This window comes from Myxococcota bacterium (assembly GCA_041389495.1).
GTDB lineage: Bacteria > Myxococcota_A > UBA9160 > UBA9160 > UBA4427 > JAWKRT01.
In genome coordinates, this window is the sequence record JAWKRT010000004.1 from 1 (window position 1) to 56,490 (window position 56,490).

The window sequence follows — 56,490 nt, forward strand, 5'->3', positions numbered from 1 at the left end:
TCGCGGTTGCGCCAGCCGAGCACGGGATGCGGCTCGGACCAGGGGTCGTCGGTCGTCGGCGGGGCCTGCGGCGCGAGCCCGGCCGCGCGCGCGACGAGCTCGCCCGCGAGCGCCGCGAGCGCGAGTGCGAGCGCGAGCGCGGCGCACGCGAAGACGGCGCGGCGCACGCGATCAGGCGCGCCGCAGCGCGCGGAACGGAGTCGTCCGATCCTCGCGCGGCTCGCGCGGCAGGCCGAGCACGCGCTCGCCGATCCCGTTGCGGTGCACCTCGCACGTGCCGCCGCCGATCGTGCCCATCGGGAAGTCGAGGTACTGGCCCTGCCAGTAGCCCTCGGCCGGCGCGTCGGCGCCGTCGAGCAGCCCGTCGGCGCCGAGCAGGTCGAGAGCGACGGCGTCCTTGAACGCGCGCGACTCCGCCCAGAACACCTTGAGGACGGATCCATCGACGTCGGGTGTGCGTCCCGCGCGCACGGCCGCCTGCATGCGCGTGCGGAAGAGCTCGAGGATGCGCTCGTTCAGGTACACGCGCGCGAGGCGCTCGCGCGTGTCGGCGTCGTCGAGCCGCCCGGCCGTGCGCGCGAGCGCGGCGAGCGCGTCGACGTCGCGCGTGCCGATCGCCGACGTCCCGATCATCACCGACTCGTTGGCGAGCGTCGTGCGCGCGACGGCCCAGCCGCCGTCGACCTCGCCGAGCACGTCGGCCTTCGGGACGCGCACGTCGCGGAAGAACACCTCGTTGAAGTGCACGCCGCCCGTGCTCGTGACGAGCGGGCGCACGTCGACCCCCGGCGCGCGCACGTCGGCGACGAGGCACGTGATGCCGGCGTGCTTCGGCGCGTCGGGGTTCGTGCGCACGAGGAGCAGGCCGAGGTCGGAGTACTGCGCGCCCGTCGTCCACAGCTTCTGTCCGTTGACGATCCACGCGTCGCCCGCGTCCTCGGCGCGCGCGCGCAGGTTCGCGAGGTCGGAGCCCGCGTCGGGCTCGCTGAAGAGCTGGCACCAGACGTCGTCGCCCGAGAGCAGGCGCGGCACGTAGTGCCGCCGCTGCTCCTCGGTCCCGTACGCGAGCAGCGCCGGTCCGACGAGGGCGATGATCGAGGCGAGGAAGCCGGTCGTGCAGTCGAAGGCGCGCATCTCCTCGTGGAACACGATCTGGTGGGCGGCCGTGAGCCCCCGCCCCCCGACCGACTCGGGCCACGTGAGCGCGGCGAAGCCGCCTTCGTACAGGCGGCGCTGCCAGGCGCGGCAGCGCTCGAAGTGCGCGGCTTCGGCCTCCGGCGTGTGGTGGCGCAGCACGGACTCGTCCGCGTCGGTTCCCGTGCGCGGCCGCGCGTTCGCGGCGAGCCAGGCGCGCGCCTCGCGCCGGAACGCGGCCTCCTCGGGCGTGTCCTCGATGCGCATGTCGGCGTGCCTCCCGGGTGCGCGGCGCGCCGTCAGCGCGCGAGCGCGAGCGCGGCGACGCGCGCGCGGTGCCAGCGCGCGTCGCCGAGCAGCGTCGCCGTCGACGTCGCGCGGCGAAGGTAGAGGTGGGCGTCGTGCTCCCACGTGAAGCCGATGCCGCCGTGGATCTGCACGTTCTCGCGCGCGGCGTGCGGATAGGCCTCGGACAGGAAGGCCTTCGCCGCACTCGCGTCGAGCGCGAGGCCGGGCTCGTCGAGCGCCGCGCACTCGACGGCGCGATCGACGAGCGAACGCGACGCCTCGAGCGCGATCCACACGTCGGCGGCCTTGTGCTTGACGGCCTGGAACGACCCGATCGCGCGCCCGAACTGGCGGCGTTCGCGCGCCCACGCGACGGACGCCTCGAGCACGTGCTCGGAGCCGCCGAGCATCTCGGCGGCGAGGATCGACGTCGCGACGTCGAGCGCGCGCTCGAGGGCGGGGCCGTCCGCGCCGGGCGTCGCGAGCGGCGTCGCCGCGACGCCGTCGAACGCGAGCGACGCGATGCGCCGCGTGCGGTCGAACGTGCGGCGCAGGCGGCGCTCGAGGCCGCGCGCCGCGGCGTCGACGACGAAGGCGCCGAGCGCGTCTTCCGCCCCGGCCGCCTCGACGCGCGCGATCGCGACGACGCGCGCCGCCACGTGGCCGTCGACCACGTGCGGCGCGAGCCCGTCGATGCGCCAGCCGTCGCTCGCGCGGCGCGCGCGCAGCGGCGTCTCCGCGCGGTCGGCGGGCGTCGCGAGCGCGAGCACCTCGCCGCTCGCGATCGCGCCCTCGAGCTCCGCGCGAAGCGGCGCGTCGGCCGCGCCCGCCACGACGCTCCCGGCGAGTGCGACCGTCGAGAGGTACGGCGCGCAGACGAGCGCGCGCCCCATCTCGCGCGCGACGAGCGCGACCTCCGCGAGGCCGAGGCCCTGGCCGCCGCGCTCCTCGGGGATCGCGACGCTCTGCAGCCCGAGCTCCTCGGCCATGCGCTTCCACAGCGACGCGTCGTAGCCGGCCTCGGTCTCCATCGCGCGGCGCACTTCGCCCGGCGGCGACGTCTCGGCGAGGAAGCGCCGCACGCCGAGCGCGAGCTCGCGCTGCTCCTCCGAGAGGGAGAGGATCACGCTCGGATGCCTCCGGTGTCGCGCGTCGCGCCGGCCGCGCGGCGCGGGACGCGTACTCTACGATCGATCCCCGCCGCTGTCAGAGCGCGCCGCGCGCCCGGGGCCGCGCGCCTGCCGCAGGGGACGGGACGACGAACGAGGCCCGGCGCGCCGCGCGGGCCGGGGGGCGGTGCCGTGCCGGAGGCGTTCGCGGTCGACGCGCAGATGATCGGCGTCGTGGGCGCACTGATCGTGCTGGCGCCGATCGCGGCGTCGGCATGCCAGCGCGTGCGCGTTCCGCCGCTCGTCGGCTACCTGCTGCTCGGCGCGGCGCTGCGCGCCGCCGACGACGCGCTCGGCTTCGCGAGCGCGCCCGTCGTCGACGCGCTGCGGCTGCTCGCGAACCTCGGCATCGTCGCGCTGCTGTTCTCGGTCGGGATCTCGAGCCGTCCCGCGGCGCTCGCCGCGAAGCTCCCCGACGCCGCGCCCATCTGGCTGTGCGACGTCGCGGTGTCCGGCGGGCTCGCATTCGCCGCGGCGCTCGCGCTCGGGCTCGGAACGGTCGGCGCGCTCGTCTGCGCGGCCGCCTTCTCGGCGACGAGCGTGGGCGTCTCGGTCGGCATGTGGCGGGACGCCGGGAGGCTCGACACCTCCGAGGGCGAGCTGCTCGTCGACGTCGCGGAGCTCGACGACGTGTCGGCGATGGCGCTGATGGCGCTCGTCTTCGCGCTGATTCCGGAGCTCGCGAGCGGCGGCGGCGTGCCGCTCGGCGTGCTCGCGCGCGAGCTCGGCGGGTTCGCGCTGCGCTTCGCGGGCTTCCTCGCGCTGTGCGTCGCGTTCGCGCGCTTCGGCGAGCCGCGCGTCGGCGCGTTCGCGGCGCGGCTGCGGCGGCCGCCCGAGCGCATGCTCGTCGTCGCCGGCGTGGGCTTCGTGATCGCGTCGCTCGCCGGCGCGCTCGGGTTCGGGCTCGCGGTCGGCGCGTTCTTCGCGGGCCTCGTGTTCTGCCGCGACCCCGCGGCGGTGCGCACGGAGGCGTCGTTCCAGGACATCACGGCGTTCGCGACGCCGTTCTTCTTCGTGTGGATCGGCTTCGGCGTGCACGCCGGGAGCCTCGGCGGCGCGGCGCCGCTCGCGCTCGCGCTGCTCGCGGTGGCCGCGGTGGGCAAGTTCGCCGGTAACTTCGCGGCCGCGTCGTTCGCGACGTCGCCGCGCGCGGCCGCGCTGCTGGCCGCGAGCATGATCCCGCGCGCGGAGATCGCGATGGTCGTGTTCGACCAGGCGCACGTGCTCGCGCCGCGCGACGTGACGCACGAGCTCTACACCGCCGCGGTCCTCGCGTGCGCGGCGACGTGCCTGCTCGCGCCCGCGCTGGTCGGGCCGTTGCTCGCGCGCGCAGCTCGTTAGGCGGCGCGGCTACTCCTCGATGCCGGCGTGTCCGCCCTCGCCGGTGAGGATCGTCTTCACGACCTTGCCGGCCGCGTTGCGCGGGAGCGGCGCGGCGCGCACCTCCCACAGCGAGGGGACCTTGAACGGAGCGAGGCTCTCCGCGCACCACGCGGCGAGCGCGTCGACGTCGACGCGCTGGCCGGGCTCGGGCACGACGATCGCCTTCACCTCCTGGCCGAGCTCGGGATGGTCGACGCCGACGACCGCCGCCTCGCGCACCGTCGGGTGCAGCTCGATGCGGCCCTCTATCTCGACGGGGTACACGTTCTCGGCCGCGCGCAGGATCATGTCGCGCGCGCGCGAGTTGATGTAGAGGCGCCCGTCGACGAGCCTGCCGATGTCGCCCGTCGCGAGCCAGCGGCCCGCCTTCAGCGTCGACTTGGTCGCCTCCTCGTTGCGGAAGTAGCCGAGCATCAGGTACGCGCTGCGCACGTGGATCTCGCCCTCCTCGCCCTCGGGCAGCGGGCGGCCCGCGTCGTCGCGGATCTCCACGTCGACGGTCGGGTGGATGCGGCCGGTCGAGTCCGGGTGGTCCCAGAGCTCGTTGCCCATCTGGCTCGCGACCGTCGCGACCGTCTCCGACGAGCCGTAGCCGATGCCGAGCGCATCCTTCCCGTTGGCCGCGACCTCGACGATGCGGCGCACATAGGCCGGGCTCACCGGCGCGCCGCCGCACGCGAGGTTGCGCAGCGACGAGAGGTCGTACTCGCCGACGCGCGGATGGTTGAGCACGCGCGGGCCCATCGAGCCGAGTCCCGACCACGAGGTGACGCGCTCGCGCTCGATCAGCGCGAGCACGTCCTCGGCGTCGAACTTGCCCGAGCGCCACACCGTGCGCGCGCCCGACGCGAGCATCAGGATGCAGCCCGAGAAGAGCCCCGAGACGTGGAAGAGCGGCACCGTGAGCAGCGCGCAGTTGCGCGGCGCGGCGGGGTCGGGGCGCGCGCCGCTGCGCAGGAGGTTGTAGAAGCCGACCGCTTGCGTGACCTGCACGAAGCCGACGAGGCCGCGGTGCGAGATCAGCGCGCCCTTCGGCCGGCCCGTCGTGCCGCTCGTGAACAGGATGAGCGCCGGGTCGTCCTCGGCGATCGCGTGCGACGGGAGCTCGGCCGGCGGCCCGGCGAGCAGCGCGCCGAAGTCGTCCTCGATGCGCACGACGGGAACGCCCGGGTCGTCGCCCTCGAGGCGCGCGAGCCGCTTCGCGTCGCCGATCAGCAGGCGCGGCTCGGCGAGGCCGATCCCGTACTCGATCTCGTCGCGCGTCCACCAGCCGTTCAGGGCGACGGCGATGCCGCCGAGCGACACGACGGCCCAGAACGACAGGATCCACTCGGGGCAGTTCGCCGCGAGGATCGCGACGCGGTCGCCGGGGCCGACGCCGTGCTGCTCGCGCAGCGCGCGCGCGAGGCGGGCCACGAGCTCGACGTTCTCCGCGTACGAGATGCGCCGGTCGCCGTGCACGACGTACTCGGCGTCGCCGTGGGCGGCCGAGCCTGCGAGCAGGTCGCGCAGGCTGCGCGGGCGGCGCGCGAAGACGGGAAGGCGCTCGCCGAGCACCGTCTCCTCGGAGATCTCGAACGGGGCACCGGGCCCGAACACCGTCGCGTGCGCTTCATCGTGGGTCATGGGGCGCGCATTCTACCCAGCCCGTCGCGCGCCCGGCGTCCGGCGCGCGGGGCACCGCGGGGCGCCGCGTCGCGCGGACTTCCGGTCACCTGGGAAAGGTCCGTGATGTGGGACTTTGCACTCAAGCCCGTGACGGCCGCCACCGAATGGTTGCGCGCCCAGAACGGAGACCCCCATGCGACCCCTGCTCCTCGTCTGCCTCCTCGCGGCGCTCGCCGGCCCGTCCGCCGCGGACACCGACCCCCTCTATCAGCCCCGCGGCCCGGGCGCCGTGTTCCCGACCGTCGAGGCCGCCGCCGTCGACGGTCTGGCGCACGCCCACCGGGTCGAGCGCCGCAGCCAGAACTCCCGCCTCTCGCGCGGCGGCGTGATCCGCGCCGTCCCGGGCGGCTTCACGTACGACGCGCTCGTCGCCGCGAGCGAGGAGCACCCCGACGAGCTCACGCTCGTGCTCGCGCAGGACGTCGTCGCCCACTTCCATACCTATCCCCGCCAGAACCCGGCGATCGATCGCACGAACGAGGCCCACTCGGCCGAGGACCGCGCGATCGTGGACGAGCTCGACCGCCTCGGGCGCCCGTCCTACGTGCTCACGCCGTCGCTGCGCATCGTCGGCTACTACGGCCGCGACGCGCGCGCCGCCGTGCCGCGGGCCGTCCGCGCGGGGCGCGTGCCGTCCGAGGTGATGGTGGCGACCCTGCGCTCGGGTGCGGGCGCGGCGCTGCTCGCCGCCTCGAACTGAGGGCGGACGCCCGGGCTCAGTCCGCGCCTTCCACAGCGCGCCGCGATCGCATCGCGGCGCGCTCTGCTCTCGCTCGCCGCTCGTCGCGGCGAGCGCGGCCTCCGCGAGCGCGGCGCGGCAGTCGCCCGCCGCCTCGAGCGCGCGCGCGAGTGTGTCGCGGTGGTCGGGCGTCGGCGCGAGCGCGACGGCGCGGCGCGCGAGCGCCACCGCGCGCGCGCGCAGCGCCGCGTCGTCCGACGTCGTCGCGAGCCAGGCGAGCGCGTTCAGCGCGGGCGCGTCGTCGGGCGCGAGGGCGAGCGCGTCCTCGAGCGCAGCGCGCGCGCGCGCCGCGTCGCCGAGCCCGAGGCGGGCGAGGCCGAGCCAGCGGTGCCAGCTCGGTCGCGGCTCGGTCGCGGCGGCGAGCGCGGCCTCCCAGCGCTCGGCGGCCCGCGCGAGGGCGCCGCGACGCTGCGCGCCGAGCGCGCTGCGCGCGAGCCAGTCCGCGCCCGCTGCCGCGTCGCGCGCCGCCTCGTCGGCGAGCGCGTCGGCGCCGTCGAGGTCGCCGCGCGCTTCGAGCAGCTCGATCAAGCGGCGGCGCGCGGGGTCGTTGCGCGCGTCGCGCGCGAGGGCCGTGCGGAGCGCGCCCTCGGCCTCGTCGGCGCGGCCGGCGCCGACGAGCGCGTTCGCGAGCACGACGGGCGCCCACGTCGGGTCGCCGTCCGCCGCGACCGCGCGCTGCGCGGCATCGACGGCTTCCACATGGCGCCCGCGGCGCTCGAGCTCGCGCGCGCGGTTGTAGAGCATCTTCGGGCTCGCGGGATGGACGGCGAGCGTCGCGTCGGCGAGCGCGAGGTCGTCGCGGTAGTCGCGCGTGCGCAGCGCGGTGCGCGCCGCGAGCGCGGCGAGGGCGACCGCGAGCGCCGCGGCGAGCGCGCGCTTGCGGGCGGGAGTGGCGCGCGGGAGCGCGCGCGACGCGGCCCACGCGACGAGCCCGAGCACGCCGAACGACGGCGCGTAGAAGAGGCGCTCCGCGAAGTTCGTTCCGATCACGACGAACGCGTTCGACGCGACCGCATAGCTCGCGCCGACGAACAGCGCGAGCGCGGAGGCGGGCCCCGCGCGCCGACGCAGCGCGAGCACCGCCAGCGCGCAGGCCGCCGCCGCGCCGAGCCAGGCGCGCGCGCTCATCGAGGGCAGGAGGCCGAGCGTCGGCGGCCCGTAGTCGATCGCGAGCACGCGCGGCCACGCGAGGAGCGCCAGGTGTCGGCCGAACGCGTCGAGCACGGTGGGCAGCCGCTCGACGAAGCCCGCTCCGACCATGGGGTTCTCGTCCACACCGACGACCGGCGGTGCGAGGCCGCCGAGCACGAACGCGCGCGCCGCGAGCATCGCGGCCAGCGCGGCGACGCTCGCGCCGACTGCGGCGGCGGTCGGCCGCGCAGCGCGCGATCGCAGTGCGAGCAGCGCGACGAGCAGCGGCGCCACGAAGGCGGCGCTCTCCTTGGCGCCGACGGCGAAGGCCGTCGCCGCGCCGCACGCGAGCGCGGGGCCGACGCCGGGGGCGAGCGACGCGCGCAGCGCGGCGAACACGCCGATCGCGGCGAGCACCTCGGCGCGCCCCGCGATCCACGCGACCGCCTCGCTGTGCGCGGGGTGCACGGCGAAGAGCGCGGCGGTCGCGAAGGCCGCGGCCTCCGCGCGTTCGCGCCGCCGACCGTCGGGATCGGCCGCACCCGCGTGCTCCGCAGTGCGTGCCGCGGCCGTGCGCGCGCCGAGGAGCGCGCGCGCGAGCAGCCACGCGAGGATCGTGGCCAGCGCGTGCGCGGCGACGTTCGCGGCGTGCATCCAGTGCGGGTCGTCGTCGGCGATGGCGTCGTCGAGCGCGAAGGAGAGCGTCGCGACCGGGCGCCAGAGGCGCGTGTCGCGGCGCTCGCCCCAGTAGCGCGCGCCGAGGATCGCGCCGAGGTCGAAGGGCGCCTGGACGGCGGGGTGGTGCTCGACCAGGCCGCGGTCGTCGTAGACGAAGCCGCCGCGCAGCGCTCCGAGGTACGGCGCGACGGCGAGCCCGACGAGCGCCGCGGCGGTCGCGGCGCGTCTCCGGGACCGCGCGGCACGTCTCCGGGACCGCTCGTCGCGTCGCGCGGAGGGCCGGGCGCTCGGGTCGCTCTCGTGGCTCACGCGGCGAACCTACTGAGCCCGGCGCGCGCGGCGCAAGCGCGCCGCACACGCCGCGCGGAGTGCGCGCCCGCTCGACTAACGAGAGGCTCCACGCGTCGCCGGTGCGTCGCCGCGCGCGTCGGGCGCGTCGGGCGCGTCTTCGGGGTCGGAGGTCGAAGGCAGCCCGTGCGCCTCTGCCGCTCGGCGTGCGCGCTCGGCGCGCGCGAGCGGCTGGAAGCGGGCGACGATCGCCCGGACGTCGAGCGGTTCGACGACGAGCGGCGAGGCCTCGCCCGTCCGCTCGTCGACGACGTTCCAGCCGCCGCGCGCGAGCCAGCCCGTGCGCCGATCCGGGCGGTCGAGGGCGAGGTCGGGCGCGGCGTGCGCGCGGAGCAGGAAGCCGAACAGGTGGTCGGCCCGCTCGACGCCGCGTTCGTTCGTCCGCAGCGCCCACGCCTGCGCGACGACGACGTGGAGCGCGCCCCAGTCGAAGTGCGTGAAGACGGCGGGGTGGGCGGGGTCGCGGAGATGGTCCGCGCCCGCGTCGCGGAAGTACGGCGCGAGCATCCGGAAGGTCTGGCGGTCGAGCGCGAGCAGCGCGCCGGGCGCTTCGGGAGCCGCGGCGGCGGCGCGCGCGAGGGGCGCGATCGCGCGCGCGATCGCGTCGCGCGTGGCGAGCCGCTCGGCGAGTGGGGGCGGCGCCGGGCGCGCGACGGCCGAGAGCGCGGACACGGCGACGAGCGCGAGCGCCGCGGCCGCGGTGCGCGCGCGGAGCGGGTGCAGTGCGGCGACGCCCGCGCCCTGGAGCGGCGCGAGCACGAGCGCGAGGAGATAGCTGTGGCGCGTTGCGCCGAGCGGGAGCTGCGCGAGCGCAGCCGCCGCGGCCGCGGCCGCGAGCGCGCCGAGCGCGAGCACGGCCGCGCCGCGCGCTGCGTGTCCGCCGCGCGCATCCGCTTCGCCGCGCGCTGTCGCTCCGCTGCGCGCCGCCTTTCCGCCGCGCGCTGTCGCTTCGCCGCGCGCGCGGGCCGCGCGCACGGCGCCGGCGACGAGCGCGCCGCACGCCGCGAGCGCGAGCGCGTCTCCGACGGCGAGCCGCTCGACGCCGACGAGCGCGCGCGCGAGCCCGACGAGGTCGCGCGGGAACTGGTCGGCGAGCCAGCCGTCCTGGGCGGCGCGCTGCACGGGCTCCCCGAGCAGGTGCGGCACGACGTGGAACGCGCCGAGCGCGGCGGCGAGCGCGGCCCACGCGCCGATCGCGAGCGCCGCCTCGCGCCGCGCGGCGCGCTCGCGGCATGCGCGCGCGCGGCGCGCGAGCAGGAACGCCGCCGCGGGCAGCACGACGAGCGTCGCGTAGTGCGCGGCGAGTGCGAGTGCGAAGGCGCCGCCCGCCGCGAGGCGGGTCGCGCGGTCGCCGCGGCGCTCGTGCGCGAGCACGGCCGCGGCGCCGGCCGCGACGAGCGCGCCCGCGATCGCGTAGGGCCGGAGGCTCTGCGAGAGCGCGATCGATGCGGGCGAGAACGCGACGAGCGCCGCGCACGCGAGCCCCGCCACGCGCCCGCCGGCCTCGCGCCCGGCGGCGTAGAGGAGGGCGATCGTCGCGGTGCCCGCGAGCGCCGAGGGCGCGCGCATCCAGCCGATGTCGGTCGTGATGCGCGCGAGCGCGTGCTCGATCACGTAGACGAGGGGCGGGTGCGTGTGGTGCGCGATCTCGGCGAGCACGGCGCCGAGGCCCGGCAGCAGGGCGATCGCGTAGTAGTCGCCCTCGTCGGGGTTGGGCCAGAACGCGCCGATGCCGCGGAGCCGCAGCGCGAGGCCCGCGGCGACGAGAGCGACGAGCGCGATCCCGGTCGCGCGCTCGGAGGGCCGTCGCGGCTGCGGCACGGCGCCTCCCGACGCTCGCTAGTCGAGCTCGTCGCGCGCGATCAGCTCGCGCAGGTGGCGCGCGTCCCACCACGAGAGCTGCATCTGCTTCGCGCGCCGGAAGTAGAGCTGGATGTCGTACTCGACCGTGAAGCCGACGCCGCCCCACACCTGCTGGCAGGTGGCGGTCACGTCGCGGTACGTCTGGCACGCGAACAGCTTCGCCATCGGGGCGAGGCGCGCGGCGTCGCCGCCGTGGTCGGCGGCCCAGGCCGCCTGGTGCACGAGGGTGCGGCCGCCGTCGATGCGCGTCTTCGCGTCGGCGAGATAGTGCGAGATCGCCTGGAAGGCGCCGAGCGGCTTGCCGAACTGGCGCCGGTCCTTCGCGTACTGCGTCGTGATCGCGAGCGCCTGCTCCGCGCCGCCGATCGCCCACGCGGCCGCGCACACCGCGACCTCGAGCATCGCGTCGTGGTGCGTCGCGTAGCCGCTCGCGGGCGGGCCGATGCGATCGGCGGCGCCGACGCGCACGCCGTCGAGCTCGACGCGGTACTGCGTGTCCGACGCGAGCGCGTGCTGCTGGGTGAGGGAGACGCCCTTCGCGCCCGGCTCGACGAGCCACAGGTCGATGGCCTCGTCCGCCGCGCCGCTTCGCGCGAGCACGACGAGGCGCTCCGCCGCGGACGCGAACGGGACGTGACGCTTCACACCCGAGAGGCGCGCGCCGTCGCCGTCGGGCTCCGCGCGCAGCGCGATGCCGCGCGGGCCGAAGCCGCCGTCGGGCTCGAGCCAGGCGGGCGCGAGCACCGCGTCTCCGTTCGCGATGCGCGGGAGCCAGGCGCGCTTCTGCGCCTCGCTCCCGGCGCGCGCGAGCACCCCGGCCGCCCACACGCAGCTCGGCAGGTGGGGCGTCGGCGCGAGCGCGCGACCGAGCTCCTCGTAGGCGATGGCCGTCTCGAGCAGGCCCTGGCCCGCGCCGCCGTACGCCTCCGGCACGCGGATGCCGAGCACGCCCACCTCGGCGAGCTGCTTCCACAGCGCGTCGGGGTAGCCGCGCGGGTCGTCCTCCATCGCGCGCACGACGTCGATCGGCGACGCGTTCGCGCACACGTCGCGGACGAGGTCGCGCAGCGCGAGCTGCTCGTCGGAGAAGTCGAGGTCCACGGGCCTACGGCCGCCAGGCGTCGCCCTTGCGGGTCCACGGGTTGTCGTTCGCGTCGGACGGGATCGCGACGCGCACCTCGCACGAGGTGCAGACGCGGTCGCCGACGGTGACGGCCACGTCGAGCGCCGCCCAGTGGCAGCCGGCGTCGTCCGTCTCGACCTTCGTGACCTTGCCGTTGAAGGTCATCGTGTCGCCGGGGAAGATCGAGTCGCGCATGCGGAACTTCATGCGGCCGAGGCGGCCCTTCGGACCCGTCCAGTCGGTGACGTAGCGCTCGAACCAGGCGGCCAGGTTCGGCGTGTTCATGAAGATGTCGCGCGTGCCGTTGCGCTCGGTCGCGAACTTGTAGTCGTGGTGCATCGGGCGGAAGTCGCGCGACGCGAGTGCGCCGAGCACGACCGTGGTCGCGCTGACGTCGTAGGGGAGGGCGGGGAGCGCCTGGCCTTCCTTCACCCGGTCGATCGTGAGGTTCGTCATCGTCTTCGTCCTCGTGTTCGCGGAGTTCGTCGTCGTCGGGACGGCCGGGCGCTAGCCGCGCTTGTAGCCGAAGCCCGTGTAGCTCTCGGAGGCGACCTTCGCGCCGTCCTGGTTGAAGTACTCGACCTCGATCACCCAGAAGCGGCCGGTGCCGAGCTTCGTCGTCTTCGGATCCGAGACCGAGCGCAGCACCTGGTGCGTGCGCAGGCGGTCGCCGATGCGCACCGGCTCGTAGAAGACGATCGTGTTGTCGGTCATCACGGCCTCGGGCAGCCCGAACTCCTCCTTGCAGTCGAAGTGCACCTGCAGCGGGAGCGCCTGCTTCGTGCGTCCGGGCGCCCAGAGGTGCGGGCGGAACCAGACCGAGATCATCGTCGGCGGCGCGATCGGCCCGCCGGTGAGCTCCTCCGCGACCTTGGCGTCCCAGTAGAGCGGGTTGCCGTTCTCGACGGACGAGCAGGTCGTCCAGACGTAGCCGTGCTCGACCGGGAACTCGCCCTCCTCGGGGTAGACGTCCTTGTTGAGCATGGCTGCGATCTTCGGGGGCAGGTCCGACATCGTCTCGTCCTCTCGTGGATGCGTGGTTCTCGTCGGTGCGGCGACCGCCGGCGCGCCGTGCGCGCGGCGGGTCAGGCGATCAGGCCTTCGTCGATCATCGCGTCGAGCTCCGCCGGCGGGATGCCTGCGCCGGCGAGCACCTCGCGCGTGTGCGTGCGCTTCGCGTTCGGGACGCGCGCCGGGGCGGCGACGGGCGTCTGGGCGGCGAAGGTCGGGCCGAGCTGGCGGAAGCGGCCGTGCTCCTCGTGCTCGGCCTCGACGAACACGCCGCGGTGGCGGAACTGCGGATCGTCGGTGGCTTCGGCCACGCTGTACACGGGCGCGATGCAGGTGTCGCGATCGGCGAGCTCGGCCACCCAGGCGTCGCGCGACTTCGCGCGGAACGCGGCGGCGAGGTCGGCGCGGATCGCGGGCTGCGCGGCGTCGTCGTACTGGTGGGCGATCCACTTCTCGAGCCCGAGCGCCTCGCACAGGTTCTTCCAGAACGCGGCCTCGATGATGCCGAGCGAGAGCCACCCGCCGTCGCCGGCCTCGTAGATCCCGTAGCACGCATAGCGTCCCGTCAGCACGTAGTGCCGGGGGCCGGGCTCGGCGCCGGTCGCGAGGAACTCGTCGACGTAGATCGACATCAGGTAGAGCATCCCGTCGGCGACCGAGACGTCGAGGTACTCGCCGCGGCCCGTGCGCTCGCGCCGGAGCAGCGCGGCGAGGATCGACATCGCGGCGTGCATGCCGCCGCCCGCGCCGTCGGCGATCGACGCGCCGGGCAGCGGCGGGCCGCCGTCGGGACGGCGCTCCGTGCAGTCGAGGTAGCCGGACACGGCCGCGTAGTTGAGGTCGTGGCCGGCGCGCTGCGAGGCGGGGCCGCTCTGGCCGTAGCCGCTCGTCGAGCACACCACGATGCGCGGGTTGCGCTTCGAGAGCGCGGCGTACCCGATCCCGAGGCGGTCGGCGACGCCGGGGCGGTAGCTCTCGATCACGACGTCCGCGCCGTCGGCGAGGCGCAGGAACGCCTCCTTGCTCGCGGGCGCCTTCAGGTCGATCTGCACGAGCTGCATGCCGCGGTTGCCGCTGTAGGCGTAGAAGGGCGGCGTGTTCTGGACACCGGCCTTGCGCGGCGGCGCGCCCACCTTCACGACGCGCGCGCCGAAGTCGGCGAGGATGCGCGCGGCGCGCGCGGCCGGCCCCGCGGTGGAGAGGTCGAGCACGAGCGTGCCGTCGAGCACGGGCGGAAGGGCGGGGGCGGGGGGCATGCCGGTCGTCGCGTGTCCGTCGCGCGCGTCGCGCGCTCGTTCGAGGGAGCCGGCGGGCGCCGGCCGATAACGAGACGCAGCGTATAGAATCTAGAAGTTCTTCGGAAGCCCGAGCCCGCGGCGCGCGATGATGTTCTTCTGGATCTCGGAGGCGCCGCCCCCGATCGTGTCCACGACCGTGTAGCGGTAGGAGCGCTCGAAGCGGCCGCCGACCGGCGCCTCGGGCTCCCCGACGCGCAGCTGGCCGGCCGGCCCGAGGAGGTCGAGCGCCCAGCTCGCGACGCGCTGCCCGAGCTCGTTCATGTAGAGCTTGTACTCGGACGACTCGACCGTCGGCACGCGGTCGCGCAGCGCCTCGCTGATCACGCGCCGCTGCAGCATGCGCGCGACCTCGAGCTGGGCGCGCATGTCGGCGATCGTCGCGCGCACGAGCGGGTCGTCGCGCAGGGGCTCGCCGTCGCGCACCGCCGTCTTCACGTACTCGACGATCGCCGCGACCTTCATCTCGAGCGGCCCGACCGGCATCATCGCGAAGCGCTCGAGGTCGAGCGCCTCGCAGATGTACGTCCAGCCGGCGTTCACCTTCCCGACGACCGCTGCGTCGGGCACGAAGACGTCGTCGAAGAAGACCTCGTTCGTGCGCTCGTCGCCGATCGTCATCGTGGGATGGATCGTGAGCTTCGGGTGGTTCATCGGGATCAGGAAGAGCGTGATGCCGTCGTGCTTGTCGGGCGCCGTGCGCGCGCCGAGCCAGTAGTAGTCGGCGAAGTGCGCCGACGTGGTCCAGATCTTGCGGCCGTTGAGCAGGAAGCCGCCGTCGACCTTCTCGGCCTTGAGCGCCATCGCCGCCGCGTCCGAGCCGGCCTGCGGCTCGCTGTAGCCGATCGCGAACTCGATCTCGCCGCGGATGATGCGCGGCAGGAACTCGCGCTTCATCGCGTCGGAGCCGTGGCGGATGATCGTCTTGCCGACGATGCCGACGCCCTTGCCCGGCTGCGGCGCGCCGCGGCGCGAGAGCGCCTCCGTCAGCAGGAAGTCGTAGATGCCGCTCTTCTCCGCGCCGCCGTACTCGGCCGGCCAGCTCATGCCGAGCCAGCCCTGCTCGGCGAGCTTCGCCATGAACGCGCGCTTCGGCGGCGTGTCGACCGTCTGCGAGAGCTGCTCGGGGTTCGCGTCCATGACCTCGGGGTCGTGGTGCGCGGCGAGGAAGCGCTCGAGCTCGGCCTCGAAGGCGAGCTCGTCGGGCAGCAGCCGGAAGTCCATCGCGGGGCGGTCTCCATCTCGTGCGCGCGCAGGTCGCGCGCGGCGCGGGCCCCGAGACTACGCAACGCGCGCGCGCCGCGGCAAACGCCGCCGCCGGGCGCGCCCGCGCGCGAGACCTCTCGCGGGCCGTCGGGTTCCACGCCGACGACGCACGAGGTCGGCGCGCGGGACCGCCCCGCGCACCGGCGCTCGCGCACCCAGGGAGGCCCGACGCCATGCAGCGCACCCTTCTCCTCTCCGTTCCCGGGACCGGACGCGGCCGCCTCGCGGCGATGGTCCTCGCGATCGCCGGCACGGTGCTCCTCGCGAGCGCGGCGAGCGCCGGCGACGACGCGCGCGCCGAGCGCATCGAGCGCCGCGGCGACCGCATCGAGCAGCGGCTCGACCGCAAGGGAGATCGCATCGAGGAACGTCTCGACCGCCGCGGCGACCGCATCGACCGCCGCCTCGACCGCGCGTCCGAGCGCGCGGCGTCGCACGGGCACACCGCGCGCGCACACCGGCTCGACCGCCGCGGCGACCGCATCGACCGCCGTCTCGACCGCCGCGGCGAGCGCATCGACCGCCGCCTCGACCGGCGCGGTGCGCGCATCGAGCACCGGCACGACCGGCGCGCCGAACGCGTCGCTACCGACTGAGACCGGGTGCGCGGGGGCGGCGCCCCCGCGCACCGCGCACGCCTAGCGTTCGCGCGCGATCACGTCCTCGCCGAAGCGCCGGACCCACGCGCAGTAGTCGGCGCGCGTCCCGAGCGGGGGCGTGATCGTGAGCCACGTGACGCCGAGCTCCGCGAGCTCGGCGCTCGTCTCGGCGAAGCGCACGGGGTCGACCGGGTGGGGCGAGTTCATGCGCATCCCGAACGGCACGAACATGACGTCGAGCGGCTGCGCGCGGCCGAACTCCTTCTCGCACGCGCGCAGGTACGCGATGCGCTCGCGCAGGTCGTCGAGGCTCGCGACGACCGCCGTGCGCACGCGCTCGGCCATCGGCTTCGGCGTCGGGAACGGGAGCCACGCGTCGCCGAGCTCGGCGGCCCGCCGGATCGCGCGGCGGCTGTTGCCGCCGATCCAGATCGGCGGGTGCGGCCGCTGCGCGGGGAGCGGCAGCGTCGTGATCGCGCGCGCGCGGAAGTCGTGGCCGTCGAGCTCGATCGAGCCGCCGGCCCAGATGCGCTGCATCTCGCGGATGCGCTCGTCGGTGCGCTCGTTGCGCGTCGCGAACGCGACGCCGAGCGCGTCGAACTCGCCCTCGAGATAGCCGGCCGCGACGCCCGCGATCACGCGGCCGCCCGACAGCACGTCGAGCGTCGCGATCGCCTTCGCCGACAGGAACGGGTTGCGATAGGCCGCGATCAGCACGTGGAGCTGCAGGAGGATGCGGTGCGTCGCGGCCGCGACGAACGACAGCGCGACGAACGGGTCGAGCGTCTGGTGGCCGCCGCCCGCGAGCCAGTCGTCGGTGGGCGCGGGATGGTCGGTGACGTAGCAGGAGTCGAAGCCCGCCTGCTCGACGCACGCGCCGATCTCGGCGAGCGCGCGCGCGCTCAGGAACTCGTCGGGGGCGTCGACGCGGTCGGTCGGGAGCTGGATGGCGTACTTCATGGACGCGCAGCCTACGCGCGCACGCGCGCGCCGTCAGCCGCGTCGGCGGCGCGATCGTGCGGCGCAGGCGGCGCGTACGTGCCCGCTGCGCGACGCGCGGATTCGAGACGCGCGCGGGTCGGAACCGCGGGCCATCGCGCGCGGCCCGCGCGTCGCCCGATCCCGAGCGCGATCGAGTGGTTGGCAGCGCGGGACGCCGTCTCTATCCTAGGCGCCGCTCGATGTTCGACGCCCTCCCGGCGCGCGGCGCGCGCTCGCGAGCGTTCGACCCCGACACCGAACCGACTCGCCCCGTCGCCGCGTTCCCGCGCCGCGCGGGGACGCGGGAGCCCCATCCGTGGACCTTCGTTATTCCGAGAGCGACGAGAAGTTCCGCGCCGAGCTGCGCGCCTGGCTCGAGCGCGAGGTCGCCGCCTACGGGCCGCCGCCGGCCGACTACTTCCACGACTGGGCCGTGCGCCGCCGCTACGACACGGGCTGGCAGAAGAAGCTCAAGGAAGGCGGCTACGCCGGCATCAACTGGCCGAAGGAGTTCGGTGGCGCGGAGCTCTCGCTCTCCGAGCAGCTCGTCTACTACGAGGAGATCGCGCGCGCGAAGGCGCCCTACGTCGGCGTCAACTTCGTCGGGCTCCTGCACGGCGGGCCGACGCTGATCGCCGAGGGCAGCGACGCGCAGAAGCGCAAGCACATCGAGCCGATCATCGAGGGCGATCACGTCTGGTGCCAGGGGTTCTCGGAGCCGATCGCGGGCAGCGACCTCGCCAACCTGCAGACGCGCGCCGTCCGCAAGGGCGACCACTACATCGTGAACGGGCACAAGATCTGGACGTCGTTCGCGCAGGTCGCGGACTACGGCGAGCTGCTCGTGCGCACCGACCCGGACGCGAAGAAGCACGCGGGGATCAGCTGGCTGATCCTGCCCATGGACGCGCCCGGCATCGAGATCCGCCCGCTGAAGACCATCACGGGCGAGAGCGAGTTCAGCGAGGTCTTCTTCAACGACACGCCGATCCCGGTCGAGAACCTCGTCGGCAAGGAGAACGACGGCTGGCGCGTGACGAACGTGACGCTGCGCTTCGAGCGCGGCACGGCGTTCGCGAGCGAGATGTACAACCTCCAGCAGTTCGTGCGCGACATGGTGCAGCTCGCGAAGCGCGTGACGAGCCACGGCGCCCCCGCCTGGGAGGATCGCGCGCTGCGGCGCGAGGTCGGCCACCTGCAGGCCGAGCTCGACGCGCTGTGGGCGATGCTCAAGCTGTCGATCGCGGAGGCGGCGGACTCGGGCGTCCCGGGCGTCGGCGCGTCGGCCGTGAAGCTCTTCTACACGGAGCTCTACCAGCGCGTGAGCGAGCTCGGCATGCGCCTGTGCGGCCGCGCCGCGCTGGCGCGCGACGACGTCGGCGGCCTCGGGAACGCCCGCTGGGTCGACAAGCACATGAACTCGCTGTCGCTCACCATCGCGGCGGGAAGCTCGCAGATCCAGCGCAACATCGTTTCCGAGCGCATCCTCGGGCAGCCGAAGGATCGCTAGGCGGAGGAACGGCCGTGGAGTTCCGGCTCAGCGACGACCAGCTCGCACTGCGCGAGGGCGTGCGCGCGTTCTGCACCGATCGCGTGCCGAACGAGGCGTTCGTCGGGATCGAGGAGAAGGGCGGCTTCGACCGCGCGCTGTGGGACGAGGTCGCCGAGATGGGCGTCTTCTCGCTGCGCCTGTCCGAGGACGAGGGCGGCGTCGGCCTCGGCATGGCCGACGCGGTGATCGTCTTCGCCGAGCTCGGCCGGCGCGTGGTGCCCGGGCCGCTCGTGTGGACGCACCTCGCCGCGGGCCTCGTCGACGGCGCCGACACGGGCGCGGCGGTCGTGGGCGGCATCGACCTCACCGGGGGCGCCGAGAGCCCGGTCGTCGTGGAGTACCTGCCCTTCCTCGACGCTCTGCTCGTGCTGCGCGACGACGGCGTCCATCGCATCGACCCGAAGGCGGTGGTGGGGACGCCGATCGCGACGCCGCTCGACCCGCTCACGCCCGTGCACGCGGTGTCCGCGCTCCCGGCCGGCGAGCGCATCGGCGACGCGGCGCTCGCCGAGCGGATGCGGCGCGACGGCGCGGTGCTCGCGAGCGGCTTCCTGCTCGGCATCGCCGAGGCGACGCTCGAGCTGGCCAACGACTACGCGAAGACGCGCGAGCAGTTCAACCGGCCGATCGGGAGCTTCCAGGCGATCAAGCACATGCTCGCCGACATGTTCGTGCGCCAGGAGGTCGCGCGCGCCGCGGCCTACGCCGCGGGCGCGACCGTCGACCACCCCGAGGCCGGCGACCTCGCGGCCGCGGTGAGCGGCGCGAAGATCAACTGCGGCGAGGCCGCGATGAAGAACGCGCGCGCGTGCATCCAGATCCACGGCGGCATGGGATACACGTGGGAGGTGCCCGCCCACTACTACCTGAAGCGCACGTGGGTGCTCGAGAACGCCTTCGGCGGCGTGGACGAGCACGCCGAGGTCGTCGCCGAGCGCGTCGCCGCGCGCACGGCGGCCTGAGCGCGCGCGGCGCGGCGGCGAACGAGCGAGCGAGCGGAGCGAACGAAGGAGCGTGTGAGATGGGACGCAAGAAGCGAGTGCCGGCCATCGAGGGCTGGTTCACGATGGACGAGAAGGCGCCCGCGCTGCTCGGCACGCGCTGCGCGAAGTGCAGGACGTACTTCTTCCCGAAGGAGACGGTCGCCTGCCGCAACCCGCTGTGCGACTCGGCCGACCTCGAAGAGGTCGCGCTCTCGCGCACGGGGCGCGTCTGGTCGTTCACCAACAACTGCTACCAGCCGCCGGCGCCCTACGTCTCGGCCGACCCGTTCGAGCCCTACGCGATCGCGGCCGTCGAGCTGGCCGACGAGAAGATGGTCGTGCTCGGGCAGGTCGCGGACGGCGTCGGCGTCGACGCGCTGCGCGCCGGGCTCGAGGTCGAGCTCGTGCTCGACACGCTGTTCGAGGACGACCAGAGCGAGTACGTCGTGTGGAAGTGGCGGCCGGTCGCGGCCTGAGCCCTGCGCGCGCATCGGAAGACGGAGGACGAGACCATGGCCGGTGAAGTCGCGATTCTCGGCGTCGGCATGCATCCGTGGGGGAAGTGGGGCCGCAACTTCGTCGAGTACGGCGTCGTGGCCGCGCGCAACGCGCTCGCGGACGCGGGCCTCGAGTGGAAGGACGTCCAGCTCGTCGCGGGCGGCGACACGGTGCGCAACGGCTACCCGGGCTACGTCGCGGGCGCGACGTTCGCGCAGGCGCTCGGCTGGAACGGCGCCCAGGTCGCGAGCACGTACGGCGCGTGTGCGACGGGCACCCAGGCGATCAACGTCGCGCGCGCGCAGATCCTCGCGGGCCTGTGCGACGTCGCGCTCGTCGTCGGCGCCGACACGACGCCGAAGGGCTTCCTCGCGCCCACCGGCGGCGACCGCCCCGACGACCCCGACTGGCTGCGCTTCCGCCTGATCGGCGCGACGAACCCGATCTACTTCGGGCTCTACGCGCGCCGCCGCATGGAGCTCTACGGCGCGACCGAGCAGGACTTCGCGCGCGTCAAGGTGAAGAACGCGCGCCACGGCCTCGAGAACGAGTACGCGCGCTACCGCAAGGCGTTCACGGTCGAGGACGTGATGGCGTCGCCGATGGTGAGCGACCCGCTGCGCCTCATGCACATCTGCGCGACGAGCGACGGCGCGGCTGCGCTCGTGCTCTCGAGCATGGAGTTCGCGCGGCGCCGCACGACGAGCCCGGTGCGCATCCTGGGCGTGTCGACGGTGACGCCGCAGTTCCCGCAGGCGACGATCGAGATGCCGAACTTCGCGACCGACTCGGCCGTCGCGGCCGGCCTTCCCGACACGCCGTTCAAGGACTCGATCGCGAAGCTCGCGTACGAGCAGGCCGGGCTCGGGCCCGAGGACATGAGCTGCGCGGAGGTCTACGACCTCTCGTCCGCGCTCGAGCTCGACTGGTACGAGCACATCGGGCTGTGCAAGCCGGGCGATGCGGAGAAGCTCCTGCGCGACGGCGAGACGACGATCGGCGGACGCATTCCCGTGAACCCGAGCGGCGGCCTCTCGTGCTTCGGCGAGGCCGTGCCCGCACAGGCGATCGCGCAGGTGTGCGAGCTCACCTGGCAGCTGCGCGGGCAGGCGGGCACGCGGCAGGTCGAGGGTGCGAAGGCGGGCGTGACGGCGAACCAGGGTCTCTTCGGGCACGGCTCGTCGGTCGTCGCAGCCCGCTAGCCGCGTCGGGAATCACTGGAAGGGTCTGAACGGAACGGAGCGGAATCGAATGGGAATCCTGGACGGCAAGGCGGCGGTGGTGACGGGCTCGGGGCGCGGCGTGGGCCGCGGCCACGCGCTGCACCTCGCGCGCAACGGCGCGAAGGTCGTGGTCAACGACATCGACGAGACCGAGGCCAAGAAGGTCGTCGCGGAGATCGAGGCCGCGGGCGGCGCCGCCGTCGCGTCGGGCGCGAGCGTCGACTCGCGCGCGGGCTGCGCGGCGCTCGTCGAGCTCTGCTGCAGCGCGTTCGGCCGCATCGACGCGATGGTCAACAACGCGGGCAACGTGCGCGACCGCTCCTTCCTGAAGATGAGCGACGACGAGTTCGACCAGGTCGTGAAGGTGCACATGTACGGCACGTTCTGGTGCGCGCAGGAAGCCGCGCGCAAGATGGTCGAGCAGGGCAGCGGTGGCTCGATCGTGAACACGGTCTCGGCCGCGCACTTCGGCAACTTCGGACAGACGAACTACGCGGGCTCGAAGGGCGCGATCGCGACGTTCACGTACACGTGGGCGATCGAGCTCGCGCGCTACGGCATCCGCGTGAACGCGATCAGCCCGCTCGCGACGACGCGCATGTCGGCGAGCGCGAAGGTCGACGGCAAGGAGAACTCGGGGCCGTTCTTCGATCCCGATCTCAACGGCCCGTTCGTCGCCTATCTCTGCTCCGACGAGGCGAACTACATCACCGGCCAGTGCTTCGGCACCGGCGGCGAGCGCGTCGAGATCGTCGAGCACCCGAAGTACGGCAACGCGATCTACAAGGAAGGCGGCTGGGGCGTCGACGACCTGCGCAAGACGTTCAAGCAGAAGTTCGGCGGCTTCCTCGAGCCCGTCGGCCTGATGCAGACGAAGTACCACTTCCTCGAGTCGCCCGTCGTCCCCAAGAAGGACTAGCGATGGCGTACGAGTCGCTGCTCTTCGACGTCGAGGACGGCGTCGCCACCGTCACGCTCAACCGACCCGCGCGTCACAACGCGTTCAACCGCGCGATGGCGCTCGAGCTGCGCGACGCGTGGGAGCGCGTGAAGCGCGACCCGGCGATCGTGTGCGCGGTGGTCACGGGCGCGGGCGACAAGGCGTTCTGCACCGGGATGGACGTCGCCGACGTGGCGTCGGGGACGAGCCAGGCCGAGGGTGAGGAGACGCGCGAGGGCTCGCCCTTCTTCCGCCTGACGGCGATCCACAACCGCTGCTGGAAGCCCGTCGTCACGGCGGTGAACGGCATGGTCGTCGGCGGCGGTCTCCACTTCATCGCCGACAGCGACCTCGTCGTCGCGGCCGAGCACGCGACCTTCTTCGACACGCACGTGAAGGTCGGGCTCGTCGCGGGCCTCGAGCCGGTCGGGCTCGCGCGGCGGCTCCCGCTCGAGCAGGTGCTGCGCATGGCGCTCCTCGGCGGCGCCGAGCGCATGACGGCGGCCCAGGCGCACGCGCTCGGGCTCGTCGGCGACGTCGTGCCCGCCGAGCGGCTGATGGAGCGCGCGCTCGACCTCGCGCGCAAGATCGCGCAGCACTCGCCGGCCGCGCTCGCGCGCACGAAGCAGGCCATCTGGGAGAGCCTCGATCGCGGGCTCGACGACGCGATCTCCCACACGTGGGACCTGATCCAGGCGCACACCGCGCACCCGGATTCGCGCGAGGGCGCGACCGCCTTCGTCGAGAAGCGCGCGCCGCGCTGGGCGCCGCTCTCCGAGTAGCGACCCGCCGAGCCAGGGAGCAGGACCACGATGGCCTTCGAGCACATCCTCTACGACGTCGCGGACGGCGTCGCGACGATCACGCTGAACCGCCCCGAGAAGCTCAACGCCTACATCCCGGAGATGGGCGACGAGATCGTGCGCGCATTCGGGAGGGCGCGCGACGACGACGCCGTGGGCGCGGTCGTCGTCACCGGAGCGGGCAAGGGGTTCTGCGCGGGCGTCGATCTCGAGCGGCTCGCCGAGAGTCGGGCCGCCGCCGAGAAGGCCGGCACGAAGCTCGGCGAGGAAGCCTTCATCCTGACGTTCCCCGAGGAGCTGTACGAGTTCCCGAAGCCGACGATCGCGGCGGTGAACGGCGCGGCGATCGGCGTCGGCATCACCTTCATCCTGCCGTTCGACGTGCGCATCGCGGCCGCGGGCGTGAAGATGGGCGTCACCTTCACGAAGCTCGGGATGCTGCCCGGCCTCGGGAGCACGCACCTCCTGCCGCGCATCGTGGGCCCGGTGAAGGCCGCGGAGCTCGTGCTCACGGCGCGCGTGATCCTCTCGGAGGAGGCGGCCGAGATCGGGCTCGTCAACCGCGTCGTCGACGGCGGAGAGCTGCTCGCGACCGCGCACGCGCTCGCGGCCGAGCTCGCGACGCGCGACCGCGCCGTGATGGCCGCCGCCAAGCGCGCGCTCCACCACGGGGCGCACGTCCCGCTCGGCGAGGCGATGAAGAACGAGCAGCGCGAGAGCGCGGCGCTCCGCGCGCGCCGAAGCTAGGCGCGCAGGCGCTCCGCGGGCACGACCGCTGCGGCCAGCGACGACGCGCGCGCGCTGTTGCGCACCTTCGCCGCGAGCTTGCGCAGCCGCAGTGCCTTCTCGTGCAGGCGATCGCGCCGTTGCGGGTCGCGCTCGCGGGCCTCGTGCGCCTCGAGCCGCGCGAGCAGGGCCAGGACGAACGCGCCGGGCTCGCCCGCGCCGTCGTCGATCGCGGTGCCGTCCATCGCGTCACCATCCGTCGGAAGGGGGGGTGCCACCGGGGCTGCTCTCCTGCGCGCGCGGCGCGCGACGGTCGAAGTCGGTGTGGCGGGGAGTCTGCCCGCCCGTCGCGCGGCGTCGCAAGCAGCGAATCGCGGCGGGTTCGAGCTCGAACGCCGTTTGCCGGCGCCGGTGCGCCAGTGGGCCGGTGCGCCGGTGGGCCGCGCGATGCGCGATGCGCGGTCAGCGCACCGGGCGCAGCGCGCGCGGCGGCGCGGGCGGGGCCGGGAACCGATCGCGATAGCGCCAGCGCTCGAGCCACGACGGATGGCGCAGCTGACGCGACGTCGCCTCGAGCGTGTGGCGCTTGCCCCGCCGCGTGGCGAGCACGAGCCGGCCGTCGGCGAGCACCTCTTCGACGCGCCACAGCTTGTCGACGACGTAGCTGTACGACTCGCCACGCGGGGCGGGCGCGACGTCGACCGCCCGCGGCCCCGGGTGCGCGCTCACCTTCGCCGCGCGGAAGATCACCGGGTCGCCGACGCGGAACTCCGCAGCGCGCGCGGCGCGCGCGCGCAGCCACTCGGCGAGCCGCATGTGCGCGCCCGCCCTCACATGCCCTCCGCGCGTCGGAAGCCGGCGACGAGCTGGCGCTCCTCGCACAGCCGCTGCGCATCGACGTGGCGCCCGCCGCGGAGCGCGTCGGCCTCCGCGTCCGTCGCGAGCCACGCGATCACCGCGGCCGGCACGTCCGGCCCGGCGCCTGCGAAGGTGCCGCCGAACTGGTCGCCGCCGTGCATCGCCTTCTGCGCCTCGGTGAGGATGAAGCCCGGGTTCAGGTTGAACGCGCGGATGCCGTCGCGCCCGTGCTCGACGTGGAGGATCCCGGCGAGCTTGTGGAAGGCGGCCTTCGAGGCGGAGTACGCATAGCCCCAGCCCCCCTCGCCGGCGGGCCTCGGCGGGTCGATCAGCGCCGACCCCGACGTCATGTTGATCACGGTGCCGCCCGCGCCGCGTTCGAGCATGCGCGCGACCACGCGCTGCGTGACGTGCAGCTGCGCGAACACGTTGCCCTCGAAGATCGTGCGCATCTCGTCGTCGCGCAGGTCGGCGAGCCGCTCCATCAGCCCCGGCCCCTGGTAGATGCCGTTGTTGAGCAGCACGTCGACGTGGCCCCACTCCGCGTACGTGCGCGCGAGTGCATCGTCGATCGAGGCGCGGTCGAGCAGGTCGAGCCGCAGGACGAGCGCCTCGCGCCCGCGCGCGCGCACGGCGGCGGCCGTCTCCTCGAGGCTTCCCGGCAGCGCCATGCGGCGCGACTCGGCCTTCGTCGCGCCGTAGTCGTGCTGCTGCCCGGGGCTCATCGTGCGCGCCGTCGCGACGACGTCGAAGCCGTGCTCGGCGAGCGCGATCGCCGCGGCCGCGCCGATGCCGCGGCTCGCGCCGGTGACGAAGGCGACCTTGCGTGTCTCGTTCGCGCTGGGAGCCATGACGCCGCGCAGTCTATCATCGCGCGCGGCGCGCCACGCGGGTGCGTGCGAGCGCGGCGCATCGCTGCGACGAGGAGTCTCCATGTCCGAGCCCGAGCCCGTGCTGCTCGTCGAGCGACGCGATGCGACGTCGCTCGTCACGCTCCACCGCCCCGATGCGCGCAACGCGCTCTCGATCGCCCTGCAGGAGGCGCTGATCGCGGCGTTCCGCGACGCCGCGCGCGACGACGCCGTCGCGGCCGTCGTGCTCACCGGCGCCGGCAAGGCCTTCTGCGCCGGCTTCGACCTGAAGGAGCTCTCGAGCGGGCGGGGCGGTGGCGACGGAGCGGGGAGGCAGAACGAGCTCGCGGCCGCGATCGCCGAGTGCCCGAAGCCCGTGATCGGCGCGATCAACGGCTTCGCGATCACGGGCGGGTTCGAGCTCGCGCTCGCGTGCGACCTGCTCGTCGCGTCGACCGAGGCGCGCTTCGCGGACACGCACACGCGCGTCGGCATGGTGCCGGGCTGGGGGCTCTCGCAGCGCCTTCCGCGGCTCGTCGGCATCCACCGCGCGAAGGAGCTCTCGCTGACGGGCAACTTCCTCGACGCCGCGACGGCCGAGCGCTGGGGGCTCGTGAACCGCGTCGTCGCGCCCGAGGCGCTGATTCCGACGTGCCTGGCGCTCGCGGCCGACATGGCCTCGTGCGTCGCGGCCGCGAACCGCGAGACGAAGCGCCTGATCGACGAGGGGTTCGCGATGCCGTTCGGCGACGCGATGCCGTTCGAGAACCGCGCCGCGACCGACTGGGCGCGCCGCGTCTCGGGCGAGGCGATCGGCGCGCGCCGCGAAGGCGTCCTCGAGCGCGGGCGACGGCAGGGAAGCTAGGCGAGGCGCCGCCCGCGGCGGCGCGGCCCGCGCGTCAGATGCGCTCGTCGCGACCGGCCCAGTAGCGCTCCTTCAGCCGGCGCACGTAGAGCTTCCCGGACGGGTGGCGCGGCAGCTCGCGCTCGAAGTCGACCGAGCGCGGGAGCTTGTAGCGGGCCAGGCGCTCGGCGGCGAAGGCGACGATCTCCCGCTCGAGGTCGGGCGAGGGCGCGAAGCCCGGCGCGAGCTCGACGGCCGCCTTCACGCTCTCGCCCCACTCGTCGTCCGGCACGCCGAAGACCGCGACGTCGGCGACGGCCGGGTGCGCGACGAGCACCTGCTCGATCTCGGCCGGGTAGATGTTCACGCCGCCCGAGATGATCATGTTCGACTTGCGATCGGCGAGGAAGACGTAGCCGTCGGCGTCGACCGAGCCCATGTCGCCGAGCGTGAAGACGTGCGGGGCGGGGATCGCCTCGGCCGTCTTCGCCGGATCGCCGTGATAGGCGAAGGGCTGCGCGTGGCGCTCGTCGCGCGCGAAGAGCGTGCCCACCTCGCCGGGCGGGAGGCGCCGGCCGTCGTCGTCGGCGGCCCAGATCTCGAACATCGGGAGCGCGCGGCCGACGGAGCCCGGGTGCGCGAGCCAGTCGTCGGCGTGGATGAGCGTCTGCACGCCGCCCTCGGTGCCGCCCCAGTACTCGGTGAGGATCGGCCCCCACCAGTCGATCATCGCGCGCTTCGTCGCCGGCGAGATCGGCGCGGCGCCGTGCAGCACGCGGTCGAGCGCCGGCCGGCGCGAGCGCGCGCGCACGTCGTCGGGCAGGCGCAGGAGGCGCACGAACATCGTCGGGACGAGGTGCGAGTGGCGGACCTCGCGCTCGTCGACGATCTCGAGGAACGCGCGCTCGTCCCAGCGCGGCATGACGATCGCGGGCGCGCCCGTCTGCATCTCGTAGATCGCCATCATGAGTGGCGACGAGTGGTAGAGCGGGCCGGTGACGAGGTGCGGGCCGCCGCCGTCGAGCCCGATGCGCCGCGCGTAGGCCGCCTGCGCGTCGAGCGCGGCGCCGAGCTGCGGCGGGCGCGCGCGCTTCACGCCCTTCGGTCGGCCCGTCGTGCCGCTCGTGTAGATCATGTTGCCGCCCGCCGGGCCGTCGAGCGACGGCGGCGCGTCGGAGGCCGCGTCGAGCCAGGCGTCGAGCTCGTCGCCGGCGACGAGCACGCGCGCGCCCGTGCCCGCGAGCGCGCGCCGCGCGACGTCGGCGTGCGCGACGTCGGCGAACACCGCCTTCGCGCCGCAGTCGCGCGCGACGTACTCGACCTCGGCCGGTGCGAGGTGCCAGTTGATCGGCGTCACCCACACGCCCGCGGCGATGCCGGCGAGCACGGCCTCGATGCCTTCCTCGCGGTTGTGCATCAGCACCGCGATCGCGTCGTCGGCGGCGAGCCCGAGGTCGTCGCGCAGGCCGTTCGCGAAGCGCGCGACGCGGTCCTCGAGCCCGGCCCACGTGCGCGTGCGCGCGCCGTCGTCGAGGGCGAGCGCGTGCGGGTCGGTCGCGGTGCGCGGGAAGAGCGTGCGGCGCATCGCGGCGTTGTCGCAGGCCGCGCGCGCGCGCGCAAGCCCCGGTCGCCGTCCGGAGCCGCGGGCGGGCGCGCCCCGCGTCAGTACCGCAGCGCGAGCTCGGCGCCGAAGGTGCGCGGCGGCGACCAGAAGAAGACGTTCCCGAGCTGTCCGTCGAGGCGCACGTTGCTCTGCGCGTAGAGCGTGTCGCCGAGGTTGCGCCCGAAGACCGCGACCTCGAACCCGCCGTCCGGGGTCGCGAAGGCGAGCCGCGCGTTCCAGACGTCGAAGGCGGGCTGCCGCGCGAGCCGGTCCTCGAACAGGTCGAAGAACATCGCCGACTGCCAGCGGTACTCGACGAGGGCCTCGATCTCGCCCGGGCCCGCGGCGCAGGTCGCGACGGCCGCCGCGCGCAGCGAGAGCTTCGGCGCCTTCGGCATGCGCTGGCCGTCCAGGATCGGCGAGGCCGTCGCATCGTTCGGGTTCGGCGCGACGAGCCGGTCGAAGGTCGCGTCGAGATAGGCGACGGACGAGTCGACGCGCAGCCACGGCGCGAGCTCGGCCTGCGAGTCGAGCTCGAAGCCCCAGATCGTCGCCTTGCCGGCGTTGCGCACGAGGGGGAATGGAATCGTCGACGGCGGCGGGGCGAGCACCTGCAGCTGGATGTCGTCGTAGTCGTAGTAGAAGGCCGCGGCGCGCGCGTGGACGCGGTCGCCGAGCAGCGCGGCGCGCGCGCCGACCTCGTAGGCCCAGAGCGTCTCGGGCGCGAACGGCGACGTCTGCGGCACGGTCGTGTTGTACCCGCCCGCCTTGAAGCCTCGCTCCGCGGAGGCGTAGACGAGCGCGTCGTCGCCGAGCTCGAGCTCGAGGGCGACGCGCGGCGTCCACTCGTCCCAGCGGCTCGATCGCTCGAAGCGCGCGATCGGCGCGCCGTTCAGGCGCTCCGCGTAGCGGATGCGGCGCTCCTCGTCGCTGTAGCGCACGCCGGCCGAGAGGTGGAGCGGCCCTGCGACGCGCGCGCGCGCGCTCGCGAAGACGCCGAGCGCGCGCGTGTCGACGTGGCCCATCGGCTCGTCGCGCGTCGCGTTCGCGATGCGCACGTCGAGCGCCTGGAACGCGTCCTCGTCGAGATGGAACACGCCCGCCAGCCATTCGACGCGGTCGCCGAGCTCGCCGCGCGCGACGAGCTCCTGGCTCCACGCCACCGACCGCTCGCGCGGGAAGTTCGCGAGGAACGGCAGCTCGGTGCCGTCGAGGTCGAGCGCCTCGCGCATCCGCTCGCCGCGCACGGCCGTCAGGCTCTCGACGGTCACCGGCCCCGCGTCGATCTCGAGACGCAGCGCGCCACCGTAGAGCTCGAGCCGGGCTTCGGGGTGCACGTCGAGGAGCACGCGCCGCGCGTCGCCCGGCACCGTGCCGCCGAGGGCGACGGCTGGCGATCCCGAGAACGGACGGCGGAGCTTCGGCGTGAGGCCGCGCGTGCTCTCGTCGAGCGCGTAGTCGCCGGAGAGCGAGACCCGCACGGCGCCGTCGCCGACCGTGCCGAGGCGCGCGCGCACGACGGAGTAGTCGACCGCGTCGAGATCGTCTTCCGGCCCGAACCGGTTCTCGGCGAAGCCGCCGCTCACGCCGCGCGCCCCGGCGACGCGCAGCGCGAACGCGTCGCCCGCCACGGGCACGTTCACGACGCCGCTCGACTCGAAGGCGCCGAAGCTCCCGCCGCGCGCGCCGCCCTCGACGTGGAAGCCGCGCTCGGGCGCGCGCGTGAGGACGTGGATCGCACCGCCCGTCGCGTTGCGTCCCCACTCGGTGCCGCGCGGCCCCTTCGCGACCTCGACGCGCTCCACGTCGACGAGCTGGAAGAGGGCGCCGGCGGGTCGCGGCTGGTAGACGCCGTCGACGAAGACGGCGACCGCGGAGTCGGCCCCGGCGCTGATGAGGTCGCTCCCCACGCCGCGCACGTACGGCTGCGCGAAGATCGAGTTCGTCGTGAGGACGAGGCCCGGGACGAGCGCAGGCAGGTCGAGCGTGCTCGCGACGCCCGCCGCGCGCAGCGCCTCGCCGGAGTAGGCGGACAGCGAGCCCGGCGCCTTCGCGAGCTCGGTCGGGTGGCGCTCGCTCACGACGAGCCGCTCGATCGGGCGATCGTCGGTGCCGACGTCGGCGCTCCCGTCGGCGCGCGCAGCGGCGAGCGGGAGGAGGACGGTGACGAGCAGGGCGGCGACGGGCAGGGCCGTGCGCGAGGCGCACCGGTCGGGCGTCATGGATTCCTCGGGGACGGGGTGGATGCGGGTAGGCAGACGTCGAGGCCCGGACGCGGCCGCGCCTAACCTCCCCCGCGCCCTCGCAGCGCGTGGGCACCGGCGACGAGCTTGCGGATCAGCTCGCCTTGCCGCCGCGCCCCTGTCTTCTCGAACACGCGTCGCAGACGTGTGCGCGCCGTCTCCTTGGTGATGGAAAGGGCGTCGGCCGACTCGTCGAGCGAATGCCCGGTCGCGAGCGCGGCGGCGAGGCGCGCCTCGGCCGGAGTCAGGCCGTAGAGCGCAGCGAGATGGGCGCTCGGCTCGATCGGGCCGCGGCTCGGGTCGTGGATGACGACGGCGGCGCCGGCGCGCGAGGCGAGGGCGCGCCCGGCGGTGGCGGACGCGAGCGGGGAGACGAAGAGCTCGAACGCCGGGGCGCCGGAGGGGCGCGCGACGCGGAAGCTGCCGCCGGCGCCGAGGGATTCGCCGCGGCTCGTCGCGACCGCGCCCGCGATCGCCGCGCCGAGCGCGCGGCGCGTGCGGCCATCCGCGCACCAGAGCTCGCCGTCGCGCACGTCGAGGCCGTCGCCCTGCCCGAAGAGTGCGTGCGCGCCGCGGTTCGCGAACGCGACGCGCGCGCGCTCGTCGACGATCGCGATCGGTGTCGCGAGCGCATCGAGCGCGGCGAGCCAGCGCGCCTCCCGTGCGCGCGCGGCCTCGAGCTGCTGCCAGAGCCGCCGCGCGTTCACGAGGTGCGGCGCCAGGATGTCGAGCAGCTCGACCGCGAGCGGCGGCACGTCCGGCATGTCGACGAAGCGCGACACGAGGAAGCACGAGACGAGCTCGGGCCCCTCGGTCTCGAGGACGACGGCGTGGTTGGGCCCGAACGTCATGCCGTGCCGCTCGACGCCGTCGCAGATGATCGCGAGGCCTTCGAGCTGCGTGTCGGTCGCGGAGCGGGTGAGCGACTCACCGCTCCAGACGGTGCCCGTGGGCAGCCCGCGCACGCAGTCCCAGACGGGATCGACGGTGTGGTAGTACGCGGCGTACTCGTCGTTCCACGCCGCGTCCATCCCGCCGAGGTGCGCGTTCACCTCGCCCGTCCGCGTCGAGCGGAGCGAGAAGATGCAGGGCGTGGCGAGCGTGCGCGTCCACGCGTCGGCGAAGCGCTCGAGCCCGTTCTCGAGCGCGGCGCCGTCGTACAGGGTCTCGAGCAGCGAGAGAGCGGTCGAGCGCGCGTCCACGTCGCGTCCTCCCACCCGGCGGCGGCAGTATGCCATGCGGGCGGGCCGGTCTCGCGGCCCGCGAGCGAGGCGGCGCGCGGGGCGGGAGTCGCGCGCGGGCGCGTTTACAGAGACGGTGCGTCTCGATACTCTCCCAGCCTTCGCGCGGCCGGCCGACGGGCGGCCGCGCGCTCCGGACCGGAACCGATCCGTCCCGCGACCCGCCTCGAGCGGGCGGCCCCCGTCGGGCCGCGCGGCGAGCGGCGCGAGCGAGGGTGCACTTCGGATGGACAAGCGGACGACGATCGCGGCCGCGGTGGACGAGCTGCGCGACGGGATGACCGTCGGCATCGGCGGCTGGGGCTCGCGGCGCAAGCCGATGGCGATCGTGCGCGAGATCCTGCGCCGGCCGCTGCGCGATCTCACGATCGTGTCGTACGGCGGGCCGGACGTCGGGCTGCTGTGCAAGACCGGCCAGGCGAAGAAGGTCGTGTACGGGTTCGTGTCGCTCGACTCGATCCCGCTCGAGCCGCACTTCCGCAACGCGCGCCAGCAGGGGACGATCGAGGCGCGCGAGCTCGACGAGGGCATGTTCCAGTGGGGCCTGTACGCGGCCGCGCTGCGCCTGCCGTTCCTGCCGACGCGCGCCGGGCTCGGCAGCGACGTGATGCGCATCAACCCCGAGCTGCGCACCGTCGTGTCGCCCTACGAGGACGGCGAGGAGCTGGTCGCGATGCCGGCCCTCGAGCTCGACGTCGCCTACGTGCACATGAACCGCGCCGACGTCCATGGCAACGCGCAGTTCCTCGGGCCCGACCGCTTCTTCGATCAGCTCTACTGCATGGCCGCGAAGCGCGCCTTCGTGACGTGCGAGAAAGTCGTCGACACGAAGCAGCTGCTCGACGAGGGCGGGCCGCTCACGCTCGAGATCAACCGCTCGATGGTGCACGGCGTCGTCGAGACGCCCGGCGGTGCGCACTTCACCGAGTGCCCGCCCGACTACGAACGCGACGAGGCCTTCCAGAAGGAGTACGCGGCGACCGCGAAGGACGACGCGGCCTGGGAGGCGTTCCGGGAGAAGTACCTCGCGTGCGAGAGCGAGGAGGCCTACCAGGAGGCGGTGCGGGCGCGATGAGCGACATCACGAGAGCCGACGTGTGCGCCGTCGCGATCGCCGAGACGTTCCGCGGCGACGGCGAGATCCTCGCGAGCCCGATCGGCACGCTGCCGCAGATCGGCGCGAAGCTCGCGCGCCGCACCTTCGAGCCCGACCTGCTCATGACGGACGGCGTCGCCTACCTGCGCGCCGACACCGCGCCGCTCGGCGCGCCCGCCGCCGAGCCCGTCGTCGAGGGCATGATGAACTACCGCTTCGTGTTCGACACGCTGTGGTGGGGCCGGCGGCACGTGATGATGGGCGCGACGCAGGTCGACCGGTACGGCAACCAGAACATCGCGTGCATCGGCGACCCGGCGAAGCCGAAGGCGCAGCTGCTCGGCATGCGCGGCGCCCCGGGCAACACGATCAACCACACGACGAGCTACTGGGTGCCGAACCACGGCCCGAAGGTCTTCGTCGCGAAGGTCGACGTCGTCTCGGGCGTCGGGTACGACCGCGCGCAGAAGCTCCACCCGCGCTCGCGCCGCTTCCACGAGATCCGCCGCGTCGTGTCGAACCTCGGCGTCTTCGACTTCGAGACGGAGGATCGGCGCATGCGCCTGCGCTCCGTGCACCCGGGCGTCGCGGTCGACGAGGTCGTGGCCGCGACGGGCTTCGAGCTCGTCGTCCCGGCCGACGTGCCGGAGTCGCGCCTGCCCACGGCCGACGAGCTCGCCATCCTGCGCGAGCTCGACCCGAAGCAGCTCGGCACGCGCGAAGTGCCGGGCTAGGCGCGGCGAGGGAAGCCCCGATGCCCGCGACGATCGCGACACCGCTCACGGACATGCTCGGCATCGACATGCCCGTCGTGCAGACGGCGATGGGCTGGGTGGCGACGCCCGAGCTCGTGGCCGCGACGTGCAACGCCGGCGGCATCGGCTTCCTCGCGACGGCGAGCCTCGTGCCGAGCGAGGTCGACGCCGCGCTGCGGCGCGTCGAGGAGCTCACGAGCCGGCCGTTCGGCGTGAACGTGCTGATGGACGCGCCGGGCGCGGACCGCATCGTCGACGCGATGATCGAGCACCGCGTCGCGGTGGCGAGCTACAACCGCGCGCCGAACGCGGCCATGATCCAGCGGCTCAAGGACGCGGGCGCGCGCTGCATCCCGACGATCGGGCTCGCCAAGCACGCGCGCAAGGCGATCGACCTCGGCGCCGACGCCGTCGTCGTGCAGGGCAGCGAGGGCGGCGGCCACACGGGCCCGATCCCGACGTCGCTGCTCATTCCCGACGTAATCGACGCCGTGAACGGGCGCATTCCGGTGATCGCCGCAGGCGGCTTCCGCGACGGTGCGGGGCTCGTCGCCGCGCTCGCGTGGGGTGCCTCGGGCATCGCGATGGGCACGCGCTTCCTGATGACCAAGGAGAGCCCGCTCCTCCCGGCGACGGAAGAACGTTATGTGAAGGCGCAGCTCGCGGACGTCTACGTGACGACGGAGATCGACGGCCTGCCGCAGCGCTGCATCGAGAACGAGCTGCTGCGCGCGCTCCAGGGCAGCGGCCCGCTCAACAAGCTCCTGCACGCGCTCGAGACGGCGCTCGAGTACCGCAAGGCGAGCGGCGCATCGATCCTCGAGATCCTCCGCTCGGGCCTCGCGATGAAGCGCAGCCAGGGGCTCACGTGGTCGCAGGTGCTGATGGCCGCGAACGCGCCCATGCTCGCGAAGCGCGCGATGGTCGACGGCGACCCGAAGCGCGGCTACCTGCCGAGCGGGCAGGTCGCGGGCCTGATCGAGGACCGACCGACGGTCGCCGAGCTGATGGATCGCATCCGCCGCGAAGCGCTCGCGCGCCTCGACGCGCTCGCCGCGCTGCGCGCCCAAGGAGACTGAATGCCGTTCGACCTGCGGATCGATGCCGGCATCGCCGAGCTCGTCTGGAACTTCCCGCCGGTGAACGCCTTCAAGGCGGCCGAGTGGCTCGAGCTCGCCGCGCGCGTGCGCGAGATCGGCGCGAACCCGAACGTGAACTGTCTCGTGCTCGCGGCCGAAGGGCGCGGCTTCCAGTGCGGCGTCGACGTGAAGGAGCTCGCGGCCGACGGCAACGTGATCATCGCGGCGAACCGCGGCTGCCGCGAGTCGTTCGGCGCGATCTACGACTGCCCGTTCCCGACGATCGCGGCCTGCCACGGCTTCGTGCTCGGCGGCGGGATCGGCATCGCGGGCTCGTGCGACGTCGTGATCGCGAGCGACGACGCGACGTTCGGCATGCCCGAGATCGATCGCGGCGCGCTCGGCGCGGCGACGCACCTGCGCCGGCTCTTCCCCGAGCAGAAGGCGCGGCGGATGTTCATGACGGGCGAGCCGATCGACGCGCGCGAGGCCTATCGCGTGGGCGCGCTCGAAGCGGTGGTTCCGCGCGCCGAGCTTCGCGACGCGGCGCGCGCGCTGGCCCGGAAGTTCGCGGCGAAGAGCCCGCTCGCGCTGCGGCTCGCGAAGGAGTCGCTCAACGGCATCGAGCTGCTCGACCCCAAGCGCAGCTACCGCTACGAGCAGGGCTTCACGCTCGAGCTCTACAGCTCGCCCGATTCCCAGGAAGCGCGCGACGCCTTCGTCGGGAAGCGCGCTGCGAAGTTCGAAGGGTAGGCGGCCGCGCCTGCCGAGCCGGGCGCGCGCGCCCGCTTCCGACCCCCTCGAGGAGGATCCCATGCCCGAAGCCTTCATCGTCGACGCGGTGCGCACGCCCGTCGGCCGCCGCGGCGGCGGCCTCTCGCAGGTGCACTCGGCCGACCTCGGCGCGCACTCGATCCAGGCGCTGATGGACCGCACGGGCGTCGACCCGGGCGCGGTCGAGGACGTGATCTTCGGCTGCTGCGACACGATCGGCTCGCAGGCGGGCGACATCGCGCGCACGTGCTGGGTGGTGGCGGGGCTTCCCGATCACGTTCCGGGCGTCACCGTCGATCGCCAGTGCGGCTCGGGCCAGCAGGCCGTGCACTTCGCCGCGCAGGCGGTGATGGCGGGCGTGAACGACCTCGTCGTCGCGGGCGGCGTGCAGAGCATGTCGCAGATCCCGATCTCGTCGGCGATGACCTGCGCCGAGCACCTCGGCTTCACCGACCCCTTCCGCCAGAGCAAGGGCTGGGTCGCGCGCTACGGCGACGGCGAGGTCTCGCAGTTCGGGTCGGCCGAGCGGATCGCCGTGAAGTGGAACTGCTCGCGGGAGGATCTCGAAGCCTTCGCGCTCGAGAGCCACCGGCGCGCGATCGCCGCCATCGATTCGGGGAAGTTCGCCGACGAGATCGCGCCGCTCGGCGACTGCGCGGTCGACGAAGGCCCGCGCCGCGACACGTCGCCCGAGAAGATGGCGAAGCTCGCGACGCTTCCCGGCTGCGAGCGCATCACGGCCGCCGTCTCGAGCCAGCTCTCGGACGCATCGGCCGCGCTCCTGATCGCGAGCGAGCGCGCGGTGAAGGAGCACGGCCTCACGCCGCGCGCGCGCATCCACCACATGAGCGTGCGCGCCGACGACCCGGTGTGGATGCTGACGGCGCCGATCCCGGCCACGGCCTACGCCATGAAGCGGGCCGGCATGACGCTCGACCAGATCGACGCGGTCGAGATCAACGAGGCCTTCGCCTCGGTCGTGCTCGCGTGGCTGAAGGAGACCGGCTACGACCCGGCGAGGACGAACCCGAACGGCGGCGCGATCGCACTCGGCCATCCGATCGGCGCGACCGGCGCGCGGCTCATGACCACGTTGCTCGGCGAGCTCGAGCGCACCGGCGGGCGCTACGGCCTGCAGACGATGTGCGAAGGCGGCGGCCAGGCGAACGTCACGATCCTCGAGCGGCTGTAGCTCGGGCAGGGCAGGGGACATATCGAGATGGGCATCTGTGACGGACGCGTCGTGATCGTGACCGGCGGCGCGCGCGGCCTCGGTCGCGCGCACTGCCTCGCCTTCGCGGCCGAGGGCGCGAAGGTGGTCGTCAACGACATCGGCGTCGAGCTCGACGGCTCGGGCGGCGGCACGGGCCCGGCCGGCGAGCTCGTCGAGCAGATCCGCGGCATGGGCGGCGAGGCGATCGCGAACGGCGCCGACGTTGCCGACTGGGCGCAGGCGAAGGCGATGATCGACCAGGCCGTCTCGGCGTTCGGCCGACTCGACGTCGTCGTGAACAACGCGGGCGTCGTGCGCGACCGCATGTTCGTGAACGCGACCGAGGAGGAGTTCGACTTCGTGACGCGCGTGCACCTGAAGGGGCACTTCGCCGTCGCGCGCCACGCGGCCGCCCACTGGCGCGACCGCGCGAAGGCCGGCGACCAGGTCGATGCGCGCATCATCAACACGAGCTCGGGCGCGGGGCTGCAGGGGAGCGTCGGCCAGGCGGTGTACGGCGCCGCGAAGGGCGCGATCGCGACGCTCACGCTGGTGCAGGCGGCGGAGCTCGCGCGTTACGGCATCACCGCCAACGCGATCGCGCCGTCCGCGCGCACGCGCATGACGGAGGAGGTGTTCGCGGCCGACATGGCGAAGCCCGGCGAGGGCGTCTTCGACGTCGCCGCGCCCGAGAATGTCTCGCCGCTCGTCGTCTGGCTCGGCAGCCCCGAGTCGCGCGACGTGACGGGCCGCGTGTTCGAGGTGAAGGGCGGGCGCATCGCCGTCTCGGACGGCTGGCGCGACGACGCCGAGGTCGACAAGGGCTCGCGCTGGAACCCGGACGAAGTCGGCGCCGCGGTGCACCAGATCCTGTCCAAGGCTCCCGCGCCGCAGAAGTGCTACGGGACCTAGCATGAACTTCGCCTTCACCGAAGAGCAGCAGGAGCTGCGCGAGACGGCGCGCGCCTTCCTCGCGGAGCACGCGTCGTCCGAGCGCGTGCGCGCGGCGATGGAGAGCGAGCGCGGCTGGGACGATGCCCTCTGGCGGCAGCTCGGGAGCGAGCTCGGCTGGACCGCGGTGCACATCCCCGAGGAGTACGGCGGGCTCGGCCTCGGCTACGTCGAGCTCGTGGCGCTGCTCGAGATCATGGGCGAGCACCTCGTCTGCTCGCCGTACTTCGCGACGCTCGCGTTCGGCGCGAATGCGCTGCTCGTCGCGGGCAGCGAAGCCCAGAAGCAGGAGTGGCTGCCGAAGATCGCGGAGGGCGCGTGCACGGCGACGCTCGCGATGACGGAGCCGAACGGGCGCTGGGACGCGCGCGGCATCGAGGCCACGCTCGCGCGCGACGGCGACGCGTTCGTGCTCCGCGGCACCAAGCGCTACGTCGTCGACGGCCACGCGGCCGAGCTGCTCGTCGTCGCCGCGCGCACGCCGGGGAGCGCGGGCGAGCAGGGCGTGTCGCTCGCGCTCGTGCCCGCCGACGCCGCGGGTGTCGAGCGCAAGGCGCTGCCCACCGTCGACCAGACGCGCCGCCAGGCCGAGATCGCCTTCCACGACGTGCGCGTGCCCGCGGACGCTCTCCTGGGCGCCGAGGGCGCGGCGTGGCCCGCGCTCTCGCGCGTGCTCGACCTCGCCGCCGTCGCGCTCGCGGCCGAGCAGGTGGGCGGCGCGCAGCGCGCGCTCGACATGGCCGTCGCCTACGCGAAGGAGCGCGTCCAGTTCGGCCGCGTGATCGGCTCCTTCCAGGCCATCAAGCACAAGTGCGCCGACATGATGGTCGCCGTCGAGGCCGCGCGCTCGGGCCTCTACCTCGCCGCCTGCGCCGCCGCCGAAGGCACCGACGACCTCCCGCGCATGGCCTCGCTCGCCAAGGCGTACTGCTCCGACGCCTACTTCCGCTGCGCGGCCGACGACATCCAGATCCACGGCGGAGTCGGCTTCACCTGGGAGTACGACTGCCACCTCCACTTCAAGCGCGCGAAGTCGAGCGAGACCCTGCTCGGCGACGCCGCCCATCATCGCGAGCTCGTGGCGCGGCGGATCGGGCTGTAGCGGGCGCCGTCAGCCGCGCTCGGCCCCGCCCGCCAGCACGCAGTGCGTGCCGCTGTAGATCGCGGCCATGCACTTGTTGCAGTGCACGCACAGCGACTCGCTCGCGTCGCCGGCGATCATCGCGTGGACGAAGTCCGGGTCGCGCACGAGTGCGCGGCCCATGGCGACGAACTCGAAGCCGTCGGCCATGGCCTGCTCGATCGTGTCGCGGCGGTTGATGCCGCCGAGCAGGACGAGCGGCATGTCGAGGGCCGCGCGGAACTGGCGCGCGTAGCTGCGGAAGTAGGCTTCCTCGAACGGGTAGGTCTTGAAGAAATAGCGTCCGAAGAGCTTGAGCCCGAGGCCGACGGCCTTCGGCATCGATGCGGCCATCTCCGCGAGCGGAACGTCGCCGCGGAAGAGATACATCGGGTTCTGGAGGGAGCTCCCGCCGGTGAGCTCGATCGCGTCGAGCGTTCCGTCGGATTGGAGCAGGCGCGCGACTTCGATGCTCTCGTCGACCCACAGGCCGCCGGGCACGCCGTCGTCCATGTTGAGCTTCGCGAGCACGGCCATGCGGCCGCCGACCGCGTCGGCGACGGCCTTCGCGATGTCGCGCGCGAAGCGCGCGCGGTTCTCGAGCGAGCCACCCCAGGCATCGTCGCGCCGGTTCAGCTTCGGCGACAGGAACTGGCTCGGCAGGTAGCCGTGCCCGAAGTGGATCTCGACGGCGTCGAAGTCGGCTTCGCGCAGAAGCGTCGCGGCCTCGGCGAAGTCGCGGACGATGCGCGCGATGTCGTCCGTCGTGGCGGCGCGCGTGCGCTTCATCGCGAGCGGACTGAAGATGCGCGACGGCGAGAGGGCGGGGAGGCCGGCCGCGGCCGCGACGGCGCCCGCGTGCCCGATCTGCGCGGAGATCGCCGCGCCCTCGGCGTGCACGGCGTCGGCGAGCGCGCGCAGGCCGGGGAGCGTCTCGCTGCGCAGCACGAGCTCGTTCGGCGTCCCGCCGCCGTCGGGCGACACGGCGCAGAACGCGAGCGTCGACATGCCGACGCCGCCGCGCGCGACCGCGCGGTGGAACTCGATCAGGCGCGGCTCGATCGTCTGCGTGCCCGTCATGCCCTCGAAGGTCGCGGCCTTGAGGATGCGGTTGCGAAGCTGGACGGGGCCTAGCTTCGCGGGCTCGAACGCGTTCGGCGTCGTCGTCACGTCTCGTTCCTCATCGTGTGTGCACCGTCATCGGGATGCCGCGCGCGGGCCGAAGCGGCCCGATGCCGTAGACCTGTCCCTCGACCTTCGCGCCGGGCGCGAGCCGAAGCTCGAGCTCGCCGGAGAGCGCGGCGATCGCGATCGTCGCTTCCATCAAGGCGAACTCCTCGCCGATGCAGCGCCGACCGCCGAGGCCGAACGGGCACCACGCGTCGGCAGGGCGCGCGTTCGCGCGCTCGGGCAGGAAGCGATCGGGATCGAAGCGCTCGGGATCCTCCCAGAAGTCGCGGTGCGTGTGCGTCACGAAGAAGAGCGTCGTGACGATCGAGCCCTTCGGGATGCGGTAGCCGTCGATCTCGTCGTCTTCGATGCACTCGCGCCCGGTTCCCCAGGCGGGCGGGTAGAGGCGCAGCGTCTCGCACACGACGCGGCGCGTGAAGTCGAGCGCGGGAAGATCGGCGTGCGTCGGCGCGCGCCCGCGCAGCGCGGCTGCTTCCTGCTGCACGCGCGCGAGCGCTTCGGGGTGCTGGCTCAGCAGCCCGAACGCGAAGCCGATCGTGGTCGCGGTCGTCTCGTGGCCGGCGTTGAGCAGCGTCCACATTTCGTAGCGCAGCTGCTGCTCGCTCATGCGGCCTTCGGCGACGTGCTCGTTCAGCCGCGCGAGCACGTTCGCGCCGCCGCCGCGCGCGCGGTTCTCGGCGATGAGCTCGTCGATCGCGCCGTACATGGTGCGCAGCGCGGCGCGCGCCTCGCGGTTGCGCCGCGTCGGCACCCAGAGCGGCGGCGCGAGCGGGTGCGTCGAGACGTGCCCCGTGTAGCGGCTCGACGCCCACAGCGCTTCGTGCAGCGCCTGCGCGCGGTCGAGGATGTCGCAGCCGAAGAAGGCGCGGCAGGCGATGTCCATCGCGAGCTTCGCCATCTCGGGCGCGATGTCGAAAGCGGGCTCGCCGACCCGCTGGCGCATGCGCGCGACGAACGCGCGCGCACCGTCGACCATGTGCGGCACGAGCTCGGTCAGAGCGCTGCGGCGGAACGACGGCATGATGAGGCGCCGCTGGTCCTTCCACAGCTCGCCGTCGCTGAAGAAGAGCCCGTCGCCGCCGATCTCCTTGCGGCGCAGGAACGTGACGCCCTTCGGATAGCGCTCCGCGCGATCGACGAGCACGCGCCGGTGCTGCTCGGGGCGCGCCGTCACCACCTGACAGCGCGGCCACATCTTCACGCACGCGACGTCGCCGTACTCGGCGACGAGCTTTCGATAGTAGGCGAGCGGGTCGGGCCGCAGCTCGCGGAAGAACTGGAAGGGCGTCGCATAGCGCGGGCCCGGCGGAAGCGGGCGCGCGCGCGAGGCTTCGTCGACCCGATCAGGCGAGGTCGACACGCGAGCGGTGCATCCGGTGGATGAAGAGGAGCGGCCCGAGCACCCAGGGCCCGTTGACCTGCAGGAGCGCGATCTTCATGAACGCGGTGACGTCGGGGTGCGCGAACTGTGTCGCGAAGACGAGCAGGGAGGTCGTCATCGTCGCGCTCGCGACGGCGATCATCGCGGTGCGGAACCAGGGCGTGTCCTGTCGGCCGGTCAGGAACATGAACAGCGCGAGCGCCCAGAACGGATTGTAGAGGTAGTCCTGCGCGTTCATCACGTTCGCGTACCAGTCGGGCATCGCGCCCCAGTACGGATCGATGTCGTAGTAGCCCTGCCAGGCGGCGCGCGCGGCTTCCGCAGAGGAGCTGTCGCAGCCCTCGAGGTGCTCCCAGCCGCCGCACGGCATCACGAGGGCGAGCTCGAAGACGAACACGAAGAGGTACAGCACGAGCACGCCGACGATCAGCTGGTCGACGGTCGAGAGCCGCGTGGGGCGCACGAGTCGGGGCATCGCCTAGAAGAGCATCCGGCGCAGGACGCCGAGCGCGACGTAGAGGACGGTCGGCCCGGCGATCAGGATCGTCGCTTTCAGCATGGGCTCATCCTGCCACCGCGCGCCGGCGCGGTGCTAGGGATGCTGCGAGCTGACCGACACGACCTCGCCCGTCATGTAGGACGAGAGGTCGCTGCCGAGGAACACCATCACGTTGGCGACCTCCCACGGCTCGGCCGCGCGGCCGAATGCCTCGCGCTCCTGGAGCCGGTCGAGCAGCTCCTGGTTGCTCGTCTTCACGAGGAACGGGTGCAGCGCGATGCTCGGGGCGACGCAGTTCACGCGGAGCCCGTGCTCCGCGGCCTCGACCGCCGCGCAGCGCGTGAGCGCCATGACGCCGGCCTTGGCCGCCGCGTAGTGCGCCTGCCCCTTCTGCGCGCGCCAGCCGAGCACCGAGGCGTTGTTCACGATCGAGCCGCCGCGCGCGGCCATGCGCTGGAGCGCCGCGCGCGTCATGCGGAACGTGCCGTTCAGCGTCACGTCGAGCACGAGGTTCCACTGCTCGTCCGTCATGTCGACGAGCGACACCTCGCCCCCGAGCCCCGCGTTGTTGATCAAGACGTCGACGTGCCCGAGCTCGCGCTCGGCCGCATCCCACAGCGCATCCACGTCTTCCTGCTTCGTCACATTGCAGAGCGCCGTCGGCGGCCTCTCTCCCGCCACCTCGCGAAGCCGATCCGCCGCCTCGCCGAGCCGCCGCTCGTGGATGTCGCTGATCATCACCCGAGCGCCTTCTTCCACCGCGCGCTTCGCCACCGCGAAACCAATCCCGGTCCCCGCCGCCGCCGTAACCAGCACCGTCTTCCCAGCCAACAGATTGCGACCCTGCGGATACGAAGGCGGCGGAACCGGCATGTCGACGAACCCCTTTCCAACAAGTAGTTGCGCGGTCGAGCAGGACGCGCGAGCGGCCGGCGGGAGCGCTTCCCGCGAAATCAAGCGCAGCCGGCGCCACCCGAGCCAGTTCCGGCCTGCCGAACACGACGCGCCGGCGAGCCATTCGCGGGAAGCGCTCCCGCCGGCCGCCGACCTCGATCCAGTCCGCCCGACCCGCGCGCTACGGCCGCGGTTCGCGCGGCAGTCCGAGCGCCCGCTCGCTGATGATGTTGCGCTGGATCTGGTTCGAGCCCGCGTAGATCGTGTCCGACCGCACGAACAGGTACATCCGCTGCATCTGCGACAGCTCGTACGGGAAGCCGGCGGCGATCTCGCCCTCGGGCCCCATCACGTCCATGTAGAGCTTGCCGAGCTCGCGGTGCCAGGTGGCCCAGAAGATCTTCGTGATCGTGCCTTCGCGCGACAGCTCGGGGTTCGTGCTCGAGAGCGTGCGCATCGCGTTGCCGCGCATGATCTGCAGGCCGATCCAGGCGTCGGCGATGCGCTGGCGCATCACCGGATCCTCGGCCTTCCCGTTGCGCTTCGCGATCGCGATGATCTGCGCGAGCTCGTTCGTGAACTGGAGCTGCTGGCCGAGCGTCGAGGCGCCGCGCTCGAAGGCGAGCGTGCCCATCGCGACGGCCCAGCCCTGGCCCGGCTCGCCGACGATGTGGTCCTTCGCCGTGCGCGCGCCGTTGAAGAAGACCTCGCAGAACTCGCTCGTGCCCGTCATCTGCAGGATCGGGCGCGGCTCGACCCCCGGCTGCTTCATCGGGACGAGCAGGTAGGAGAGCCCCTTGTGCCGCTGCGAGGCCGGGTCGGTGCGCGCGACGACGAAGCACCAGTCGGCCCACGCGCCCCACGACGTCCACACCTTCTGGCCGTCGACGATCCACTCGTCGCCCTCGAGGCGCGCCTTCGTCTGCACGTTCGCGAGGTCGGAGCCGGCGTTCGGCTCGGAGTAGCCCTGGCACCAGATCTCGGTGCCGGAGACGATGCCGGGCAGGAACTTCGCCTTCTGCGCGGGCGTGCCGAACGCGACGATCGTCGGGCCGAGCAGCGTCTCGCCGACGTGGTTCGCGCGGCCGGGCCCGCCGGCGCGCGCGTACTCCTCGTAGAAGATCACCTGCTGCTCGAGCGACAGGCCGCGCCCGCCGTGCTCCTCCGGCCAGCCGACGCACGTCCAGCCGGCCGCCGCGAGCTCGCGCTCCCACGCGAGGCGCTCCTCGAGGAACGCGTGCTCGTCGCCCGGACCGCCGCGCCCGCGGATCTTCTCGAACTCGCCGCGCAGGTTGTCCGCGAGCCAGCCGGCGATCTCGCGGCGGAAGGCCTCGTCCTCGTCGCTGAATCGGGTGTCCACGGCGGCGGAGATTACGAAACGGGCCGGCTCGATACAACGGGTCGCGCGCGCATCGTCGCGCGAGGCGGCGCGCGGCGCTCAGCCCGAGCGGCGGCCGTCGGGCCCGCCATCGCCCTCGAGCGCGGCCCAGAACGACTGCCAGCTCGGGATGTCCTCGGGCACCGTGCCACGCCCGTCGTGGTGCTCGGGCCAGTTCGCCGGACGCTGCGCGAGCGGCCGCTCGGCCGTCTCGACCCCGTACCACAGCACGTGCGTGCGCTTCACGAAGAGCCATGCGCCGTCGCGCTTCTCGTACGTGTCGCGGTACTGGATCGCCTGCTCGATCCAGCGCTCGCCGTCCTGGATCTGCCCGCGGCAGTAGACGACGCCCTTCGCGCGCGTGGCGCTCTCGAAGTCGACGATGTGGTTCCCCACGAACAGGATGGACACGCCGATCGCGCGCAGCGAGGCGGTGAAGAACTCCTTCATCGCGGCGCGGCCGCTCGCCTCGCGCGTCACGCGCACGTCGGGGACGAAGAGCGAGACCAGCAGGTCGAGGTCACGCGCGTCGATCGCGTACGCATAGCGGTAGGCGAGCTGTCGGATCTCGTCGCGCGCGACGACGCGCTCGAGGTCGCTCATGCCGTCGTCGCGGCGCGAGGTCTGGATCACGGGCTCTCCTCGGAGACGGGCGCGGGCCGGGCGGCGCGCCGGCGCGCCGCGATTGAGTCGGCTTCGCGGCGCGCGGTAGAGTACGCCCCCTCGCGACGAGATGCAGCGATGCGGCGCAGGTGCGCGTCCCCCGCGCGGCCGCTCGCGGACGCTCCTGGAGGATCGACATGGCTCCGCTCCACGACATCGCCTCGATCGGCACGACGCCCCGGCTCGTGCGCGCCGCGGCCGAGGCCTACGGCTCGCTCGCCGCGATCGAGGAGGGCGACGTCGCGCTCTCGTTCGAGGACCTCGCGCGCGAGGGGCTGCGCGCCGCGCGCGCGTTCATGGCCGCGGGCGTCGAGCCCGGCGACCGCGTCGCGATCTGGGCGCCGAACGTGTACGAGTGGGTGCTCGCGGCGATCGGCCTGCAGTCCGCGGGCGCCGCGCTCGTGCCGCTCAACACCCGCTACAAGGGCGCCGAGGCGGCCTACATCCTCAACAAGAGCCGCGCGCGCGTGCTGTGCACGGTGGGCGAGTTCCTCGGCACCGACTACGCGGCGCTCGCGCGCGCGCAGGAGACGCCGAGCGTCGAGCGCGTCGTGTCGCTGCGCGGCGCGTCCGAGGGCGCGCAGCCGTGGAGCGCGTTCCTCGCGGAGGGCGAGTCCGTCGCGGAGTCGGCGGCGCTCGCGCGCGCGCTCGCGGTGTCGCCCGACGACCTCGCCGACGTGATGTTCACTTCGGGCACGACGGGCAAGCCCAAGGGCGTGATGACGGCGCACGGGCAGAACCTGCGCGTGTTCGAGGTGTGGAGCGGCGTCGTCGGCCTTCGCGAGGGCGATCGCTACCTCATCGTGAACCCGTTCTTCCACTCGTTCGGCTACAAGGCGGGCTGGCTGTCGTCGATCATGCGCGGCGTCACCGTGCTGCCGCACCCCGTGTTCGACGTGAAGGAGGTGCTCGAGCGCGTCTCGAAGGACCGCATCTCCGTGCTGCCCGCGCCTCCCACGATCTACCAGTCGATCCTCGCCTTCCCCGACCTCGCGAAGTACGACATCTCGAACCTGCGCCTCGCGGTGACGGGCGCGGCGGCGGTGCCCGTCGAGCTCGTCCACCGCATGCGCGACGAGCTCGGCTTCGAGACGATCGTGACGGCCTACGGGCTCACCGAGAGCACGGGCACCGTCAGCATCTGCCAGCCCGACGACGACGCCGAGACGATCGCGAACACGTCCGGCTGCGCGATCCCGGACGTCGAGGTGCGCTGCGTCGACCCGGACGGCCGCGAGGTGCCGCGCGGCGAGCCGGGCGAGGTCGTCGTGCGCGGCTACAACGTCATGAAGGGCTACTTCGAGGACGAGGCCGCGACGCGCGAGGCGATCGACGCCGACGGCTGGCTCCACACGGGCGACATCGCGGTGATGGACGAGCGCGGCTACCTGCGCATCACCGATCGCATCAAGGACATGTTCATCATGGGCGGGTTCAACTGCTATCCCGCCGAGATCGAGAGCCTGCTCTTCGAGATGCCGGGCGTCGCGCAGGTGGCGGTCATCGGCGTTCCCGACGAGCGCATGGGCGAGGTCGGCATGGCCTTCGTCGTGCCGAAGGGGGGCGCCGCGCTCACCCCCGAGGCCGTCGTCGCGTGGTCGCGCCAGCACATGGCGAACTTCAAGGTGCCGCGCTTCGTGAAGCTGCTCGACGCGCTGCCCGTGAACGCATCGGGCAAGGTGACGAAGAACGAGCTGCGCGAGCTGGCCGCGCGCGAGGGCGTCGGCGCATGAGCGACGGCCCGCCGGCGGGCGCGTCCGCGCCGCTCGCCGCCGACACGCTCTGGGGCCTCGTCGCGCGCCGCGCCGAGGCGACGCCCGACGCCGCGATGCTCGTCGGCGAGGACGACCGCGTGCTGTCCTTCGCCGGCTACCGCGACGCGTGCCTGCGCGCGGCGGCCGGGCTCGCGGCGCGCGGCGTCGGCGTCGACACGCCCGTGACGTGGTCGCTCCCGACCTCCATCGAGGCGATCGTGCTCGAGGGCGCGCTCGCGCGGCTCGGCGCGCGCCAGAACCCGGTCATCCCGATCTACCGCGAGCGCGAGTTCGGCTTCATCGCGCGCCAGACGCGCGCGCGCCTGCTGATCGTGCCCCCGGCGTTCCGGCGCTTCGACTACGGCGCGATGGCGCGCGCGCTCGCCGCGGACATCGCCGGGCTCGAGGCGCTCGTCGTCGACGGCGCGCTGCCCGAGGGCGATCCGGGCTCGCTGCCCGCGGAGCCCGCGGCGCCCGCGGCGCCGGCGGCGACGGACGCCGCGAGCGCGCCGGTGCGCTGGGTCTTCTACACGTCCGGGACCACCGCCGACCCGAAGGGCGCCAAGCACACCGACCTCACGCTCATGGTGCACGCGCGCGGCATGGCCGACCGGCTCGCCGTTGGTCCCGCGTCGCGCGTCGCGCTCGCGTTCCCCTTCACGCACATCGGCGGGTCGACGTGGCTGTGCAGCGCGCTCTCGCACGGCTGTGCGCTGCTGCCGATCGCGGTCTTCGAGCCGTCGACGAGCATCCCGCACCTCGCGCGGCACGGCTGCACGCACGCGGGCTCGGGCACGGCCTTCCACCAGGCCTATCTCGCCGCGCAGCGCCGGCAGCCGGGCGTGCCGCTCTTCCCCGACGTCGTCTGCTTCCCGGGCGGCGCCGCCGCGAAGCCGCCCGAGCTCCACTACGAGATGAAGCGCGAGCTCGGCGGCGTCGGCATCGTGTCGGGCTACGGGCTCACCGAGTGCCCCATCATCGCGATGAACGCGACGACCGACCCCGACGAGAAGCTCGCGCACACCGAGGGCCGCGCGACGCCCGAGGGCGCGCGCATCAAGGTCGTGCGGGCGGACGGCTCGATCGCGCGCGCGGGCGAGGAGGGCGAGCTGCGGCTCTCGGGCCCGCAGCTGTGCAAGGGCTACGTCGACGGCGCGCTCGACGCCGAGGCCTTCGACGACGAGGGCTTCTTCCGCAGCGGCGACCTCGGCTTCGTCGACGCCGAGGGCTTCGTGACGATCACGGGGCGGCTCAAGGACGTGATCATCCGCAAGGGCGAGAACATCCCGGCGAAGGAGGTCGAGGACCTCCTCTACACGCATCCGCGGGTGAAGGACGTGGCCGTCGTCGGCCTGCCCGACGCAGCGCTCGGCGAGCGCTGCTGCGCGGTCGTGGTGGACGAGGACGCGTCCGCGCCGCTCGGGTTCGACGAGATGGTCGCCTTCCTGCGCGAGCGGCGGCTCATGGTCCAGAAGATTCCGGAGCAGCTCGAGCACGTCGCCGAGCTGCCGCGCAACCCGTCGGGCAAGGTGCTCAAGAACGAGCTGCGCCGACGTTATGCGGAGCCGCCGCGCGGCGGCGCGCGCGCGAATAGCGAATAGGTAGGAGGAGCAGCGATGGCAGCGGGACGGCTCGCGGGCAGGGTGGCCGTGATCACGGGCGGCGCGTCGGGCATCGGGCTCGCGTGCGCGCGGCTGTTCGGGGCGGAGGGCGCGAAGGTGGCCTGCCTCGACCTCAACGAGCCCGACGCGAAGGCGCGCGCGGGTGTCGAGGCGGCGGCGCCCGGCGCGCGCTTCGCCGCGGGCGTCGACGTGCGCGACGAGGCGGGGCTCGCGGCCGCGATCGACGATGCCGCGCGCGCGTTCGGCCGCATCGACGTGCTCGTGAACGCGGCGGGCGTCGGCGGGGGCGGCGTGCCGCACGAGCTCGACGTGGCGGAGTACGACCGCGTCGTCGACATCAACATGAAGGGCACGTTCCTCGCCTCGAAGCACGCGCTGCGTCACATGGTCGGCCAGGGCTCCGGCGCGATCGTGAACCTCGCGAGCGTCGAGGGGCTCGAGGGCATGAGCGGCTCGCTCCCGTACAACGCGTCGAAGGGCGGCGTCGTGCTGATGACGAAGACGCTCGCGATCGACTACGCGCCGCACGGCATCCGCGTGAACTGCGTGTGCCCGGGCCTGATCGAGACGCCACTCACGGCCATCCTGCGCGACACGCCCGAGCTCGCATCCCACAACCGGCAGATGCGCGCGTGGCACGCGATGAACCGCTTCGGCCAGCCCGAGGAGGTGGCCACCTGCTGCCTCTTCCTCGCGTCGGACGAGGCGTCGTTCGTGACGGGCAGCTCGCTCGTCGTCGACGGCGGCTGGACGGCGGGCAAGCGCATCCTCGCCGAGGGCTGAGCGCGGCGCGCGCCGCGCGGCGATCGGCGTCGGCGTGGAGACGCGAAGAGGGCCGCCCGGCTCGCGCCGAGCGGCCCTCGAAGAGCCGGGCGACTCCGCGCGCTAGCGCTTGCGGAGCGCCGTGCGCATGCCGCCGACCAGCAGGCCGAGCGCGAGCGCGCCGGCGCCGACGAGCGGGAGCGCCGGGACGCCGCCGCCGACGAAGACGCCGCGCAGCAGGTACTGGCCGTTCGTCGTTCCGCCGTTCTGCGTGCCGTTGATGTAGCCGCTCACCGCCGAGTAGTCGCCCTCGGCGTCGAACGCCCACGTGCCGAGGTCGTACGTCGGCGAGTTGATGTCGGGTGCGTTCACGGTGACGCCGTGCGGCACCTGCGTGCCCGCGGTGCAGATCGTCTGCGGGCTCGAGGCGCAGAAGGTGAACCCCGTGCGCGACCAGCCGCCGAGGACGCCCCAGTCGATCGTGCCGCCCGGGGCCGTGCTTCCGGGAGCGACGAAGGGAACCGCCGGCTTCTCGGTCGGGCGCGAGATCACGAACACGTACGAGCCGGGTCCGAAGACCGAGGTCGTGTCGAAGTTCGTGTTCACGAGGGGCTCGATCGTCAGCCCCGTCAGCGTGACGGTTCCGCCGCCCGTGTCCGTGATCTGCGCGCCGCCGGCGACCGTGCCGGGCGAGGCCTGGATCGGCGGGCAGAGCGTGGTCGTGAATCGCAGGCGATCGCTCGGCGTGCCGTGCGGCGGCGTCGAGTCGTAGACCTTGACGACGGCCGCACTCGGGCCGGCGAGGGCGACGAGCGCGAGCGCCGCGAGGAGCGTTCGGAGCTTCATGGATCCTCCGGGAGCGTCCGCTCTCCGCGGCGCTCGGAATCGTGGATGGGACTCGCTGGAAGCGACGCGACCGGGAGACCCCGTCTCGGTGCGACACAGACCGGCGTGGCCCGAACCGGTGCACGTGGCGTGCCTGCACAGCGGGCGCGCAGGACGCCGTACGGACCGGCAACGTCCGTCCGCGCTGGGGGAGAACGCACCATCTGGCGCGATTCCCGCCATGCGATCGGTGCGGACGCGTACGACTCCAGCGGGCGGACGCGCGCGCGACGCGGCGCAGGTTGCGAGCGCGAGCCGGCCGATCAGCGACCGCGCTCGTCGCGCACGAACAGCGTCGCCGCGAAGCTCGACACCGCGAGCGCCGCGAAGAGCGCGAACGCGGCGCGGTAGTCCCCGTGCGCGTCGTAGAGGTGGCCGGCGACGAGCGTCCCGACCGCGCCCGCCCAGAGCAGGAACATCAGCGCGCCGTAGATCTCCGCGAGGTGGCGCGGGCCGAAGCAGTGCTCGATCGCGAGCGGGTAGCTCACGTCGCGCGCGGCCGTCGCGGCGCCGAACGCGACGAGCACGGGCGGGCCGAGCCACGGCGAGGGGAGCGCGAGCAGGCCGGCCGTCCCGATCGCGAGCAGCGCGAACTGCACGCGGAGCGCGACGCGCGCGTCGATCCCGTCGGCGATCGCGCCGAAGACCGGCTTCGCGACGAGGCCGACGCCGACCGCGAGGCCGAGCGCCGCGCTCGCCTCGGTGCGCGGGAGCCCGCCGTCGCGCAGCGACGCGACGAGGTGGTCGAGCACGCCGACGAACACGAAGAAGAACGCGCCGAGCGCCCACGCGAGGATCCAGAAGCTGCGCGTGCGGAGCGCGTCGGCGAGCGCGAGGTCGGCGCGCGCGGCGGGCACCGCGGGGCCGGGTGCGGGCGCGGCCGCCGGGCGCGGGTCGACCTCGTGCGCGCCGGGCTCGTCGCCGCGCGGCATGCGGAGTACGAAGAGCGCGAACGGCAGCATGAGCGCGGCGCCGACGACGCCGACCTGGAGCACGGCCGCGCGCCACCCGTGCGCGGCCGCGAGGCGCGGGAGCGCCGTGGCGAGCAGGTAGCCCGCGACGTTCGAGCCGGCGAAGACGAGCCCGAGCGCGAGCCCGCGCGCGCGCGTCACCCAGCGCGCGACGATCGCACCGACGACGACGTCGCCGAGACCGACGGCGACGAGCCCCTGCAGCGCGGCCGCCGTGCCGAACGCCGCGAGCGAGCCCATCTCGCTCAGGATCCACTGGCTCGCGAGCAGGCACGCGACCGAGCCCACGAGAATGGGGCGCGCGCCGAGCCTCGCGAGCGCGATGCCCGCGATCGGGCTCGCGACCGACATCATGATCATCTGCGGCACGCGCACGAACGAGAACTCGGCGCGCGTCCAGCCGAGCTCGGCCGTGATGTCGTTGAGCACGTGGCCGTAGGTGTGGCCGTAGCCGAGCGCGAGCTGGCAGACGAAGCCGCCGAGGACGACGAGCGCCGCGGGTCGCGCGACGCGCGATGCCGGCGACGCGGCGTCGGGAGGGGCGGGCGCGTCCGGCACGGGGGCCTCGCTGTCGGGCGGAGCGGTCGAGGCCGCGCCGTCGGTTGAACCGGCGGGAAGGCGTAGCCTACTCTGCGGCCTCGCGAGCGGCACGCGCTCCGCGCGGCGGTGCGCCGCCGTCTCGCATCCATCTCCCGCGCGCGGCGCGCGCGAGCGCGCGAGTGTCGACGATGACTCCCTCCTCGGTCTCCGAGTGGTACCTGCTCGCCAGCGTGTTCGGCGCCGCGTGGACGGCGGCGGCGTGGCTCGGGCTGCGGCACGTCGGCTGGACGCTGCCCGCCTACTTCATGATGTCGTGGCTCACCGGCGAGCTCGCGCTCTTCCACGTCGCGTGGCAGGCGGCGGCGACGCTCGGGTTCGTCGCGTTCGGCGGCCTCGCGGGCGGCGCCGGCGCGCTCGGGCTCGCCGTGTCGTTCGCGTCGTGGACGGGGCTCGTCGCGCTGCAGCGGCGCGCCTCGCTCGCGGGGAGCGCGTTCGAGCGCGCGCTCGCCGAGACGCTCGGCGACGACTATCTCGAGCGCGTGCCCGGCGAGCGGCGCGCGCTGCTGCGCGAGGCGATCGCGCCGCGCGACTGGTCGCGCCCCTTCGCGTTCAAGAGCGACGCCGTCGAGGTGCTGCGCGACCTGCCGTACGGCCCCGCCGGCAAGCGCAACCTGCTCGACGTCTACCGGCCTCGGCGCGACGTCGCGAACGCGCCCGTGCTGCTGCAGATCCACGGCGGCGCCTGGACGATCGGCAACAAGGAGCAGCAGGGCCAGCCGCTGATGGTGCACCTCGCCGAGCGCGGCTGGGTGTGCGTCGCGATCAACTACCAGCTGAGCCCGCGAGCGCGCTTCCCCGAGCACCTGGTCGACGCCAAGCGCGCGATGAAGTGGATCCGCGAGAACGTCGCGACCTACGGCGGCGATCCGAGCTTCGTCGCCGTGACGGGCGGGTCGGCGGGCGGACACCTGAGCGCGCTCTTCGCGCTCACGGCGAACGAGCCCTCGCTGCAGCCGGGCTTCGAGGACGTGGACACGAGCGTGGTCGCGGCCGTCCCGTTCTACGGCATCTACGACTTCGCCGACCGCGACGACGTGCGCGGGCGCAGCTCGATGCGCGGCTTCCTCGAGCGCTACGTGATGCCGGCGCGGCTCGCCGACGATCCGGAGGCCTGGGATCGCGCGTCGCCGGTGCGCTGGGTGCGCGAGGACGCGCCGCCCTTCTTCGTCATCCACGGGAGCTACGACGCGCTCGCCTTCGTCGAGGACGCGCGCCTGTTCGTGACGGCGCTGCGCGAGCGGTCGCGCGAGCCCGTCGTGTATGCCGAGATCCCGTACGCGCAGCACGCCTTCGACGTGTTCCACAGCGAGCGCTCGGCGCAGGCGGTGAACGCCGTGACGCGCTTCCTCGAGTGGGTGCGCGCGCGCGCCGGCCACGCCTGAGCGCGCGCTCCGCGGCGGCGCCTAGAAGAGCGAGAAGGGCCGGGTCGACGACGGCGTGCGCTGGCGGGCCGAGCGGCGGCGCATGCGCCGCCGGCGCATGCGCGCGTGCAGGTCGCGGCGCCGCGCTTCGAGGCTCGCCTGGGCGTCGGCCGGGCGGGCGGCCGCGCTCTTGCGGCGCCCGTCGAGCTTCCTGCGGAAGGCGCAGAAGTCGTCGTAGGCCTCGATGTCGGGGCGCAGCTCGGTGACGACGAGCTCGACCATGATGGCGTCGTCGATGAAGCCGAGGCCGGGCACCGAGTCCGGGATCAGGTCGACGGGCTCGTTGAAGTAGGCGAGGGCGCTGACGATGCGGTCGCGGTTGTCGCCGCTGAGCGACCACTCGCGATCCTCGAGCATCGCGACGAGCTTCGGCAGGTGCGCGAGCCGCTCGCGCACGAAGTCCGGCACTTCCGCCGCCTCGACCGCGGCCGCGAGCTTGCGCGCGCTCGCGACGATCTTCTTCTCGGGGGTCTTGCGCGCGGCGTGGCGCGCGTGCCGCATGATCGAGCGGAAGTGGCGAAGGTCCTTGTCGCTGAGCTCGAACGTGACCCTGAGCGGCACGGCATCTCCTCGCGCGCCGGTCGCGCGCCGCGCGGATCTTCCCCGCTGTCCCGGCAGGGGTCAAGCGCGGCGCGCGCGCGGCGAGCGCGTGCGCCGTCGGAGTCGGACGCGGCGATGCGGGAGGAGCGCTACTCGGCGTTCGTCCGGTACGGGAGCCAGGCGCCGTCGCCCTCGATGAACTCGTAGCCGAGCGGCATCTGTCGCGAGTTCTCCCAGGTCGCGATCGCCGGCACCGTGCCGCCCGCGATCGACTTCGTGCCGTCGGCGGCGGTCGTGCAGCGCAGCCACGGGTACTTGATCTGCGTGAGCTGCGGGCACGCATCGGCGGCGACCTCGGGCGCGGGGTCGGCCAGCGAGATCGAGCCGAGCGCACCGGCGGCGCCGGCGAGCAGGGTGGAAGCGGCGACGAGCGAGAGCGTGTGGACGAGCGTGCGCATGAGAGCCTCCGGGTGAGCGTGCGATCCGCCGACGGCCCCCCATCGGGTTGCGATCCAACACGTGGGCTTCTACCACCGCGCGCGCGCCGCCGTCAACGCGGCCCGTTCGCGCTCGCGACTGCGCGCCGTCGTCGCGCGGGGTGCGCGCGGCGACGAGAACGGCGCGCCGGCGCGGGGCGCGACGTGCGAGGCTCGGGCGAGCGCGGGCCGCCGGGCCGCGCACCGACGCAGGAGGACGCCGACGTGCGACACGCCATGCCCGATCGCGGAGCGCCCTGGCGCGAGCTCGAGGAGCGCATGCGCGCCTACGCCGCGGACGACGTCGACTGGCGCGACGGCCGCGCCGCCGTCTACGTCTTCCACGCCGGCGCCGACGTGCTCGACGTCGCCAAGCAGGCGTACGCGCTCTTCCAGTCCGAGAACGGGCTCGGGCCCGCGGCGTTCCCGAGCCTCGCGCGCATGGAGCGCGAGGTCGTCGACATGGGCCTCTCGCTGCTGCGCGCACCCGACGGCGCGTGCGGGAACATGACGTCCGGGGGCTCCGAGTCGATCTTCATGGCGGTGAAGGCGTGTCGCGATGCGGCGCGCGCGGCGGGGCGCGAGGTGGCGGGCGGCGAGATCGTGCTGCCGCGCTCGGCGCACCCGGCCTTCGACAAGGCCGCGCAGTATCTCGGGCTCGCGACGCGGCGCGTGCCCGTCGCCGCCGACTTCACCGCCGACGTCGACGCGATGGCCGCGGCGTGCGGCGCGCGCACGCTGATGCTCGTGGGCTCCGCGCCCTGCTTCCCGTACGGCCTCGTCGACCCGATCCCGGCACTCGGCGCGCTCGCCGAGGAGCGCGGCCTGTGGCTCCACGTCGACGCCTGCGTCGGCGGCTACTTCGCGCCGTTCGCGCGCATGAACGGCGTCGACGTCGGCGACTTCGACTTCGCGGTGCCGGGCGTGTGCAGCATCTCGGCCGATCTCCACAAGTACGGCTACGCGGCGAAGGGCGCGTCGACCGTGTTCCACCGCAGCGAGGCGCAGCGCGCGCACCAGGTGTTCACGTTCGACGACTGGCCGGCCGGCGGGATGACCACGCCGACGGCCGCGGGCACGCGCCCGGGCGGCGCGATCGCCGCGGCGTGGGCGGTGATGAACTACCTCGGTGTCGAGGGCTACCGCGCGAAGGCGCGCGAGGTGGTCGCGACGCGCGAGAAGATCGCGACCGGTGTCGCCGCGACGGGCGAGCTCGCGGTCGTGGGCGACCCGCGGCTCGGGCTGCTCGCCTATCGAGCGCGCGACCCCGAGGCGCTCGCCGTGTTCGCCGTGTGGGCGCGCCTCAAGGCGCGCGGCTGGTTCACGGGCGTCATCACCGAGCCGCACGGGATCCATCTCATGTTGTCGCCGGCCCACGCGCGCGTCGCGGACGCGTACCTCGCGGACGTCGCGGTCGCCCTCGACGAGGTGCGCGCCCACCGCGAGACGGGTGCCGGCGTGGAGGCCCGCTACAGCTGATCGCGCGCGGCGCGCTGGTCACGCCGCTCCGCGTGTGAGACGCTGCGGCGACCTGCAGCTCGCACGGCGCGCAGCTCGGAGCTCGCATCTCGCATCTGGGAACTTGGAGCTCGGAGCTCGGAGCTCGCAGCTCGCAGCTCGGAGGGGGAGGCCATGAGCGCACCGGACGATCGGCATCGCTCGAGCGGCAGCGACGGGCGCGTCGCGGCCGCGGCGGCCGCGCGGGCGGCGCTCGCGGCCTGGGTCGCGGCCGTCGCGCTCGGCGCCTTCGGGCTCGCGCCGACGATCGCCGCGATGGCCGAGGGCATCGACCGCCCCTATCTCCCGATGGTCGGCCCGGTCGCCTTCGCGGGCGCGCTCGTGCTCGCGGTCGCGCTCACCGTGCGCTGGGTGGCCGCGCTCGGGCGCGAGGCGCGCGCGGCGGCCCCGGGCGCCGCATCGACGCCGGCGCGGCGCCGCTTCCTGTTCGGCGGGCTCGCGATGGCGGGGGGCGTCGCGGGCGTCGGCGCGGGCGTGCTCTCGCGCATCGCGCCCTGGTACACGGTCACGCTCTCGAACATCGTGAACCCGAAGGTCGAGACGACGAACCCGTCGCCGCGGCCCGAGTGGGCGGCGTCGCGCGTGCGCGCGTACCGGCGGCTCGGGCGCACGGGCTTCGAGGTGTCCGACGTCTCGCTCGGATCGGGACGGATCGCGGGCTCCACGAACGGCGAGGCGATCGCGCGCGCGGCGATCGAGCGCGGCGTGAACTACTTCGACACGTCGCCCGACTACTCCGAGGCCGGCTCGGAGCTCGTGCTCGGACGCGCCATCCAGGGCCGGCGCGACCGCATGTTCCTCGCGACCAAGTTCTGCACGCCGACGGGCCACCTCGGGGCGCAGGCGAGCGTCGGCGAGTACGTCCGCGTCGTCGAGGACAGCCTGCGGCGGCTGCAGACCGACTACGTCGACCTCGTCCACATCCACTCGTGCGACTCGGTCGACCGCCTCATGGCGGAGAACGCGCACGAGGCGTTCGACCGGCTGCGCGAGCAGGGCAAGGCGCGCTTCCTCGGCTTCTCGAGCCACACGCCGAACCTCGTCGGCGTCGCCGACCGCGCGATCGAGAGCGGCCGCTTCGACGTGATGATGCTCGCCTACCACCACGGCGCCTGGCCGCACCTCGCCGACGTGATCGCGCGCGCGGCGCGCGCCGATGTGGGCGTCGTGGCCATGAAGACGCTCAAGGGCGCGCGCCACAAGGGCATGGAGGCCTTCCGCGGCGAGACGGACGCGTACTCGCAGGCCGCCTTCAAGTGGGTGCTCTCGAACCCGGACGTCGCGTGTCTCGTGGTGTCGTTCTTCGAGCTGCAGCACGTCGACGAGTACCTCTACGCGTCGGGCCGCGCGCTCGAGGCGCACGACGTCGCGCTGCTCGAGCGCTACGACCGCGAGATCGCGGGCGTGCACTGCTACGCGCACTGCGGCGACTGCCTCGACGCGTGTCCGCTCGACGTGCCGATCGCCGACGTGCTCCGCCACCGGATGTACTTCGAGGACTACGGCACGCAGAAGCTCGCGATGCAGGAGTACGCGCGCCTCGAGCGCGACGCGTCGGTGTGCGTCGGCTGCGCGGCGCCCTGCGCGGGCGCGTGCCCGCACGGCCTCCCGCTGCAGGAGCGGCTCGTCGACGCGCACCGGATGCTGACGCTCGTCTGACGCGCGGATCGCCGGGAGGGACGAATCGCCATCCGGCCCCGCGGTGTCGATCTGACTCGAAGTCTCGCGTGCGACGTTTAGAATGCGGCGCCATCCGATGTCCGGGGAACGGTGTCGGGGGAAAGCCAGGAGGAATCATGCGCCCCAGCTCGATCGTCTCGGTCCTCGCCGCGGCCCTGCTCGCCGCGCCTCTCGTCGCCTCCGCCCAGCGCGATGCGGGCAGCTCCAACCCGCCCTTCAAGGAAGG

51 protein-coding genes (1 of these 51 only partly in view) are annotated in these 56,490 nt (G+C 73.9%); 24 read left to right on the plus strand and 27 right to left on the minus strand.

The genetic code is table 11. From position 1 onward, the window contains the following. Positions 1–171: 171 nt before the first annotated feature. Positions 172–1,401 carry an acyl-CoA dehydrogenase family protein gene (locus R3E88_18475; GenBank protein ID MEZ4218467.1) on the minus strand — a complete coding sequence of 410 codons (1,230 nt, stop codon included), beginning with the start codon at positions 1,399–1,401 and terminating at the stop codon, positions 172–174. A gap of 32 nt (positions 1,402–1,433) precedes the next feature. Continuing rightward, positions 1,434–2,549, minus strand: coding sequence for an acyl-CoA dehydrogenase family protein (locus tag R3E88_18480; GenBank protein ID MEZ4218468.1), 1,116 nt, complete (start codon positions 2,547–2,549; stop codon positions 1,434–1,436). Between the two features lie 174 nt (positions 2,550–2,723). Between R3E88_18480 and R3E88_18485 the strand changes: the two genes are divergently transcribed. Continuing rightward, positions 2,724–3,932, plus strand: a complete 1,209-nt coding sequence (locus R3E88_18485; protein MEZ4218469.1) for a cation:proton antiporter — start codon at positions 2,724–2,726, stop codon at positions 3,930–3,932. Between the two features lie 9 nt (positions 3,933–3,941). Here the strand turns inward: R3E88_18485 and R3E88_18490 are convergent, their stop codons facing one another. The 8 genes from R3E88_18490 to R3E88_18525 all read right to left on the minus strand — a co-directional run bounded on the left by R3E88_18490 (position 3,942) and on the right by R3E88_18525 (position 15,054). Beyond that, complete coding sequence (locus R3E88_18490; GenBank protein MEZ4218470.1) at positions 3,942–5,600, minus strand: class I adenylate-forming enzyme family protein; 1,659 nt, start codon at positions 5,598–5,600, stop codon at positions 3,942–3,944. A gap of 121 nt (positions 5,601–5,721) precedes the next feature. Further along, complete coding sequence (locus R3E88_18495; GenBank protein ID MEZ4218471.1) at positions 5,722–8,499, minus strand: hypothetical protein; 2,778 nt, start codon at positions 8,497–8,499, stop codon at positions 5,722–5,724. Between the two features lie 75 nt (positions 8,500–8,574). Beyond that, on the minus strand, positions 8,575–10,359 hold the full coding sequence (locus R3E88_18500; protein MEZ4218472.1) for a glycosyltransferase family 39 protein: 1,785 nt from the start codon (positions 10,357–10,359) through the stop codon (positions 8,575–8,577). Between the two features lie 18 nt (positions 10,360–10,377). Continuing rightward, a complete protein-coding gene (locus R3E88_18505) occupies positions 10,378–11,502 on the minus strand; it encodes an acyl-CoA dehydrogenase family protein (protein MEZ4218473.1) in 1,125 nt (374 codons plus the stop codon). A gap of 4 nt (positions 11,503–11,506) precedes the next feature. After that, positions 11,507–11,980 (minus strand): hypothetical protein, encoded by a 474-nt coding sequence (locus R3E88_18510; protein MEZ4218474.1) that lies wholly within the window; start codon positions 11,978–11,980, stop codon positions 11,507–11,509. A 51-nt stretch (positions 11,981–12,031) separates the two neighbouring features. Beyond that, entirely contained in the window at positions 12,032–12,538 is a 507-nt protein-coding gene (locus R3E88_18515) for a MaoC family dehydratase N-terminal domain-containing protein (protein ID MEZ4218475.1), read from the minus strand. Between the two features lie 71 nt (positions 12,539–12,609). After that, positions 12,610–13,791 carry a CaiB/BaiF CoA-transferase family protein gene (locus tag R3E88_18520; GenBank protein ID MEZ4218476.1) on the minus strand — a complete coding sequence of 394 codons (1,182 nt, stop codon included), beginning with the start codon at positions 13,789–13,791 and terminating at the stop codon, positions 12,610–12,612. Positions 13,792–13,881: 90 nt separating this feature from the next. Next, positions 13,882–15,054: an acyl-CoA dehydrogenase family protein gene (locus R3E88_18525; GenBank protein MEZ4218477.1), complete on the minus strand. Its 1,173-nt coding sequence runs from the start codon at positions 15,052–15,054 to the stop codon at positions 13,882–13,884. A 215-nt stretch (positions 15,055–15,269) separates the two neighbouring features. Between R3E88_18525 and R3E88_18530 the strand changes: the two genes are divergently transcribed. Then, a complete protein-coding gene (locus R3E88_18530; GenBank protein ID MEZ4218478.1) occupies positions 15,270–15,692 on the plus strand; it encodes a hypothetical protein in 423 nt (140 codons plus the stop codon). 42 nt (positions 15,693–15,734) lie between these two features. Here R3E88_18530 and R3E88_18535 read toward each other — a convergent pair whose 3' ends face one another. After that, positions 15,735–16,655 (minus strand): TIGR03619 family F420-dependent LLM class oxidoreductase, encoded by a 921-nt coding sequence (locus R3E88_18535; GenBank protein ID MEZ4218479.1) that lies wholly within the window; start codon positions 16,653–16,655, stop codon positions 15,735–15,737. 337 nt (positions 16,656–16,992) lie between these two features. On the opposite strand from R3E88_18535, the gene R3E88_18540 reads away from it, so the two are divergent. The 7 genes from R3E88_18540 to R3E88_18570 are packed head-to-tail and all read left to right on the plus strand — an operon-like array spanning position 16,993 to position 23,422. Further along, positions 16,993–18,186: an acyl-CoA dehydrogenase family protein gene (locus tag R3E88_18540; protein ID MEZ4218480.1), complete on the plus strand. Its 1,194-nt coding sequence runs from the start codon at positions 16,993–16,995 to the stop codon at positions 18,184–18,186. A gap of 14 nt (positions 18,187–18,200) precedes the next feature. Continuing rightward, entirely contained in the window at positions 18,201–19,190 is a 990-nt protein-coding gene (locus R3E88_18545; GenBank protein ID MEZ4218481.1) for an acyl-CoA dehydrogenase family protein, read from the plus strand. 59 nt (positions 19,191–19,249) lie between these two features. Next, a complete protein-coding gene (locus tag R3E88_18550) occupies positions 19,250–19,687 on the plus strand; it encodes an OB-fold domain-containing protein (protein ID MEZ4218482.1) in 438 nt (145 codons plus the stop codon). A 36-nt stretch (positions 19,688–19,723) separates the two neighbouring features. Beyond that, entirely contained in the window at positions 19,724–20,911 is a 1,188-nt protein-coding gene (locus tag R3E88_18555; protein ID MEZ4218483.1) for a lipid-transfer protein, read from the plus strand. Between the two features lie 49 nt (positions 20,912–20,960). Beyond that, positions 20,961–21,851 carry an SDR family oxidoreductase gene (locus R3E88_18560; GenBank protein MEZ4218484.1) on the plus strand — a complete coding sequence of 297 codons (891 nt, stop codon included), beginning with the start codon at positions 20,961–20,963 and terminating at the stop codon, positions 21,849–21,851. A 2-nt stretch (positions 21,852–21,853) separates the two neighbouring features. Beyond that, positions 21,854–22,654: an enoyl-CoA hydratase-related protein gene (locus tag R3E88_18565; GenBank protein ID MEZ4218485.1), complete on the plus strand. Its 801-nt coding sequence runs from the start codon at positions 21,854–21,856 to the stop codon at positions 22,652–22,654. A 30-nt stretch (positions 22,655–22,684) separates the two neighbouring features. Then, positions 22,685–23,422 carry an enoyl-CoA hydratase/isomerase family protein gene (locus R3E88_18570; GenBank protein ID MEZ4218486.1) on the plus strand — a complete coding sequence of 246 codons (738 nt, stop codon included), beginning with the start codon at positions 22,685–22,687 and terminating at the stop codon, positions 23,420–23,422. Here R3E88_18570 and R3E88_18575 read toward each other — a convergent pair. From R3E88_18575 to R3E88_18585, 3 genes are all read right to left on the minus strand, one after another. Next, complete coding sequence (locus R3E88_18575) at positions 23,419–23,646, minus strand: hypothetical protein (GenBank protein ID MEZ4218487.1); 228 nt, start codon at positions 23,644–23,646, stop codon at positions 23,419–23,421. The genes R3E88_18570 and R3E88_18575 overlap by 4 nt on opposite strands. Positions 23,647–23,863: 217 nt before the next feature. Beyond that, the gene (locus tag R3E88_18580; GenBank protein ID MEZ4218488.1) at positions 23,864–24,235 is read right to left on the minus strand and encodes a hypothetical protein; all 372 of its coding nucleotides are present in this window, start codon (positions 24,233–24,235) and stop codon (positions 23,864–23,866) included. After that, the gene (locus R3E88_18585) at positions 24,232–25,110 is read right to left on the minus strand and encodes an SDR family oxidoreductase (protein MEZ4218489.1); all 879 of its coding nucleotides are present in this window, start codon (positions 25,108–25,110) and stop codon (positions 24,232–24,234) included. The genes R3E88_18580 and R3E88_18585 overlap by 4 nt, the downstream gene beginning before the upstream one ends. An 82-nt stretch (positions 25,111–25,192) precedes the next feature. Here R3E88_18585 and R3E88_18590 point away from each other — a divergent pair, with 82 nt between their 5' ends. Further along, complete coding sequence (locus R3E88_18590) at positions 25,193–25,975, plus strand: enoyl-CoA hydratase (protein ID MEZ4218490.1); 783 nt, start codon at positions 25,193–25,195, stop codon at positions 25,973–25,975. A gap of 34 nt (positions 25,976–26,009) precedes the next feature. Here the strand turns inward: R3E88_18590 and R3E88_18595 are convergent, their stop codons facing one another. The 3 genes from R3E88_18595 to R3E88_18605 all read right to left on the minus strand — a co-directional run bounded on the left by R3E88_18595 (position 26,010) and on the right by R3E88_18605 (position 31,002). Further along, entirely contained in the window at positions 26,010–27,539 is a 1,530-nt protein-coding gene (locus tag R3E88_18595) for an AMP-binding protein (GenBank protein MEZ4218491.1), read from the minus strand. A gap of 77 nt (positions 27,540–27,616) precedes the next feature. After that, positions 27,617–29,779 carry a TonB-dependent receptor gene (locus R3E88_18600; GenBank protein ID MEZ4218492.1) on the minus strand — a complete coding sequence of 721 codons (2,163 nt, stop codon included), beginning with the start codon at positions 29,777–29,779 and terminating at the stop codon, positions 27,617–27,619. 62 nt (positions 29,780–29,841) lie between these two features. Then, positions 29,842–31,002, minus strand: coding sequence for a helix-turn-helix transcriptional regulator (locus tag R3E88_18605; GenBank protein ID MEZ4218493.1), 1,161 nt, complete (start codon positions 31,000–31,002; stop codon positions 29,842–29,844). Positions 31,003–31,267: 265 nt separating this feature from the next. Here R3E88_18605 and R3E88_18610 point away from each other — a divergent pair, with 265 nt between their 5' ends. The 7 genes from R3E88_18610 to R3E88_18640 all read left to right on the plus strand — a co-directional run bounded on the left by R3E88_18610 (position 31,268) and on the right by R3E88_18640 (position 38,011). Next, positions 31,268–32,116 (plus strand): CoA-transferase, encoded by an 849-nt coding sequence (locus tag R3E88_18610; GenBank protein MEZ4218494.1) that lies wholly within the window; start codon positions 31,268–31,270, stop codon positions 32,114–32,116. Beyond that, positions 32,113–32,871: a CoA-transferase gene (locus R3E88_18615; protein MEZ4218495.1), complete on the plus strand. Its 759-nt coding sequence runs from the start codon at positions 32,113–32,115 to the stop codon at positions 32,869–32,871. Before R3E88_18610 ends, R3E88_18615 begins: the two co-directional genes overlap by 4 nt. A gap of 20 nt (positions 32,872–32,891) precedes the next feature. Further along, positions 32,892–33,971, plus strand: coding sequence for a nitronate monooxygenase (locus R3E88_18620; protein ID MEZ4218496.1), 1,080 nt, complete (start codon positions 32,892–32,894; stop codon positions 33,969–33,971). Continuing rightward, entirely contained in the window at positions 33,972–34,724 is a 753-nt protein-coding gene (locus R3E88_18625; GenBank protein ID MEZ4218497.1) for an enoyl-CoA hydratase family protein, read from the plus strand. It begins immediately after the preceding gene. A 61-nt stretch (positions 34,725–34,785) separates the two neighbouring features. Continuing rightward, positions 34,786–35,937 (plus strand): acetyl-CoA C-acetyltransferase, encoded by a 1,152-nt coding sequence (locus tag R3E88_18630; protein MEZ4218498.1) that lies wholly within the window; start codon positions 34,786–34,788, stop codon positions 35,935–35,937. 27 nt (positions 35,938–35,964) lie between these two features. Next, a complete protein-coding gene (locus R3E88_18635; GenBank protein ID MEZ4218499.1) occupies positions 35,965–36,870 on the plus strand; it encodes an SDR family oxidoreductase in 906 nt (301 codons plus the stop codon). A 1-nt stretch (position 36,871) separates the two neighbouring features. Beyond that, the gene (locus R3E88_18640) at positions 36,872–38,011 is read left to right on the plus strand and encodes an acyl-CoA dehydrogenase family protein (protein ID MEZ4218500.1); all 1,140 of its coding nucleotides are present in this window, start codon (positions 36,872–36,874) and stop codon (positions 38,009–38,011) included. A gap of 9 nt (positions 38,012–38,020) precedes the next feature. Here R3E88_18640 and R3E88_18645 read toward each other — a convergent pair whose 3' ends face one another. The 6 genes from R3E88_18645 to R3E88_18670 form a co-directional block, all read right to left on the minus strand. Further along, a complete protein-coding gene (locus tag R3E88_18645; GenBank protein MEZ4218501.1) occupies positions 38,021–39,199 on the minus strand; it encodes an NADH:flavin oxidoreductase in 1,179 nt (392 codons plus the stop codon). A gap of 10 nt (positions 39,200–39,209) precedes the next feature. Continuing rightward, a complete protein-coding gene (locus R3E88_18650) occupies positions 39,210–40,580 on the minus strand; it encodes a cytochrome P450 (GenBank protein MEZ4218502.1) in 1,371 nt (456 codons plus the stop codon). Further along, on the minus strand, positions 40,564–41,076 hold the full coding sequence (locus tag R3E88_18655) for a hypothetical protein (GenBank protein MEZ4218503.1): 513 nt from the start codon (positions 41,074–41,076) through the stop codon (positions 40,564–40,566). Before R3E88_18655 ends, R3E88_18650 begins: the two co-directional genes overlap by 17 nt. 117 nt (positions 41,077–41,193) lie before the next feature. Beyond that, positions 41,194–41,973, minus strand: a complete 780-nt coding sequence (locus tag R3E88_18660; protein ID MEZ4218504.1) for an SDR family oxidoreductase — start codon at positions 41,971–41,973, stop codon at positions 41,194–41,196. A 202-nt stretch (positions 41,974–42,175) separates the two neighbouring features. Then, complete coding sequence (locus R3E88_18665; GenBank protein MEZ4218505.1) at positions 42,176–43,354, minus strand: acyl-CoA dehydrogenase family protein; 1,179 nt, start codon at positions 43,352–43,354, stop codon at positions 42,176–42,178. 78 nt (positions 43,355–43,432) lie between these two features. After that, positions 43,433–44,005: a nuclear transport factor 2 family protein gene (locus R3E88_18670; GenBank protein MEZ4218506.1), complete on the minus strand. Its 573-nt coding sequence runs from the start codon at positions 44,003–44,005 to the stop codon at positions 43,433–43,435. Between the two features lie 167 nt (positions 44,006–44,172). Here R3E88_18670 and R3E88_18675 point away from each other — a divergent pair, with 167 nt between their 5' ends. Genes R3E88_18675 through R3E88_18685 form a run of 3 tightly spaced genes read left to right on the plus strand, consistent with a single transcriptional unit; the run spans position 44,173 to position 48,194 of the window. Continuing rightward, complete coding sequence (locus tag R3E88_18675; GenBank protein ID MEZ4218507.1) at positions 44,173–45,768, plus strand: FadD3 family acyl-CoA ligase; 1,596 nt, start codon at positions 44,173–44,175, stop codon at positions 45,766–45,768. Next, positions 45,765–47,390, plus strand: a complete 1,626-nt coding sequence (locus R3E88_18680) for an AMP-binding protein (GenBank protein ID MEZ4218508.1) — start codon at positions 45,765–45,767, stop codon at positions 47,388–47,390. The genes R3E88_18675 and R3E88_18680 overlap by 4 nt, the downstream gene beginning before the upstream one ends. A gap of 15 nt (positions 47,391–47,405) precedes the next feature. Further along, positions 47,406–48,194, plus strand: coding sequence for an SDR family NAD(P)-dependent oxidoreductase (locus tag R3E88_18685; GenBank protein MEZ4218509.1), 789 nt, complete (start codon positions 47,406–47,408; stop codon positions 48,192–48,194). 102 nt (positions 48,195–48,296) lie between these two features. Here the strand turns inward: R3E88_18685 and R3E88_18690 are convergent, their stop codons facing one another. Both R3E88_18690 and R3E88_18695 read right to left on the minus strand, forming a co-directional pair. Beyond that, positions 48,297–49,019 (minus strand): hypothetical protein, encoded by a 723-nt coding sequence (locus tag R3E88_18690; GenBank protein ID MEZ4218510.1) that lies wholly within the window; start codon positions 49,017–49,019, stop codon positions 48,297–48,299. Between the two features lie 302 nt (positions 49,020–49,321). Beyond that, positions 49,322–50,587: an MFS transporter gene (locus R3E88_18695; GenBank protein ID MEZ4218511.1), complete on the minus strand. Its 1,266-nt coding sequence runs from the start codon at positions 50,585–50,587 to the stop codon at positions 49,322–49,324. Between the two features lie 170 nt (positions 50,588–50,757). Between R3E88_18695 and R3E88_18700 the strand changes: the two genes are divergently transcribed. Further along, complete coding sequence (locus R3E88_18700) at positions 50,758–52,011, plus strand: alpha/beta hydrolase (protein ID MEZ4218512.1); 1,254 nt, start codon at positions 50,758–50,760, stop codon at positions 52,009–52,011. A gap of 21 nt (positions 52,012–52,032) precedes the next feature. Here R3E88_18700 and R3E88_18705 read toward each other — a convergent pair whose 3' ends face one another. Next, the gene (locus tag R3E88_18705; GenBank protein ID MEZ4218513.1) at positions 52,033–52,611 is read right to left on the minus strand and encodes a YkvA family protein; all 579 of its coding nucleotides are present in this window, start codon (positions 52,609–52,611) and stop codon (positions 52,033–52,035) included. Positions 52,612–52,739: 128 nt separating this feature from the next. After that, complete coding sequence (locus R3E88_18710; GenBank protein ID MEZ4218514.1) at positions 52,740–53,048, minus strand: hypothetical protein; 309 nt, start codon at positions 53,046–53,048, stop codon at positions 52,740–52,742. 183 nt (positions 53,049–53,231) lie between these two features. On the opposite strand from R3E88_18710, the gene R3E88_18715 reads away from it, so the two are divergent. The 3 genes from R3E88_18715 to R3E88_18725 form a co-directional block, all read left to right on the plus strand. After that, positions 53,232–54,545 carry an aspartate aminotransferase family protein gene (locus R3E88_18715; GenBank protein MEZ4218515.1) on the plus strand — a complete coding sequence of 438 codons (1,314 nt, stop codon included), beginning with the start codon at positions 53,232–53,234 and terminating at the stop codon, positions 54,543–54,545. Positions 54,546–54,698: 153 nt separating this feature from the next. After that, positions 54,699–56,243 (plus strand): aldo/keto reductase, encoded by a 1,545-nt coding sequence (locus R3E88_18720; GenBank protein MEZ4218516.1) that lies wholly within the window; start codon positions 54,699–54,701, stop codon positions 56,241–56,243. Positions 56,244–56,380: 137 nt separating this feature from the next. Then, positions 56,381–56,490: the 5' portion of a DUF1329 domain-containing protein gene (locus tag R3E88_18725; GenBank protein MEZ4218517.1), read on the plus strand. It continues 1,216 nt past the right edge of the window; 110 of the gene's 1,326 nt are visible here — the first part of the coding sequence; it begins with the start codon at positions 56,381–56,383; its stop codon lies off the right edge, out of view.

Bases quoted from the DNA above. Each gene is read 5' to 3' on its own strand.
- R3E88_18475 (MEZ4218467.1), bottom strand. From the start codon at position 1,401: ATGCGCATCGAGGACACGCCCGAGGAGGCCGCGTTCCGGCGCGAGGCG.
- R3E88_18490 (MEZ4218470.1), bottom strand. From the start codon at position 5,600: ATGACCCACGATGAAGCGCACGCGACGGTGTTCGGGCCCGGTGCCCCG.
- R3E88_18510 (MEZ4218474.1), bottom strand. From the start codon at position 11,980: ATGACGAACCTCACGATCGACCGGGTGAAGGAAGGCCAGGCGCTCCCC.
- R3E88_18515 (MEZ4218475.1), bottom strand. From the start codon at position 12,538: ATGTCGGACCTGCCCCCGAAGATCGCAGCCATGCTCAACAAGGACGTC.
- R3E88_18520 (MEZ4218476.1), bottom strand. From the start codon at position 13,791: ATGCCCCCCGCCCCCGCCCTTCCGCCCGTGCTCGACGGCACGCTCGTG.
- R3E88_18525 (MEZ4218477.1), bottom strand. From the start codon at position 15,054: ATGGACTTCCGGCTGCTGCCCGACGAGCTCGCCTTCGAGGCCGAGCTC.
- R3E88_18530 (MEZ4218478.1), top strand. From the start codon at position 15,270: ATGCAGCGCACCCTTCTCCTCTCCGTTCCCGGGACCGGACGCGGCCGC.
- R3E88_18535 (MEZ4218479.1), bottom strand. From the start codon at position 16,655: ATGAAGTACGCCATCCAGCTCCCGACCGACCGCGTCGACGCCCCCGAC.
- R3E88_18550 (MEZ4218482.1), top strand. From the start codon at position 19,250: ATGGGACGCAAGAAGCGAGTGCCGGCCATCGAGGGCTGGTTCACGATG.
- R3E88_18555 (MEZ4218483.1), top strand. From the start codon at position 19,724: ATGGCCGGTGAAGTCGCGATTCTCGGCGTCGGCATGCATCCGTGGGGG.
- R3E88_18560 (MEZ4218484.1), top strand. From the start codon at position 20,961: ATGGGAATCCTGGACGGCAAGGCGGCGGTGGTGACGGGCTCGGGGCGC.
- R3E88_18565 (MEZ4218485.1), top strand. From the start codon at position 21,854: ATGGCGTACGAGTCGCTGCTCTTCGACGTCGAGGACGGCGTCGCCACC.
- R3E88_18570 (MEZ4218486.1), top strand. From the start codon at position 22,685: ATGGCCTTCGAGCACATCCTCTACGACGTCGCGGACGGCGTCGCGACG.
- R3E88_18575 (MEZ4218487.1), bottom strand. From the start codon at position 23,646: ATGGACGGCACCGCGATCGACGACGGCGCGGGCGAGCCCGGCGCGTTC.
- R3E88_18585 (MEZ4218489.1), bottom strand. From the start codon at position 25,110: ATGGCTCCCAGCGCGAACGAGACACGCAAGGTCGCCTTCGTCACCGGC.
- R3E88_18590 (MEZ4218490.1), top strand. From the start codon at position 25,193: ATGTCCGAGCCCGAGCCCGTGCTGCTCGTCGAGCGACGCGATGCGACG.
- R3E88_18595 (MEZ4218491.1), bottom strand. From the start codon at position 27,539: ATGCGCCGCACGCTCTTCCCGCGCACCGCGACCGACCCGCACGCGCTC.
- R3E88_18600 (MEZ4218492.1), bottom strand. From the start codon at position 29,779: ATGACGCCCGACCGGTGCGCCTCGCGCACGGCCCTGCCCGTCGCCGCC.
- R3E88_18610 (MEZ4218494.1), top strand. From the start codon at position 31,268: ATGGACAAGCGGACGACGATCGCGGCCGCGGTGGACGAGCTGCGCGAC.
- R3E88_18615 (MEZ4218495.1), top strand. From the start codon at position 32,113: ATGAGCGACATCACGAGAGCCGACGTGTGCGCCGTCGCGATCGCCGAG.
- R3E88_18620 (MEZ4218496.1), top strand. From the start codon at position 32,892: ATGCCCGCGACGATCGCGACACCGCTCACGGACATGCTCGGCATCGAC.
- R3E88_18625 (MEZ4218497.1), top strand. From the start codon at position 33,972: ATGCCGTTCGACCTGCGGATCGATGCCGGCATCGCCGAGCTCGTCTGG.
- R3E88_18630 (MEZ4218498.1), top strand. From the start codon at position 34,786: ATGCCCGAAGCCTTCATCGTCGACGCGGTGCGCACGCCCGTCGGCCGC.
- R3E88_18635 (MEZ4218499.1), top strand. From the start codon at position 35,965: ATGGGCATCTGTGACGGACGCGTCGTGATCGTGACCGGCGGCGCGCGC.
- R3E88_18640 (MEZ4218500.1), top strand. From the start codon at position 36,872: ATGAACTTCGCCTTCACCGAAGAGCAGCAGGAGCTGCGCGAGACGGCG.
- R3E88_18655 (MEZ4218503.1), bottom strand. From the start codon at position 41,076: ATGCCCCGACTCGTGCGCCCCACGCGGCTCTCGACCGTCGACCAGCTG.
- R3E88_18660 (MEZ4218504.1), bottom strand. From the start codon at position 41,973: ATGCCGGTTCCGCCGCCTTCGTATCCGCAGGGTCGCAATCTGTTGGCT.
- R3E88_18675 (MEZ4218507.1), top strand. From the start codon at position 44,173: ATGGCTCCGCTCCACGACATCGCCTCGATCGGCACGACGCCCCGGCTC.
- R3E88_18680 (MEZ4218508.1), top strand. From the start codon at position 45,765: ATGAGCGACGGCCCGCCGGCGGGCGCGTCCGCGCCGCTCGCCGCCGAC.
- R3E88_18685 (MEZ4218509.1), top strand. From the start codon at position 47,406: ATGGCAGCGGGACGGCTCGCGGGCAGGGTGGCCGTGATCACGGGCGGC.
- R3E88_18690 (MEZ4218510.1), bottom strand. From the start codon at position 49,019: ATGAAGCTCCGAACGCTCCTCGCGGCGCTCGCGCTCGTCGCCCTCGCC.
- R3E88_18700 (MEZ4218512.1), top strand. From the start codon at position 50,758: ATGACTCCCTCCTCGGTCTCCGAGTGGTACCTGCTCGCCAGCGTGTTC.
- R3E88_18710 (MEZ4218514.1), bottom strand. From the start codon at position 53,048: ATGCGCACGCTCGTCCACACGCTCTCGCTCGTCGCCGCTTCCACCCTG.
- R3E88_18720 (MEZ4218516.1), top strand. From the start codon at position 54,699: ATGAGCGCACCGGACGATCGGCATCGCTCGAGCGGCAGCGACGGGCGC.